Origin of the sequence: Pseudomonas mucidolens (assembly GCF_900106045.1) — a bacterium.
In the GTDB taxonomy this organism is placed as follows: domain Bacteria; phylum Pseudomonadota; class Gammaproteobacteria; order Pseudomonadales; family Pseudomonadaceae; genus Aquipseudomonas; species Aquipseudomonas mucidolens.
This window is the reverse complement of the sequence record NZ_LT629802.1, coordinates 169,376-225,846: the sequence shown is the minus strand read 5'-3', so window position 1 is coordinate 225,846 and position 56,471 is coordinate 169,376. Positions and strand designations below refer to the sequence as shown.

The 56,471-nt window shown below is 59.7% G+C and carries 52 protein-coding genes, 1 other RNA gene, 2 pseudogenes and 1 riboswitch (1 of these 56 cut by a window edge); of the genes and pseudogenes, 22 read left to right on the top strand and 33 right to left on the bottom strand.

Annotated elements, in window-relative coordinates:
• Positions 1 to 63: 63 nt before the first annotated feature.
• The 4 genes from BLU75_RS01120 to BLU75_RS01105 are packed head-to-tail and all read right to left on the bottom strand — an operon-like array spanning position 64 to position 4,831.
• Positions 64 to 924, bottom strand: coding sequence for an efflux RND transporter periplasmic adaptor subunit (locus tag BLU75_RS01120; protein ID WP_084376225.1), 861 nt, complete (start codon positions 922 to 924; stop codon positions 64 to 66).
• A 10-nt stretch (positions 925 to 934) separates the two neighbouring features.
• Positions 935 to 1,135, bottom strand: coding sequence for a DUF1656 domain-containing protein (locus tag BLU75_RS01115; protein WP_084376226.1), 201 nt, complete (start codon positions 1,133 to 1,135; stop codon positions 935 to 937).
• Positions 1,125 to 3,308, bottom strand: coding sequence for an FUSC family protein (locus BLU75_RS01110; RefSeq protein WP_084376227.1), 2,184 nt, complete (start codon positions 3,306 to 3,308; stop codon positions 1,125 to 1,127). The genes BLU75_RS01115 and BLU75_RS01110 overlap by 11 nt, the downstream gene beginning before the upstream one ends.
• Before the next feature lie 11 nt (positions 3,309 to 3,319).
• On the bottom strand, positions 3,320 to 4,831 hold the full coding sequence (locus BLU75_RS01105; RefSeq protein WP_084376228.1) for an efflux transporter outer membrane subunit: 1,512 nt from the start codon (positions 4,829 to 4,831) through the stop codon (positions 3,320 to 3,322).
• A 181-nt stretch (positions 4,832 to 5,012) separates the two neighbouring features.
• On the opposite strand from BLU75_RS01105, the gene BLU75_RS01100 reads away from it, so the two are divergent.
• The 5 genes from BLU75_RS01100 to BLU75_RS01080 all read left to right on the top strand — a co-directional run bounded on the left by BLU75_RS01100 (position 5,013) and on the right by BLU75_RS01080 (position 9,426).
• Positions 5,013 to 5,981, top strand: coding sequence for a LysR family transcriptional regulator (locus BLU75_RS01100; protein WP_090221348.1), 969 nt, complete (start codon positions 5,013 to 5,015; stop codon positions 5,979 to 5,981).
• Between the two features lie 106 nt (positions 5,982 to 6,087).
• Complete coding sequence (locus tag BLU75_RS01095) at positions 6,088 to 7,062, top strand: 2-hydroxyacid dehydrogenase (RefSeq protein WP_084376230.1); 975 nt, start codon at positions 6,088 to 6,090, stop codon at positions 7,060 to 7,062.
• A 122-nt stretch (positions 7,063 to 7,184) separates the two neighbouring features.
• Positions 7,185 to 8,087 (top strand): chemotaxis protein, encoded by a 903-nt coding sequence (locus tag BLU75_RS01090; protein ID WP_084376231.1) that lies wholly within the window; start codon positions 7,185 to 7,187, stop codon positions 8,085 to 8,087.
• Positions 8,088 to 8,090: 3 nt separating this feature from the next.
• Positions 8,091 to 8,573 (top strand): GNAT family N-acetyltransferase, encoded by a 483-nt coding sequence (locus tag BLU75_RS01085; protein ID WP_084376232.1) that lies wholly within the window; start codon positions 8,091 to 8,093, stop codon positions 8,571 to 8,573.
• A gap of 106 nt (positions 8,574 to 8,679) precedes the next feature.
• Positions 8,680 to 9,426, top strand: coding sequence for a YkgJ family cysteine cluster protein (locus BLU75_RS01080; RefSeq protein ID WP_084376233.1), 747 nt, complete (start codon positions 8,680 to 8,682; stop codon positions 9,424 to 9,426).
• On the opposite strand, the gene BLU75_RS01075 is transcribed toward BLU75_RS01080, so the two are convergent.
• Positions 9,423 to 10,205, bottom strand: coding sequence for a transporter substrate-binding domain-containing protein (locus BLU75_RS01075; protein ID WP_084376234.1), 783 nt, complete (start codon positions 10,203 to 10,205; stop codon positions 9,423 to 9,425). The genes BLU75_RS01080 and BLU75_RS01075 overlap by 4 nt on opposite strands.
• A 167-nt stretch (positions 10,206 to 10,372) precedes the next feature.
• Positions 10,373 to 10,615, bottom strand: coding sequence for a hypothetical protein (locus tag BLU75_RS01070; protein WP_084376235.1), 243 nt, complete (start codon positions 10,613 to 10,615; stop codon positions 10,373 to 10,375).
• A gap of 279 nt (positions 10,616 to 10,894) precedes the next feature.
• On the opposite strand from BLU75_RS01070, the gene BLU75_RS01065 reads away from it, so the two are divergent.
• Positions 10,895 to 12,385, top strand: a complete 1,491-nt coding sequence (locus BLU75_RS01065) for a sensor domain-containing diguanylate cyclase (protein ID WP_084376236.1) — start codon at positions 10,895 to 10,897, stop codon at positions 12,383 to 12,385.
• 73 nt (positions 12,386 to 12,458) lie between these two features.
• Here BLU75_RS01065 and lpxC read toward each other — a convergent pair whose 3' ends face one another.
• The 18 genes from lpxC to rsmI all read right to left on the bottom strand — a co-directional run bounded on the left by lpxC (position 12,459) and on the right by rsmI (position 31,957).
• On the bottom strand, positions 12,459 to 13,370 hold the full coding sequence (gene lpxC / locus BLU75_RS01060) for a UDP-3-O-acyl-N-acetylglucosamine deacetylase (RefSeq protein ID WP_029297841.1): 912 nt from the start codon (positions 13,368 to 13,370) through the stop codon (positions 12,459 to 12,461).
• A gap of 112 nt (positions 13,371 to 13,482) precedes the next feature.
• Entirely contained in the window at positions 13,483 to 14,673 is a 1,191-nt protein-coding gene (gene ftsZ, locus BLU75_RS01055; protein ID WP_090221347.1) for a cell division protein FtsZ, read from the bottom strand.
• A gap of 65 nt (positions 14,674 to 14,738) precedes the next feature.
• Positions 14,739 to 15,998 carry a cell division protein FtsA gene (ftsA, locus tag BLU75_RS01050; RefSeq protein ID WP_090221346.1) on the bottom strand — a complete coding sequence of 420 codons (1,260 nt, stop codon included), beginning with the start codon at positions 15,996 to 15,998 and terminating at the stop codon, positions 14,739 to 14,741.
• A gap of 15 nt (positions 15,999 to 16,013) precedes the next feature.
• Positions 16,014 to 16,880 carry a cell division protein FtsQ/DivIB gene (locus BLU75_RS01045; protein WP_084376239.1) on the bottom strand — a complete coding sequence of 289 codons (867 nt, stop codon included), beginning with the start codon at positions 16,878 to 16,880 and terminating at the stop codon, positions 16,014 to 16,016.
• Between the two features lie 4 nt (positions 16,881 to 16,884).
• The gene (locus BLU75_RS01040; protein WP_084376240.1) at positions 16,885 to 17,841 is read right to left on the bottom strand and encodes a D-alanine--D-alanine ligase; all 957 of its coding nucleotides are present in this window, start codon (positions 17,839 to 17,841) and stop codon (positions 16,885 to 16,887) included.
• On the bottom strand, positions 17,838 to 19,283 hold the full coding sequence (gene murC, locus BLU75_RS01035; RefSeq protein WP_084376241.1) for a UDP-N-acetylmuramate--L-alanine ligase: 1,446 nt from the start codon (positions 19,281 to 19,283) through the stop codon (positions 17,838 to 17,840). Before murC ends, BLU75_RS01040 begins: the two co-directional genes overlap by 4 nt.
• Positions 19,276 to 20,346 (bottom strand): undecaprenyldiphospho-muramoylpentapeptide beta-N-acetylglucosaminyltransferase, encoded by a 1,071-nt coding sequence (murG, locus tag BLU75_RS01030; RefSeq protein WP_084376242.1) that lies wholly within the window; start codon positions 20,344 to 20,346, stop codon positions 19,276 to 19,278. Before murG ends, murC begins: the two co-directional genes overlap by 8 nt.
• Entirely contained in the window at positions 20,336 to 21,559 is a 1,224-nt protein-coding gene (gene ftsW / locus BLU75_RS01025; protein WP_084376243.1) for a putative lipid II flippase FtsW, read from the bottom strand. The genes murG and ftsW overlap by 11 nt, the downstream gene beginning before the upstream one ends.
• Positions 21,556 to 22,902, bottom strand: coding sequence for a UDP-N-acetylmuramoyl-L-alanine--D-glutamate ligase (murD, locus tag BLU75_RS01020; protein ID WP_084376244.1), 1,347 nt, complete (start codon positions 22,900 to 22,902; stop codon positions 21,556 to 21,558). Before murD ends, ftsW begins: the two co-directional genes overlap by 4 nt.
• A 6-nt stretch (positions 22,903 to 22,908) precedes the next feature.
• Positions 22,909 to 23,991, bottom strand: a complete 1,083-nt coding sequence (gene mraY, locus BLU75_RS01015; RefSeq protein ID WP_090221345.1) for a phospho-N-acetylmuramoyl-pentapeptide-transferase — start codon at positions 23,989 to 23,991, stop codon at positions 22,909 to 22,911.
• Positions 23,991 to 25,361: a UDP-N-acetylmuramoyl-tripeptide--D-alanyl-D-alanine ligase gene (locus BLU75_RS01010; protein ID WP_084376246.1), complete on the bottom strand. Its 1,371-nt coding sequence runs from the start codon at positions 25,359 to 25,361 to the stop codon at positions 23,991 to 23,993. The genes mraY and BLU75_RS01010 overlap by 1 nt, the downstream gene beginning before the upstream one ends.
• Positions 25,354 to 26,817: a UDP-N-acetylmuramoyl-L-alanyl-D-glutamate--2,6-diaminopimelate ligase gene (locus tag BLU75_RS01005; RefSeq protein ID WP_084376247.1), complete on the bottom strand. Its 1,464-nt coding sequence runs from the start codon at positions 26,815 to 26,817 to the stop codon at positions 25,354 to 25,356. Before BLU75_RS01005 ends, BLU75_RS01010 begins: the two co-directional genes overlap by 8 nt.
• Positions 26,817 to 28,559 carry a peptidoglycan D,D-transpeptidase FtsI family protein gene (locus BLU75_RS01000; RefSeq protein ID WP_165447441.1) on the bottom strand — a complete coding sequence of 581 codons (1,743 nt, stop codon included), beginning with the start codon at positions 28,557 to 28,559 and terminating at the stop codon, positions 26,817 to 26,819. Before BLU75_RS01000 ends, BLU75_RS01005 begins: the two co-directional genes overlap by 1 nt.
• Complete coding sequence (gene ftsL, locus BLU75_RS00995; RefSeq protein WP_084376249.1) at positions 28,559 to 28,852, bottom strand: cell division protein FtsL; 294 nt, start codon at positions 28,850 to 28,852, stop codon at positions 28,559 to 28,561. The genes BLU75_RS01000 and ftsL overlap by 1 nt, the downstream gene beginning before the upstream one ends.
• Entirely contained in the window at positions 28,849 to 29,796 is a 948-nt protein-coding gene (rsmH, locus tag BLU75_RS00990) for a 16S rRNA (cytosine(1402)-N(4))-methyltransferase RsmH (protein ID WP_084376250.1), read from the bottom strand. The genes ftsL and rsmH overlap by 4 nt, the downstream gene beginning before the upstream one ends.
• Entirely contained in the window at positions 29,793 to 30,248 is a 456-nt protein-coding gene (gene mraZ / locus BLU75_RS00985; RefSeq protein WP_084376251.1) for a division/cell wall cluster transcriptional repressor MraZ, read from the bottom strand. The genes rsmH and mraZ overlap by 4 nt, the downstream gene beginning before the upstream one ends.
• A gap of 354 nt (positions 30,249 to 30,602) precedes the next feature.
• An RNA gene (rnpB, locus tag BLU75_RS00980) (RNase P RNA component class A) lies at positions 30,603 to 30,956 on the bottom strand.
• 95 nt (positions 30,957 to 31,051) lie between these two features.
• Positions 31,052 to 31,957 (bottom strand): 16S rRNA (cytidine(1402)-2'-O)-methyltransferase, encoded by a 906-nt coding sequence (rsmI, locus tag BLU75_RS00975; RefSeq protein ID WP_165447439.1) that lies wholly within the window; start codon positions 31,955 to 31,957, stop codon positions 31,052 to 31,054.
• Between the two features lie 186 nt (positions 31,958 to 32,143).
• Here rsmI and BLU75_RS00970 point away from each other — a divergent pair, with 186 nt between their 5' ends.
• From BLU75_RS00970 to BLU75_RS00955, 4 genes are all read left to right on the top strand, one after another.
• Positions 32,144 to 33,955, top strand: coding sequence for a penicillin-binding protein activator (locus BLU75_RS00970; RefSeq protein ID WP_084376252.1), 1,812 nt, complete (start codon positions 32,144 to 32,146; stop codon positions 33,953 to 33,955).
• Positions 33,955 to 34,326, top strand: coding sequence for a YraN family protein (locus BLU75_RS00965; RefSeq protein ID WP_084376253.1), 372 nt, complete (start codon positions 33,955 to 33,957; stop codon positions 34,324 to 34,326). The genes BLU75_RS00970 and BLU75_RS00965 overlap by 1 nt, the downstream gene beginning before the upstream one ends.
• A 105-nt stretch (positions 34,327 to 34,431) precedes the next feature.
• Positions 34,432 to 35,025, top strand: coding sequence for a phosphoheptose isomerase (locus BLU75_RS00960; protein ID WP_007904374.1), 594 nt, complete (start codon positions 34,432 to 34,434; stop codon positions 35,023 to 35,025).
• Positions 35,022 to 35,603: a BON domain-containing protein gene (locus tag BLU75_RS00955; protein WP_084376254.1), complete on the top strand. Its 582-nt coding sequence runs from the start codon at positions 35,022 to 35,024 to the stop codon at positions 35,601 to 35,603. The genes BLU75_RS00960 and BLU75_RS00955 overlap by 4 nt, the downstream gene beginning before the upstream one ends.
• A gap of 64 nt (positions 35,604 to 35,667) precedes the next feature.
• On the opposite strand, the gene BLU75_RS00950 is transcribed toward BLU75_RS00955, so the two are convergent.
• Together BLU75_RS00950 and BLU75_RS00945 are read right to left on the bottom strand one after the other, a co-directional pair.
• Positions 35,668 to 36,435, bottom strand: coding sequence for an OmpA family protein (locus BLU75_RS00950; RefSeq protein WP_084376255.1), 768 nt, complete (start codon positions 36,433 to 36,435; stop codon positions 35,668 to 35,670).
• Positions 36,436 to 36,645: 210 nt separating this feature from the next.
• Positions 36,646 to 37,290, bottom strand: coding sequence for an MBL fold metallo-hydrolase (locus BLU75_RS00945; protein WP_084376256.1), 645 nt, complete (start codon positions 37,288 to 37,290; stop codon positions 36,646 to 36,648).
• Positions 37,291 to 37,435: 145 nt separating this feature from the next.
• Here BLU75_RS00945 and BLU75_RS00940 point away from each other — a divergent pair, with 145 nt between their 5' ends.
• The 4 genes and pseudogenes from BLU75_RS00940 to BLU75_RS27120 form a co-directional block, all read left to right on the top strand.
• Positions 37,436 to 37,858, top strand: coding sequence for a tyrosine-type recombinase/integrase (locus tag BLU75_RS00940; RefSeq protein ID WP_231982601.1), 423 nt, complete (start codon positions 37,436 to 37,438; stop codon positions 37,856 to 37,858).
• 282 nt (positions 37,859 to 38,140) lie between these two features.
• A complete protein-coding gene (locus tag BLU75_RS00935; RefSeq protein ID WP_084376512.1) occupies positions 38,141 to 38,437 on the top strand; it encodes an ArsR/SmtB family transcription factor in 297 nt (98 codons plus the stop codon).
• Between the two features lie 55 nt (positions 38,438 to 38,492).
• Positions 38,493 to 39,503, top strand: a complete 1,011-nt coding sequence (locus tag BLU75_RS00930) for a zinc-dependent alcohol dehydrogenase family protein (protein WP_084376257.1) — start codon at positions 38,493 to 38,495, stop codon at positions 39,501 to 39,503.
• Positions 39,504 to 39,668: pseudogene (locus tag BLU75_RS27120) on the top strand (transposase domain-containing protein); the annotation flags it as partial.
• 74 nt (positions 39,669 to 39,742) lie between these two features.
• On the opposite strand, the pseudogene BLU75_RS00920 reads toward BLU75_RS27120, so the two are convergent.
• Positions 39,743 to 39,971: pseudogene (locus BLU75_RS00920) on the bottom strand (IS5/IS1182 family transposase); the annotation flags it as partial.
• A 256-nt stretch (positions 39,972 to 40,227) separates the two neighbouring features.
• On the opposite strand from BLU75_RS00920, the gene BLU75_RS00915 reads away from it, so the two are divergent.
• From BLU75_RS00915 to BLU75_RS00895, 5 genes are read left to right on the top strand one after another with little or no spacing between them, the layout of a single operon-like run.
• Complete coding sequence (locus tag BLU75_RS00915; protein ID WP_084376258.1) at positions 40,228 to 40,824, top strand: paraquat-inducible protein A; 597 nt, start codon at positions 40,228 to 40,230, stop codon at positions 40,822 to 40,824.
• A complete protein-coding gene (locus tag BLU75_RS00910) occupies positions 40,821 to 41,465 on the top strand; it encodes a paraquat-inducible protein A (protein ID WP_084376259.1) in 645 nt (214 codons plus the stop codon). Before BLU75_RS00915 ends, BLU75_RS00910 begins: the two co-directional genes overlap by 4 nt.
• Positions 41,446 to 43,101, top strand: coding sequence for a PqiB family protein (locus BLU75_RS00905; RefSeq protein WP_084376260.1), 1,656 nt, complete (start codon positions 41,446 to 41,448; stop codon positions 43,099 to 43,101). The genes BLU75_RS00910 and BLU75_RS00905 overlap by 20 nt, the downstream gene beginning before the upstream one ends.
• A gap of 17 nt (positions 43,102 to 43,118) precedes the next feature.
• A complete protein-coding gene (locus BLU75_RS00900; protein WP_084376261.1) occupies positions 43,119 to 43,676 on the top strand; it encodes a PqiC family protein in 558 nt (185 codons plus the stop codon).
• 23 nt (positions 43,677 to 43,699) lie between these two features.
• On the top strand, positions 43,700 to 44,044 hold the full coding sequence (locus tag BLU75_RS00895; protein WP_090221344.1) for a hypothetical protein: 345 nt from the start codon (positions 43,700 to 43,702) through the stop codon (positions 44,042 to 44,044).
• A gap of 6 nt (positions 44,045 to 44,050) precedes the next feature.
• On the opposite strand, the gene BLU75_RS00890 is transcribed toward BLU75_RS00895, so the two are convergent.
• The 5 genes from BLU75_RS00890 to BLU75_RS00870 all read right to left on the bottom strand — a co-directional run bounded on the left by BLU75_RS00890 (position 44,051) and on the right by BLU75_RS00870 (position 53,262).
• Positions 44,051 to 46,789: a LuxR C-terminal-related transcriptional regulator gene (locus BLU75_RS00890; RefSeq protein ID WP_090221343.1), complete on the bottom strand. Its 2,739-nt coding sequence runs from the start codon at positions 46,787 to 46,789 to the stop codon at positions 44,051 to 44,053.
• A gap of 379 nt (positions 46,790 to 47,168) precedes the next feature.
• Positions 47,169 to 48,533 carry a DUF1329 domain-containing protein gene (locus tag BLU75_RS00885; protein WP_084376264.1) on the bottom strand — a complete coding sequence of 455 codons (1,365 nt, stop codon included), beginning with the start codon at positions 48,531 to 48,533 and terminating at the stop codon, positions 47,169 to 47,171.
• A gap of 43 nt (positions 48,534 to 48,576) precedes the next feature.
• Complete coding sequence (locus BLU75_RS00880) at positions 48,577 to 50,469, bottom strand: DUF1302 domain-containing protein (protein ID WP_084376265.1); 1,893 nt, start codon at positions 50,467 to 50,469, stop codon at positions 48,577 to 48,579.
• A gap of 335 nt (positions 50,470 to 50,804) precedes the next feature.
• Positions 50,805 to 52,487, bottom strand: a complete 1,683-nt coding sequence (locus BLU75_RS00875) for a fatty acid--CoA ligase (RefSeq protein ID WP_084376266.1) — start codon at positions 52,485 to 52,487, stop codon at positions 50,805 to 50,807.
• A 145-nt stretch (positions 52,488 to 52,632) separates the two neighbouring features.
• Positions 52,633 to 53,262 (bottom strand): LysE family translocator, encoded by a 630-nt coding sequence (locus tag BLU75_RS00870; protein ID WP_084376267.1) that lies wholly within the window; start codon positions 53,260 to 53,262, stop codon positions 52,633 to 52,635.
• 84 nt (positions 53,263 to 53,346) lie between these two features.
• Here BLU75_RS00870 and BLU75_RS00865 point away from each other — a divergent pair, with 84 nt between their 5' ends.
• The 3 genes from BLU75_RS00865 to BLU75_RS00855 all read left to right on the top strand — a co-directional run bounded on the left by BLU75_RS00865 (position 53,347) and on the right by BLU75_RS00855 (position 56,175).
• The gene (locus BLU75_RS00865; RefSeq protein WP_084376268.1) at positions 53,347 to 54,312 is read left to right on the top strand and encodes a 2-hydroxyacid dehydrogenase; all 966 of its coding nucleotides are present in this window, start codon (positions 53,347 to 53,349) and stop codon (positions 54,310 to 54,312) included.
• 31 nt (positions 54,313 to 54,343) lie between these two features.
• Complete coding sequence (locus BLU75_RS00860; protein WP_084376269.1) at positions 54,344 to 55,342, top strand: class I SAM-dependent methyltransferase; 999 nt, start codon at positions 54,344 to 54,346, stop codon at positions 55,340 to 55,342.
• A 50-nt stretch (positions 55,343 to 55,392) separates the two neighbouring features.
• Positions 55,393 to 55,514: riboswitch (yybP-ykoY riboswitch) on the top strand.
• Positions 55,515 to 55,602: 88 nt separating this feature from the next.
• The gene (locus BLU75_RS00855; RefSeq protein ID WP_084376270.1) at positions 55,603 to 56,175 is read left to right on the top strand and encodes a TMEM165/GDT1 family protein; all 573 of its coding nucleotides are present in this window, start codon (positions 55,603 to 55,605) and stop codon (positions 56,173 to 56,175) included.
• A gap of 80 nt (positions 56,176 to 56,255) precedes the next feature.
• Here the strand turns inward: BLU75_RS00855 and BLU75_RS00850 are convergent, their stop codons facing one another.
• Positions 56,256 to 56,471 carry the final stretch of a M48 family metallopeptidase gene (locus BLU75_RS00850; protein ID WP_084376271.1) on the bottom strand. 594 nt of this gene lie beyond the right edge of the window, so the window shows 216 of its 810 coding nt (coding positions 595-810); its start codon lies off the right edge, out of view; it ends in the stop codon at positions 56,256 to 56,258.

Genomic DNA, 56,471 nt, shown 5'->3' with positions numbered 1-56,471 from the left:
CTTCGCGAGCAAGCTCGCTCCTACAGGGGATGGATTGCTCGCGAAAAACGGCAACCCCAACATTCAGTCCAACGCCGGCTCAAGCACCACAGTACAGGTAATCCCCGCCGCCAGCAGCACTCCGTCCGGGACCTCATCAATATGAATCCGCACCGGCACCCGCTGCGCCAACCTCACCCAGTTGAAGGTCGGATTCACATCCGCAATCAACTCCCGGCTCTCGGGGTTATCACGGTCGTAGATCCCCCGCGAGATGCTTTCCACGTGCCCTTTCAAGGTTTCGCCACTCATCAACTGCATATCGGCCTTATCCCCGACCTTCACCTGCGGCAGCTTGGTTTCCTCGAAAAACCCGTAGACCCAGAACGAATGCATATCCACCACCGCCATCTTCGCTTCGCCGATACGCGCGTAGTCCCCCCGATGCACATTCAGATTAGTCACATACCCGTCCACCGCCGCCAGCACCTGGGTGCGTTTCAAATTGAGTTCGGCGGCCTCCAGTTGCGCCAGTGCATGTTGATAATCGGCCAGCGCGGCGTCGGCGATGTTGCTCGCATCGTCGCGGTTTTCCCTGGAGATCACCAGGGCGTCGAGATCGGCACGCCGGTGGGCGTTGAGCTTGCGCATCTGCCACGTGGCCTTGCGTGACGCCACCAACGATTGCGCCTGCTTCACTGCGATCCGGTAGTGCTCGGGATCGATCTGCATCAGCAGGTCACCCTTTTTCACCAACTGGTTATCCCGCACCGGGACAGCAATCACTTCGCCAGTGACATCGGCGGCAACGTTGATGATGTCGGCGCGCACCCGGCCATCGCGGGTCCACGGGGTGTGCATGTAGTGGACCCACAGCGTGCGGCCAATCCAGATCGCCAGGGCCAGCACCAACAGGGTCGCGAGCAGGCTGAAGAACTTTTTCATCGGGACATTCTCAACGGTAGACGGTCAGCGACAAGGCGCCGAACAGGCAAACGAACAGGCTCAGGCGCAGCAACGCCGGGTGCCAGAAAAAACGGTACAGGTCAAAACCCGCCAGGAAACGATCCAGCGCCCAGGCGAGCCCTGCCGCGATCAAAAACATCAGGCTCATGCTCGGCATGTAAATGCCATGGAACGCGATTTCACGAGGCATCGGTGGATCCTTCAAGCTTATAAGCCGCCAGCGGCGATTGCGGGTCCAGCAAGGACGTGCGGATAAAGTGCAGGTAGCTTTTCACCCGGCGCAGGGCCGACGTATCGAAGTGCGGGGCGAAAGGTTCGTCGGTGGCCTGCACACGACTGATGGCGTGATCGACCGCCACCAGCGCGCGCTCAAGATTGCTCTGGCCGGGTTGCAGGAACAGGCGCACCAGCGAGCGGCCCATCACGCGGATCGCCTGGCGCCAGGGCTGGGACTCAGCGTAGGCCGGATGCACCGGCAGGATCGCCTGCTCCTTGCGCAGTTCAATGATTGCGTGGCCGACCTCCAGCACCACCAACATCCAGTGCAGCAAGTGGCGCTGCACCAACGGCTGGCCGGCCGCCAAGCCATAGGCCTGGTGCAGCAGATCGCGGGTGCGGCTTTCGAAACTCGATGCCAGGCCCTTGAGCTTGCCGCTGATGGCGTAGACCACTTGCTCGCGCAGGTCGCGCTCCAGGCGGCGCCACAGCCACGGACTGTTGGGCGGCAGGATGATCGCACCCGCGGCGGCACACACCAGCATGCCGAGGATCATCGCGATGTAGTCATTGATAAAGCTGTAGGGGTTGTAGATCGTCAGGTTGTCCGGCACCGAGCCGGTGCTGAAGAAAATCAGCAAACCCAGGCCGACACCGGCGTATTGCGCTCGTGACGAGAGGAAGGCGCCGAACACAATCACCGGGGCGAGCATCACACACAGCAGGGGGAAACCGTCGATCCAAGGGAACACGAAAAACATTTCGACAAACCCCACCAAGGCGCCAATCAAGGTGCCGCAGGCCATCTGGAAGGCCATGCGTTTCGGGTTGGGCGTGGCGGCGGAAAGGCCGACGGTGGCGGCGGCGATCAGGGTCATGGTCGCACCGCTGGGCCAGGCGGTCGCCACCCAGTAACTGCCGAGCACGATCAGGATGAACGACGCGCGAATACCCGAGGCGGCGCACGCCAGCCAGTTGGTTTTCGGGATAAAGGTATCGTCCCATTGCTCACGCACATGGCGGTGTTCGGCCAAGGAAGCGTGGGTCTGTGCATAGTTGTGCAGATCGTCGACGAAGCGGTAAAGCAGCTCGTAGGCGGTATGAAAATCCAACTGCTCGGCTTCGCTCGGGTTGCCCTCCTGGAAGGTCGCGCGCAGGCTGCGCACCTTGGCGGGCAAGCCGTCCTTGTAGGCGCTCAGTTGCATCACCAGGCGTGCCGCATCGGGGCTGGTGAGGGCCCGACCGGAGAATTCGTCGAGCACTTCGGCGAGGTCTCGCAGGCCGGGTTTGATCGCGCCGACGACGTGGTCCGCCGCGTCCGTGCGCAGCCGCTGAAGCAACTGATGCAACGCGTTGAAGCGCGTGGTGACGCCCATGAATTCGCTGTTCAGGCGACTGAGACGACCATTGCGCCGACGCATGTGCGGGTCTTCAAACACCGTAACGCTGCGCAGCCCTTCCAGCCCCACGGCCTCGGCGATAAAGCGCACGTTGCTGCGTTCAAAACCATCGCGCTGACTTCGTCCACGCAGACCGTCGGTGACAAACAGCGCGAACACCCCGAAGCGCTGGTACAAGGCGTTGCGCATGGCGGCGCTGGCGGTTTGCGGCAGGATCGCGGCGCTGACCAGGGTCGCGCAGAGAATCCCCAGGGAGATTTCCAGTACGCGCCACACCGCCGCCATAAACGCACCCTCGGGATGGGCCAGGGCCGGCAAGCCGACCATGGCCGCGGTGTAGCCGGCCAGCACAAAACCGTAGGCACGAAAATTACGATAACGCGCCGCGCCCGCCGAACAGAGGCCGACCCAGATCGCCAATGAGCCGAGGAACAACTCGGTGTTTTGCGCGAACAAGGCGATCAACAGCACCATCACCACCGATCCCGCGAGGGTACCGAGCAAACGATAAAAGCTCTTGGCAAACACCTGACCGCTCTGAGGCTGCATCACAATAAACACGGTGATCATCGCGGTACGTGGTTGCGGCAGCTCCAGGCGCATCGCCAGCCATAAGGTCAGGAACGCCGCGATCAGCACTTTGCAGATGTAGACCCAAGTCACGCCATCGCTGCGTGCCCAGTCGAAAAAACCACGCCGCCATTCCAGGGAATGCAGCCAACGCAGCGGTGCAGGCAAGGGAGTCATGGGTAACCTGATCAGTGATCAAACACGGCGAATGCCGCCGGGGTCTTGCTCGGTAGGGTTTTGTCGGGAGCCGGAACGTCGTCCCCGGCCCCCAGGCCCCCGCCCAGCGCGGTGACCAATTGGGCATGGGCACTCAAACGTGCGGCCTGGACCTGTTGCTGGATCTGCTGTTGGCGGAACAGCAAGGTCTGGGCATTGAGTACATTGAGGTAGTCGGTGAGGCCGCGCTGGTAGGCGATCATGGCGATGTCGTAGGTTTTCTGTGCTGAAGCCACCGACTGCGCGGCGAAGCCTTGTTGCTTGAGCATGGATTCGCGGCGGATCAACTGGTCGGAGATGCCGTTGAGAGCGTTGACCAACGTTTGGTTGTAATGCGCGACAGCGATGTCATAGCCGGCGCTGGCTTCACCCAATTGCCCACGCAAACGACCGCCGTCGAAGATCGGCAAAGTGATCGCCGGACCGACGTTGTAGTTGAATTTCTTGCCGGCCAGAAACGCCAGCATGCCGCCGCCGGTGGCCACGTAACCGAGGCCGCCGACGAGATCGACGTTGGGATAGAAACCGGCGTGAGCGACATCGATACCCCGCGCTTGCGCCGCGACTTGCCAACGGCTGGCAACCACGTCCGGGCGCTGGCCGAGCAACTGCGCGGGCAGGTTGGACGGCAGTTTCAGCGGTGCGCCAAGGGACAGGCTGGGGCGTTGCAGGTGCGCGCCGGTCCCCGGGCCTTTGCCGGCCAACGCCGCCAGTTGATTACGGCTCAGGGCAATTTCTTCGTCCAGGGCGTCCAATTGGCGGTGGGTTTCAGGCAACGGGGTTTCGGCCTGGCTGACATCCAAGTGCGTGCCAATGCCCGCATTCAGGCGCTGGTTGGCCAGGTCGAGGATCTGCTGTTGCTGGGCCAAGGTGGCAGCGACAATATCGCGATTGGCGTAATGCAACGACAGTTGGATGTACGCACGCACCACGTTGTTCTGCAATTCGAGCCGGGCCTGGCGTGCTTCGGCGGCGCGCATATGCGCCAGGTCAACCGCGCGCTCGCTGGCGTTACGCTCGCGGCCCCAAAGATCGAGTGCGTAGCTCAGGCCCAGGGAGGCGTGGTTGTCCCAGGTGCTCGCATCACTTAGCGCGCCGGGTCCGTAGAACTGATCCTCAGGCCAGTTATGGCGTTTGAGGCTGGTGTCGCTGGTGATTTGCAACGCCTCGGCCGACTCGGCAATCCCGGCCATCGCCCGCGCCTCACGTACACGCGCCGCGGCCATCGCCATGCTCGGACTGTCGTGTGTAGCGAGGTCGACCCAACGGTTGAGTTGCGGATCGCCGTAGGCTCGCCACCATTGGGCGGTGGGCCAATGGGCGTCCTGCGCGGCGCTCCGGATGGCGTCGTCGGTGACCAGGTGGTCGGCGTTCAGAGCCTGGCCCTGAGGGGCAATTCCTGCGTTTGCGATGCAGCCGCTGATGGCTAGCGATAAGGTCCAAACACTGAGAGTCTTCAGCTCTCTGCTGATGCGACGCGGCACTGCGGCGAATTCCTGAGGTGGGTAACGCGGGTAGGTGGCGCAATTCTAGGGGGCGGGGCAGATGCCGATAAGCTGGCATTCCTGTGAATCTTTGTTACCGTTCAAGCGATAATCCCTTGGTAGGGATCACTGGACGGCGTAACTTTCTGTCACAATTTGTCATCTCCCCTGAGAACACCCCATGGACACTTTGCAAAACATGCGCGCTTTCAGTTGTGTCGCCGAGGCCGGCAGCTTCACCGCCGCTGCCGCGCAACTGGACACCACCACCGCCAACGTCTCGCGCGCGGTCTCGAACCTTGAGGCCCACCTGCAAACCCACTTGCTCAATCGCACCACCCGCCGCATCGCCTTGACCGAGGCCGGCAAGCGCTATTTGTTGCGCTGCGAGCAAATCCTCGCCTATGTCGAAGAAGCCGAGGCCGAGGCCAGCGACGCCCATGCCCGCCCTGCCGGACAGTTGAAAGTGCATACCATGACCGGTATCGGTCAGCATTTTGTGATCGACGCTATCGCCCGCTATCGCCGCACTCACCCAGACGTGACGTTCGACCTGACCCTGGCCAACCGCGTGCCGGACTTGCTGGACGAGGGTTACGACGTGTCCATCGTGCTCGCCAGCGAACTGCCGGACTCCGGATTTGTGTCCCAACGCCTGGGGATCACCTACAGCATCGTTTGCGCCTCGCCGGCCTACGTCAAAGCCAACGGCTGCGCACAGCGGCCCAGTGACTTGCTCAACCATGCTTGCCTGCGCCTGGTGAGCCCGGTGATCCAGCTGGACAAGTGGGCGTTCAATGGCCCCGACGGCCAGGAAAGCGTCAGCATCAACAGCTCGCCCTTTCTGGTGAACTCCGCCGACGCAATGAAGACCGCGATCACCAGCGGCATGGGCGTTGGCCTGTTGCCGGTGTATGCAGCCATCGAAGGTCTGCGCAACGGCACGCTGGTGCGGATGATGCCGAATTACCGCTCCCAGGAACTGAACCTGTACGCCATCTACCCGTCACGCCAGTATCTGGATGCGAAGATCAAGACGTGGGTGGAATACCTGCGCGGTTCATTGCCGGAAATTCTGGCGGCGCATCAGGCGGAACTGGTTGCGTATGAGTTGAGCGGGAATGTGGGCAGCGTACGGCTGCCGCTGTAGGCATTGCAAATCAGAGCCCGCACCCTGCTGCCACAGAGTAGTTTTGCAGCGTTGGGATAAATGTTAGCGTGCTTGGCATTCCTTCGTGCCGATGAGTTCGCTCCCGATGAAAAAGACTGTTCTTGCTTTCAGCCGTGTCACGCCCGAAATGATCGAACGCCTGCAACAGGATTTCGACGTTATCGCCCCCAACCCCAAGCTTGGCGATATCGCCGCCCAGTTCAACGAAGCGCTGCCGCACGCCCACGGCCTGATCGGCGTCGGTCGCAAGCTGGGACGGGCACAGCTTGAAGGCGCGAGCCATCTGGAAGTGGTCTCCAGCGTGTCGGTGGGCTACGACAACTATGACCTGGCGTACTTCAATGAACGCGGGATCATGCTCACCAACACTCCGGACGTGCTGACCGAAAGCACCGCCGACCTGGCTTTTGCCCTGCTGATGAGCAGCGCCCGCCGGGTTGCCGAGCTGGACGCCTGGACCAAGGCCGGGCAATGGAAAGCCAGCGTGGGCGCACCGTTGTTTGGCTGTGATGTACACGGCAAGACGCTGGGGATCGTCGGCATGGGCAATATCGGCGCGGCCATCGCCCGGCGCGGACGCCTGGGTTTCAACATGCCGATCCTCTACAGCGGCAACAGCCGCAAGACGGTACTGGAACAAGAGCTGGGTGCACAGTTTCGCAACCTTGACCAATTGCTGAGCGAGGCGGACTTCGTTTGCCTGGTGGTGCCGTTGAGCGAGAACACCAAGCACTTGATCAGCCATCGCGAGCTGGGACTGATGAAGTCCAGTGCGATTCTGGTGAATATCTCCCGTGGCCCGGTAGTCGACGAGCCGGCGCTGATCGAAGCCCTGCAAAACCAGCGGATTCGCGGTGCCGGACTGGATGTGTACGAGCAAGAGCCCTTGGCCGAATCGCCGCTGTTCCAACTGAGCAATGCAGTAACCTTGCCCCATATCGGTTCGGCCACGAATGAAACCCGCGAAGCCATGGCCAATCGTGCCTTGGACAATCTGCGCAGCGCGTTGCTGGGGGAGCGGCCGCAAGACTTGGTCAATCCGCAGGTTTGGAAAGGCTAGTCCACAGACCCGCCGACGTGTTGCAGGAGCGAGAATCAGGCGTCCCCTTCGCTCCTACAGTTTTTCGCGCACGCGTCGATAACCCTCTAAAGAGTGTTCCCGCTGATCCACTGAAGGTTGCCATGTCCATCACCAAAGCCCGCGCAGACTCCCTTTCGCTGCTGCTCTTTACCTTGCGCAGCGGTAAGCTGATGGCGATCAACCTGCTCAAGGTCAGCGAAATCATCCCTTGTCCACCGCTGACCAAACTGCCGGAGTCCCACCCGCACGTCAAAGGTATCGCCACCCTGCGCGGTGCCGCGTTGTCAGTGATCGACCTCAGCCGGGCGTTGGGCGAAATGCCTTTGCAAGATCCAGACGGCGGTTGCCTGATTGTCACTGACATCAGCCGCTCCAAGCAGGGTCTGCACGTACAGGCGGTGAGCCGGATCGTGCATTGCATGACCACCGACATTCGTCCACCGCCTTTCGGTTCTGGAGGCAATCGTGCGTTTATCACCGGCGTGACGCAGGTCGACGGGACATTGGTGCAAGTACTGGATATCGAAAAGGTCATCCATGCAATCGCCCCAGCCCCGATCGAAGTAGCGCCCACCGACTTGACCATGGAAGAAGCGGAAGTACTCGGTCATGCACGGATTCTGGTGGTGGATGACAGCCAGGTCGCCCTGCAACAGTCAGTGCACACGCTGCGCAACCTCGGCCTGCAATGCCACACCGCCCGCAGTGCCAAGGACGCCATCGACTGTCTGCTGGAGCTGCAAGGCACCGCTGACCAGATCAACGTGCTGGTCTCCGATATCGAAATGTCCGAGATGGACGGCTACGCCCTCACCCGCACGCTGCGCGAAACCCCGGACTTCCAAGACCTTTACATCTTGCTGCATACCTCGCTGGACAGCGCGATGAACAGTGAAAAAGCCCGTCTGTCCGGCGCCAACGCAGTGTTGACGAAATTTTCCTCGCCGGAACTCACCAAGTGCCTGGTGGTGGCAGCGCAGTCCCTGCCACAGCACGGCCGGTAACCGATGGTCGAACACTTCCAGCTGTTGCGCCGCGACCTCACTGGCCCCCTCCCCGCGCCGCAATGGCCGGCTGGCATCAGCCTGGACCACTACCGTGAAACACGGGCTGCGGCAATCCACGCGGTGCTGTGCATGGCGCAAGAACAAGGCGGTGGTCGTGTGGGTAGCCTGCAGCAGTGGCGCCAACAGTTCCTCAGCGATGCCGAGTTCGACCCGAAACTATGCCTGATCGCCAGCAACGCCCACGGCATTCTGGGTGTAGCGCAATGCTGGACCAGCGCCTTCATCAAAAGCCTGGCTATTCACCCCACGGCCCAGGGGCAAGGCTTGGGGCGTGCATTGTTGTTGCACAGCTTTCTGGTGTTCCAACAGCGCGGCGAGGCCTTTGTCGATCTCAAGGTGCGCGAGTCGAATACCCGCGCCCGTCAGTTGTATGAAAGTGCGGGCATGGTGTTTGTGCTGCGCGATCGGCTGACCAAGGACTGACAGGCTGGCGCATAACTTGCTTCGCACAAGGTCCGTGCGGTGGACAGAGGTGTAAACCCGTCACCGCGCCCATGCGCCTTCTGACCTAGCCTGGTGACAGACTCCCATGACCTCCACCCACTTTTCCTGCGTAGGATGCGGCAAATGCTGCACCGACCACCATGTACCCCTGACCCTCGATGAAGCCCGGATGTGGGCGGCGGACGGCGGCAATGTGATTGTCCTGGTGGAAGGCTTCCTGGGCAATGGCCTGGGCCTGCCGCCGCAGCAACGCGAGCATGCCGAACGCCGTTCGGTGGTGGTGCCCAGCGGCACCACCGAAGCGTTTGTGGCAATCACCTTTGCCGCCTACAACGCAGGGCGCTGCCGGAATCTTGACGAAGACAACCTGTGCCGCATCTATGAGCGCCGCCCGTTGGTGTGTCGCATCTACCCGATGGAGATCAACCCGCATATCCCACTGAACCCTGCGGCTAAGGATTGCCCACCGCAATCCTGGGAACAGGGCCCGTTATTGATCGCGGGCGGCGAGTTGATGGATCTGGAGCTGGCGGCATTGATCCGCCATTCACGCCAGGCCGACCGGGATGACGTACAAGCCAAGGAGGCTGTCTGCGCCCTGCTGGGTATTCGCACCACGGCGCTCAAGGGCGACGGGTTTACCGCCTACCTGCCGGACATGGGCGCGTTTGCCCAGGCGCTGGAGCTGGCGGCTGATCAGCCGTCGATGGCCAATGAGTGGATGTTTCATGTCTCGGGAATGGATATTGCCGAACAGATACTGGATGCAGGGGCACGGATTGCCACTGAGGTGCCGGCCAACTATGCGTTTATCCCGTTGCGCGCGGCTTAACGCCCAGAGGGCGGTGCTTCAAGGCGATAGGGCTGGATGATCCGCTGGTATTCGCCGGACTGCATCAACTGTGCAAGGGCACAGTTAAGTTCATTGCGCAACGCCGTATCGAGCTTGCGCACCGCGATCGCCACACCGTCGCCCAGCAACTCCGCCGAAACAGCCGGGCCCAAGAAGTCGAACGCCAACCCGTCGTCGGTGTCGAGCAGCGCATTACGAATCTCCACGGTGCCTTGCAAAGTCGCATCGATATCGCCCGCCACCAGGCTGCGCACTAACTCCTCATTGAGCCAGAAGCTCTTGACGATCACGCCCTTGGGCGCCCACTTCGACCGGGCAAAGGCTTCGCGATTGCTCCCCAGCAATACACCGACACGTTTGCCCTTGAGCGAGCTTGCGGTGGGCCTCAGGCCTGAGTTTCTACGCGCTACCAGACGCGTGGTGAACGGGTAGAGATTATCGGTGAAACTCACCCAGCGCCGTCGTTCGGACGTGGGGGCCATCCCCATGATCGCGTCGAATTGCCGGGCTTCAAGGGCGGGGAAGTTCTCGACAACCACCTGATCAACCCAGATGCATCGCACCTTCAGTTGCATGCACAACGCGCTGCCCAGGTCGATGTTCAGGCCGACCAACCACCCTTGCGGGTTTCGACTCTGAAAGGGAGGGAATTGCGCGGCGACGGCAAAACGGATTTCGCGCCGTGGCTGATCAAGGGCCGTAGCGACATCCAACGAAAGCACTAGGGCAAGTACTACACAGATGTTTATCAGGGCCATGGGCAACGCCTTTTCCGGAAAGACCAACCTCACCCCACCCAACCCCGGAGAATAGAGCCGGGGGAGCAGAGACGGTGCAAGCTTTCAAGAAACGGTCGTAGGCCTACAAGTAGAAATATCAGCAGAAGCCGTAGGCAATAGCTGATCCAGCGTGCGACTTATTAATCTCAGCGTTTACCCATCGAGCGGCGAGTACCCGGAGGCGCCATGCCCGGAGACTTGGTGTGGCCGTTCTTGGCGCCGTTTTTGTACCAAGGCTGGGTGGCATTCTTGGCCCCGGCCAGCTCGCCCGGCTTGAATGGAAACTTGAATGCCGGGATCTCGGTTTGCGCGACTGTTTCTATGCTGTCAGCGTCGACTTGTTCGACGGCTTCGAGCGCGTCAACAAGGGGTTGTGTCGGGGAATTCATGAAAGCTCCGGGGAGTACAAAAAGTGACGCGGACCCGAATTGCGAGTCACGCTGGCACGAAGTATACCTGCACGACCTGAATCTTTGATCATTGCCGTATGAATGGTCGCGAGTTTGCTGACACGGCTGTCAGGTTGGCCATTTGAGGGTGGGATACGTTTGGGATTGTTTACCGGTTTGATATTGACGTTCTGAAGATGAATTTTCTTTTTTGCCAATGACTTAATTTTCAACGCGCCGAACTAAACTGCCATCATTGTTACCGCTGAAGTCAGTCCGATGAATCAACGCCGCGCCCAAAACTTGCCTGCACGCCCGGAGCTGTTGTTGATTCTGGGCAGTGGCATCACCGTCGCGTTGATTATGATCATCGTCGCCGTGCTGCTGATCCGCGAACATGCCAGCACGTTACAGACCGCTCAACGCTCCACCAACAACATCACCCAACTGATCAATGCAGATGTGCTGCGTAACGTCGAGCTGTATGACTTGGCGCTGCAAGGGCTGATTACGGCGGCGGGCAACGCTTTGTCGCAAGTGCCAGCCGAGATTCGGCACCAACTGCAATTCGATCAATCCATCGCGGCCCGCTACAAGGGGGAAGTCCTGCTGCTCGACAAGGCCGGCCAGGTGATAGCCGACTCTTCTACGCTGACGCCCACGCCGCGCAATTTCGTCGACCGCGATTACTTCCAGATCCACCTGAAAAATCCCGAGGCGGGACTGTTCATCAGCCGCCCGTTCAAGATCCACTGCGAATGCGATCAAGTGTGGCGTATTGCATTCAGCCGCCGGGTGGCCGGGCCCAATGGCGAATTTGCCGGCGTTGCCGTGGCGAGCATGCGCCTGGCGTATTTCGACCAGTTGTTCAGCAGCCTGACCATCGGTAGCGGCAATACCATCAACCTGTTGAACAACCAAGGCATTTTGCTGGCTCAGCAACCCATGCTGGAAAGCAACATGATCGATAAAGACCTGAGTTCCCGCCCCAACTTCAAACGCATGTTGCAAGAAGGCAGTGGCAGCTTCAGGGCGATCTCCACGACCAGCGACACGTTACGGCTCTTTACCTTTACCAATGTCGGACAATTGCCCTTGATCGTGGTGGTGGCCTTATCCAACGACGACGTATTCGCGGCATGGAGGCGCGCGGCGTGGCTCACCGCTGGCGCCACCGGAGTACTGTGTATCGGCCTTTTATGGCTGACTTGGATGCTGCGCCTGGAGCTGCGGCGGCGCTACCGTGCCGAGAAGGTCCTGTCAGAACTGGCAGCCACCGACGCTCTCACCGGCCTGGCCAACCGCCGTATCCTGGACCAGCGGTTGCGCCTGGAATGGGACCGCGCCCAACGCTCCAACGCACCTTTGGCGCTGTTGATGATCGACGTTGACCACTTCAAGACCTTCAACGACCGTCATGGTCATCAGGCCGGTGACGACGCGCTGCGCAACGTGGCGCGGGTGATCGGTAATAACATCCGCCGTCCTGCCGATCTGGCGGCGCGTTATGGGGGAGAAGAGTTCGCGGTGATCCTGCCGGATACCGACGCCAAGGGCGCCCGAGTGATCGCCGAGCATCTGCGCGGTCGCATCGAAAACTTGCCATGGGTGTCGGGAAGCGACGGGCCGATTACCGTGAGTATTGGCTTGAGCACCTGGGACAGGCAGGGGCCGCCCTCTCTGGAGCAATTGCTGCTCAGTGCCGACCAGGCGTTGTATGCAGCGAAAAATGCCGGGCGCAACTGCACCGTTGACGCCAGAGCCCCCTAATATGGATGTATCCGGAACGAAAAAAAGGCCACCCGAAGGCAGCCTTTAAAAACTAAAGAAAGAGAGTTGTTACTTACACCGCCGCAACGGGACGCATGTAAGAGATCGGTGCGGTGCTGGCATCTTCGAAGGTCACGACTTCCCAAGCGTCTTTCTGCTCAATCAACTTGCGCAGGAGCTGGTTGTTCAGTGCATGGCCCGACTTGAAGCCTTTGAACTCGCCTATCAGGCTATTGCCCAGCAGGTAGAGGTCACCGATTGCATCGAGGATCTTGTGCTTCACGAATTCGTCTTCATAGCGAAGGCCATCTTCGTTCAGTACACCATCCGCGTCGACCACAATGGCGTTTTCAACGCTGCCGCCGAGTGCGAGGTTGTGCTTGCGCAGGTACTCGATGTCACTCATGAAACCAAAGGTACGGGCGCGGCTGACTTCTTTTACGAACGAAGTGCTGGAAAAATCCACGCTTGCACTTTGGGTGCGGTCACGGAATACCGGGTGATCGAAATCGATCTCAAAGCTCACTTTAAAGCCTTCGAACGGGACGAAGGTGGCGCGCTTGTCGCCGTCTTCTACTGTCACTTCCCGCAGAATGCGAATGAACTTCTTGGCTGCGTCCTGTTCTTCCAGGCCGGCAGATTGAATCAAGAATACGAAGGGTCCGGCGCTGCCATCCATGATCGGGACTTCGGACGCGGAGAGCTCGACGTAGGCGTTATCGATGCCCAGGCCAGCCATGGCCGAGAGCAAGTGCTCCACCGTATCCACTTTGACGTCACCGTTGACCAATGTGGTCGACATGGTGGTTTCGCCAACGTTTTCCGCGCGAGCAGGAATCTGCACCACAGGGTCCAGGTCGGCACGAACAAACACGATGCCGGTGTCGACAGGTGCGGGCTTGAGAGTCAGGTATACCTTCTCCCCGGAGTGCAGACCTACACCTGTGGCACGGATAATATTCTTCAGGGTGCGTTGTTTAATCATGGCTTGGACCGCTTCAGCGCAAATTGCGAACTGGTATCAACAAAGGCTGGCGATAATAGCAGACCAGACCTTTGCTGAACACCAATCACCTTCATAGCCCTGATACATTCCATTAATCGGCCTGACGACGCAAGAATGCCGGGATGTCCAGATAATCCAGATCATCTTGCGGATTCGGGCTACGGGAGGCAGCAGCACCGGCCTGAGCCTGATTGCGCATCACGGTCGGACGATCCAGGTCACGATAGTTCACCGACGGCAGTTCCTGGCGAGCAGGTGCTGGAGCGGCGGCCGTGGCTTGGTTGGTGTGGACGGTATTGTCGATGACCTTCACAGGCTTCTCGATTTTTGCGCCCAGGCCAGTGGCCACCACGGTCACGTGCAGCTCGTCGCGCATGTCCGGATCGATAACGGTACCGACCTTGACCATCGCGTGCTCGGAAGCGAACGCCTCGATGATGCTACCCACGTCGGAGTACTCACCCAGGGACAGGTCCGGACCGGCGGTGATGTTCACCAGAATGCCGCGAGCACCTTGCAGGTTCACATCTTCCAGCAACGGGTTGCGGATTGCCGCTTCAGTGGCTTCACGTGCACGGTTCGGACCGCTGGCGCAGCCAGTGCCCATCATCGCCATGCCCATTTCGCTCATCACGGTACGGACGTCGGCAAAGTCGACGTTGATCATGCCCGGACGCTTGATGATGTCGGAGATACCGCGAACGGCACCGGCCAGTACATCGTCAGCCTTGGCAAAAGCCGACAGCAGGCTGGCGTCCTTGCCGAGGATGGTCAGCAGCTTCTCGTTGGGGATGGTGATCAACGAGTCGACGCTTTCGGACAGCAGACGGATGCCTTCATCGGCGATCTGCATGCGCTTGCGGCCTTCGAACGGGAACGGACGGGTCACCACCGCAACGGTGAGGATCCCCATTTCCTTGGCCACTTCGGCAATGATCGGCGCAGCACCAGTACCGGTGCCACCGCCCATGCCGGTGGTGATGAACACCATGTTGGTGCCCTGCAGTACTTCCGCGATGCGCTCGCGGTCTTCCAGCGCGGCTTGACGGCCGACCTCCGGATTGGCGCCTGCACCCAGGCCCTTGGTCACCGCTGTGCCCAATTGCAGGATGGTGCGTGCACCGATGCTTTTGAGGGCCTGGGCATCAGTGTTGGCGCAGATGAATTCAACGCCTTCAATGTTGCTCTTGACCATATGGTTGACAGCGTTGCCGCCGCCACCGCCGACGCCGATCACTTTGATGACCGGGCTGGCGGGGATGTTGTCTACGAGTTCGAACATTTTCCCTCTCCTTTCATTTCTCTAGTTTTTTCGCCTACTGCTTGGAACGGTGTTGCGGTAAATCGTTAGAAGTTGCCTTTCACCCAGGCTTGCAGGCGCTCCAGCAACGGCGCTTTGGCTTCGTCACTGCTATAGCTTTCGCGGCTGCCAATGCCCGACAGGGAAATGCCGTCGGTCTGCTTTTGCAGGCCGTACAACAGCAAGCCCACACCGGTGGAATAAATCGGGTTGCGCACCACGTCGCCCAGGCCTTTCACGCCATGGGGCACGCCCAGGCGCACCGGCATATGGAAGATTTCCTCGGCCAGTTCGACCGCGCCTTCCATTTTCGAGGTGCCCCCGGTCAGCACGATGCCGGCCGGGATCAAATCTTCGTAACCGCTGCGACGCAGTTCCGCCTGGATCAGGGTGAACAGTTCGTCGTAGCGCGGCTCGACCACTTCGGCCAACGCCTGGCGCGACAGTTCGCGCGGTGGGCGGTCGCCTACGCTTGGCACCTTGATGGTTTCACCGGCACCGGCCAGCTTGGCCAGGGCGCAGGCATAACGGATCTTGATTTCTTCGGCGTACTGGGTCGGTGTACGCAGCGCCATCGCGATGTCGTTGGTGACCTGGTCGCCGGCAATCGGGATCACTGCGGTGTGACGGATCGCACCTTCGGTAAAGATCGCGATGTCGGTGGTGCCGCCGCCGATGTCCACCAGGCACACGCCCAGTTCTTTTTCGTCATCGGTCAGTACCGAGTAGGCCGACGCCAGTTGCTCGAGGATGATGTCGTCGATTTCCAGGCCGCAGCGACGCACGCACTTTTCAATGTTCTGTGCCGCATTGACCGCGCAGGTCACCACGTAAACCTTGGCTTCCAGACGTACGCCGGACATGCCCAAAGGTTCGCGAACGCCTTCCTGGTTGTCGATTACGTAGTCCTGCGGCAGGGTGTGCAGCACCCGCTGGTCAGCCGGGATGGCCACGGCCTGGGCAGCGTCCAGTACACGTTCCAGGTCTGCCGAGCTGACTTCACGGTCGCGAATCGCGACGATGCCGTGGGAGTTCAGGCTGCGGATGTGATTGCCCGCCACGCCGACAAACGCCGAGTGGATCCGGCAGCCGGCCATCAGTTGCGCTTCTTCGATGGCGCGCTGGATCGATTGCACGGTGGATTCAATATTGACCACCACGCCCTTCTTCAGGCCCCGGGACGGATGCGTGCCGATTCCGACGATTTCCAGCGTGCCGTCGTCCGCGACCTCGCCTACCAGCGCCACCACCTTGGAGGTGCCGATATCGAGACCGACGATCATTTTGCCGCTTTGCACGTTTGCCATGGGTCCTGCCTCTTCTTAATTCTTCGCGACAGCGGGTTGCGCCGCCGTGGGCGCAGCCGGTTCCCGCCAGCCAACGGCCAGGCCGTTGGCGTAACGCAGGTCGATGCTCGCAATGTTCGTAATCTGTTCTTTCAAGGTTTTGTCATAGATGGCGATAAAGCGGCGCATCTTCTCCACCAAGTGGTCGCGTCCCAGCAACAACTCGATGCCCGGGCCGGAACTGCCGGCCCCGGTGGTCAAGAACCAGCTGCCCCGTTCACGCAATTCCAGTCGCGCGATGGAGAAACCCAGTGGCCGCAGCATCTGGCTCAAGTCCTGATACTGCTGCATCACTTGCTGCTGCGCCCGCTGTGGCCCGAACAACTGCGGCAAATGCTCGTAGTTGGCCAGTTCACGCGGGGTGAACGCCTGACCCTGGTTGTTCAACAGCGCTTCGTCACCCCAACGGGCCACGGGCAGTTGTTCTTCCAGGCGGATGGTCACCTGGTCCGGCCACACCCGACGTACTTCGGCATGGGCGATCCACGGCATCTGTTCCAATTCCGAACGCATCCCTGCCAGGTCGACGGTAAAGAAGCTGGCCGCCACAAAAGGGACGATTCGCTGCTGCACAGCTTGCTGGCTGATGTAGCTCAAGTCGCCCTGCACGCTGATCTTGGTGATCGGGCGGTCAGCGTAAGGCAGCAGACGCTGGGCACCTTCATAAGTGCCAAAGCCCAGCGCCACCAACAGCACCGGCCAGAACAAGGCCTTGAGAAAAGCAAAGTTGGCTTTCGGCAGGCGCGCCGACATCGGCTCTTTGGCCACCATCCGGCTGGCACCACGCGGTACCGGCTTGCGGCCGGGTGCGGGTGGCTGATGACGAAGCGATGCGCCTTGCATGGTGTTAACCCCGCGCCTCAATGCTTGCAGCCAGAATGGCCAGCACCAACTGCTGGAAATCCAGTCCGGCCGCGCGTGCAGCCATGGGTACCAGGCTGTGGTCGGTCATGCCCGGTGCGGTGTTGACTTCCAGAAACCAGAAATTCCCTTGGTCATCCTGCATCACGTCTGCCCGCGCCCAACCGGCGATACCCAGCGCCTCACAGGCTTTCGCCGTAAGGTCCATCAATTCCTGCTCTTTGGTTGCGTCAAGGCCGCACGGGATCCGGTACTGAGTATCGGAAGCCAGGTACTTGGCGTCGTAGTCGTAAAAGGTATGGGGCGTGCCCAGCGCGATAGGCGGTAATACCTGGTCACGAAGAGTCGCGATGGTGAACTCGGGACCGCAGATCCACTGTTCCACCAACACTTGCGAATCGTAGGTACTTGCCGCTTTCCATGCGTCGATCAATTCGGCGGCCGAGTTCACTTTAGCCATGCCGATACTGGAGCCTTCATGGGCAGGTTTGACGATCAAAGGCAGGCCCAGTTCCTCGGCTGCGCAAATACAATCGTCTTCACTGCGCAGAACGCTGTGACGCGGGGTCGGAATGCCCAGGCTGTGCCACACCTGTTTGGTGCGCAACTTGTCCATCGCCAGGGCCGACGCGAGGATGCCGCTGCCGGTGTAAGGAATACCTGCGCACTCCAGCAACCCCTGCATGCTGCCGTCTTCACCGCCACGGCCATGCAGAATAATGAAGGCACGATCGATTTTCTCGGCCTGCAGGCGCGCCAGGAAATCATCGCCCACGTCGATGCCGAAGGCATTTACACCGGCGCTTTGCAACGCTTCAAGCACGGCATTGCCGGATTTCAAAGACACTTCGCGCTCGGCGCTCTTGCCGCCGAACAACACCGCGACCCGGCCGAAGTCGGCGGGCTGGACGGTGGAAAACAGGGAGCCGTAGTCAGTGCTCATTTCGACTTCCCCTGCACAGCGGCGAACAGCGGGCTTGCCAGCAGTTTCGGCGCAAGACCGCCGATATCACCGGCGCCCTGGCACAGCAGGATATCGCCAGCGCGCAGCAGCGGCTTGACCAGCGGCGCGAGGTCGACACCGCGTTCGATGTAGATCGGGTCCAACTGACCGCGCTGGCGGATGCTGTTGCACAGTTTGCGGCTGTCGGCACCGGGGATCGGTTCTTCACCGGCCGGATAGACTTCCATCAGCAGCAATACGTTGGCGTCAGCCAATACATTGACGAAGTCGTCGTACAGGTCGCGGGTGCGGCTGTAGCGGTGCGGCTGGTAGACCATCACCAGGCGACGCTCCGGCCAGCCGCCGCGCACGGCCTTGATCACCGCGGCCACTTCAGTCGGGTGGTGACCATAATCGTCGACCAGCATTACGTCGCCACCTTCCACCGGCAACTGACCGTAGACCTGGAAGCGCCGGCCGACACCGGCAAACCCTGACAAGCCTTCGACGATGGCTTCATCGCTGACGCCTTCATCGGTAGCGATGCAGATAGTCGCCAGGGAGTTGAGCACGTTGTGGTTACCGGGCATGTTCACCGATACATCCAGCGGCTCGCGGTCGGGGCGCAACACGGTGAAGAACGTCTGCATGCCTTTCTGGCGCACATTGATCGCACGCACGTCGGCGTCTTCGCTGAAGCCGTAGGTCACGGTCGGACGCTTGACCTGGGGCAGGATTTCACGCACTACCGGATCGTCCAGGCACAGCACCGCCAAACCGTAGAACGGCAGGTTGTGCAGGAACTCGACGAAGGTTTTCTTCAACTTATTGAAGTCGCCGTCATAGGTCGCCATGTGGTCGGCGTCGATGTTGGTCACCACGGCCACCAGCGGCTGCAAGTGCAGGAAGCTGGCATCGCTTTCATCGGCTTCGGCGATCAGGTAACGACTTGAACCCAACTGTGCATTGGTGCCTGCTGCATTCAGCCGGCCACCGATCACGAACGTCGGGTCCAGGCCGCCCGCGGCAAACACCGAGGCGATCAGGCTGGTGGTGGTGGTCTTGCCGTGGGTGCCCGCAACAGCGATGCCGTGGCGGTAGCGCATCAGTTCGGCGAGCATCTCGGCACGCGGCACCACCGGAATACGACGCTCGAGCGCAGTCGCGACTTCCGGGTTGGAGGTGTTCACTGCACTGGAAACCACCAGTACATCGGCTTGCGCGGCGTTCTCGGCGCGGTGGCCGATAAATATCTGCGCGCCGAAAGACTCCAGCCGCTCGGTGACCGGCGAGGTTTTCAGGTCGGAACCGGAAACCTGGTAACCCAGGTTCAGCAATACCTCGGCGATCCCGCACATGCCCACACCGCCGATCCCGACGAAGTGGATGCGACGGATGCGGCGCATTTCCGGTTGCGGCATGGCTTTTTGATTCTCAACCATGGGCCACCTCCAGGCAGATATCGACCACGGTACGGGTGGCATCAGGTTTGGCCAGGCGACTTGCGGTGCTCGCCATGTTATTGAGTCGTTCCGGTTGCATCAAAACCTCGGTCAGGCGTGCGGCCAAATCGGCGGCGCCAGTCGTTCTTTGCGGCAGCAGGAAGGCAGCGCCCTCCCCGGCCAAATATTCGGCGTTGCGGGTCTGGTGATCGTCGATGGCATGGGGCAAAGGCACCAGCAAGGACGGCAGACCGGCTGCAGCCAATTCACTGACGGTCAACGCACCTGCGCGACAGACCACCAGGTCGGCCCAGCCATAGGCGTGGGCCATGTCTTTGATGAAGGGCTGTACATTCGCCTCGACCCCGGCGTCGCGATAGCGCCCGGCGGTGACTTCATCGTGGTTCTTGCCGGCCTGATGGAAGATTTCGGGACGCAGTTCCAAGGGCAGTTGCGACACGGCTTCAGGCAGCAATTTGTTCAACGGCTCGGCGCCCAGGCTTCCGCCCAGGATCAGCAGATGCGCCCTACGCCCGGTCAGGGCCTGGCGGGCAATATCCATGAACAACTCGGTACGCACCGGATTACCGGTGGTACGGCGCTTGTCCATGGCAGCAAAGGTGTTCGGGAAAGCCTCGCAAACGCGTGCAGCCAAGGGTGCCAGCAAGCGGTTGGCGGTCCCGGCAACCGCGTTTTGCTCGTGGACGATCACCGGCACACCGGACAATCGCGCCGCAACACCCCCAGGACCGGTCACGTAGCCGCCAAAGCCCAGTACGCAAACCGGCTTCAGCTCGCGGATCACTTTGCGGGCCTGCCAGACCGCGTTGAGCAATACAAATGGCGCCTTGAGCAGGGACAGTTTGCTCTTGCCGCGCAGACCACTGACGTTGATCAAGTGCAGCGGCAAACCGGCATTCGGCACCAGTTCATTTTCAATCCCGCGCGGCGTGCCCAGCCAATGCACGGTGTAGCCCCGGGCCTGGAACTCGCGGGCACACGCCAGCGCCGGGAACACGTGGCCGCCGGTGCCGCCCGCCATGATCAACACGTTAGCGCCCATGGGTCGGCTCCTCGGCGAAGTCACTTTCGCTGAATTCCATCTCTTCACTGCCCAGGTGGGTTCGACTCTCCCATTCGATACGCAGCAGCAAGCCAAGACAGGCGCAACAAATCACCAGGGAACTGCCGCCATAACTGAGGAATGGCAGGGTCAGGCCCTTGGTCGGCAGCAGGCCGACGTTTACACCGATGTTGATCAGGAACTGGCCGATCCACAGGAACGCCAGTCCGTAGGCCACATAAGCGGCGAAGTATTGCTTGGCCTTCTCGGCCCACAGGCCGATGTACATGGCGCGCACGCACACGAACACGAACAACCCGACAGTGACGAGGGAACCGACCACGCCCAGTTCTTCGGCGAGTACCGAGAACACAAAATCGGTGTGGGCTTCCGGCAGGTAGAACTGTTTCTGCACGCTGTTACCCAAACCAACACCCAGCCACTCACCGCGACCGAAGGCGATCAAAGCCTGGGTCAACTGGTAACCGGAACCGAACTGGTCGGCCCAGGGATCGGTAAAGGTGATCAGTCGCGCCATCCGATAGGGTTGCGCCTGCACCAGAATCGTCACCGCGGCGACCGCCAGGCCGACCATCAAGGCAAAGCGGAACAAGCCCACGCCACCCAGGAACAGCATCGCCGCCGCCGCGCCCATCATCACGACGGTGGCACCGAAGTCCGGCTCCATCAGCAACAGGCCAGCCATGGGCAACAGCACGATGAAGGGCTTGAAGAACCCCATCCAGCTTTCCCGCACCTCTTTCTGGCGACGTACCAGGTAGCCCGCCAGGTAGATCACCACGAAGACCTTGGCGATTTCCGACGGCTGTACGTTAAAGACGCCAAAACCGATCCAGCGCATCGAGCCATTCACTTCGCGGCCGATGCCGGGAATGATCACCATCACCAGCAGACCGAAAGCCCCGAGCAGCATCAGCCAGCCCAGACGCTGCCAGGTGGCGATAGGCACCATCATCGTGACAATGCAGGTGCCGAGGCCGATCACCAGGTAAATCAGGTGACGGATCATGTGGTACAGGGTGTTGCCCGATTGCACGGCGGCCACTTCCGAGGAAGCCGAGGTGATCATCACCAGGCCCAGGCCCGGCAACGCCAGGCAGCCGGCGAGCATCGGGAAGTCGAGGTCGATACCGCGCCCGGTAATGATCGGCGACGGATAGGGCTTGATAATGTTTCTGAGGTCGAGGCTCATGCCAGGTCCTCCACGGCGCGAGCGAACAACTGCCCGCGCTCTTCATAGTTCTTGAACATGTCGAAACTGGCGCAGGCCGGGGACAGCAGCACCGCATCACCCGGCTGGGCCAAAGCACGGCATTGGGCGATGGCGTCTTCCAGGGACCGCGCGCGCACCTGCGCAACCGCATCGCCAAGCGCGGCAGCGATCAGGTCGCAATCGCGCCCCATCAGCACCACGGCGCGGCAATGCTCGGCCACCGGAGCTTTAAGGTCCTTGAAGTCGGCGCCCTTGCCATCACCGCCGGCAATCAACACAACCTTACCGTCGATGTCAGCGCCGAGCCCTTCGATCGCCGCCAATGCCGCGCCGACGTTGGTCGCCTTGGAATCGTTGTAGTAACTCACGCCATCCAGGTCACGCACCCATTGGCAGCGGTGCTCCAGGCCGCCAAAGGCGCGCAGGCTCGAGAGCATGGCGTCAAACGGCAACCCCACCGCATGTCCCAGCGCCAGCGCCGCCAAGGCATTGGACTGGTTGTGGGCGCCGCGGATTTTCAGTTCGCGCACAGGCATCAGGTTCTGGAATTCGAAGGCCAGGTATTTCTCGCCGCCTTCTTCACGAATGCCAAAGGCCTTGAAATCGGGTTTGCTCAAGCCAAACGTCCAGCACGGCAGGCCTTCACCCATCAGCGGACGGCTCAGGGCATCCTGACGATTGACCACCACCTGACGTGCGCCGCGAAAGATCCGGTGCTTGGCCAGGTGATACGCCGGCAGGCCGCTGTAGCGGTCCATATGGTCTTCGCTGACATTCAACACGGTCGCCACTTCAGCATTGAGGTGATCAGTGGTTTCCAGCTGGAAGCTCGACAGCTCCATCACGTACAAGTCGACGTCGTCGCTGAGCAGGTCCAGCGCCGGTGTGCCGAGGTTGCCGCCCACCGCGACGCGTTTACCGGCTGCGGCTACCATGTCGCCAACCAGGGTTGTCACGGTACTTTTGGCATTGGAGCCACTGATGGCAACGATGGGCGCCTTGGCGTTACGCGCGAACAGCTCGATATCGCCAGACAGCTTCACACCTCGGGCCGCCGCCGCTTGCAGGGCGGGAGTCGCCAATGCCAGGCCGGGGCTCACGTAGAGCTCATCGGCACGGCACAGAAACTCGACGTCCAGCTCGCCACAACGCACTTCCACGTGCGGGTAGTCACGGCGCAGCGTGACCAGCTCCGGTGGATTTTCCCGCGTATCGGCGACGGCAAACGACGTGCCCTGGTTCGCCAGGAAGCGAACCAGGGACATGCCGCTCTTGCCGAGGCCGACAACGATGCGGAAGTGGTCAGAAGCGATCAGGGACACTCGTTTCTACCTCAGTTTCAGGGTGGCAAGGCCGAACAGTACGAGAATCACGGTGATGATCCAGAAACGGACGATCACACGTGGCTCAGGCCAGCCCTTGAGTTCAAAGTGGTGATGAATCGGCGCCATGCGAAACACACGGCGCCCGGTCAATTTGAAGGAAGCAACCTGAATCACCACCGACAGGGTTTCCATCACGAACACACCGCCCATGATGAACAGCACAATTTCCTGGCGCACAATCACCGCAATCGTGCCGAGAGCCGCGCCCAGCGCCAGTGCGCCTACGTCTCCCATGAACACCTGCGCCGGATAGGTGTTGAACCACAGGAAGCCAAGGCCCGCGCCGATCAATGCGCCGCAGAACACGATCAGCTCGCCCGCCCCCGGCACATACGGAATCAACAGGTATTCAGCGAATTTCACGTTACCCGACAGGTAGCAGAAAATGCCCAGCGCGCCGCCGACCATCACGGTCGGCATAATGGCCAGGCCGTCGAGGCCATCGGTCAGGTTGACGGCGTTGCTGGAGCCGACGATCACGAAGTAGGTCAGTACCACAAAGCCAACGCCCAGCGGGATGCTGGCGTCCTTGAGCATCGGCAGGATCAGGGTGGTTTCCACCGCGCTCGGGGCGGTCACATAAAGGAAGATCGCCGCGCCCAGGCCGAATACCGATTGCCAGAAGTACTTCCAGCGGCTTGGCAGCCCCCTGGAATTCTTCTCGATCACCTTGCGATAGTCATCCACCCAACCGATGGCACCGAACAACAAGGTCACCAGCAGCACCACCCAGACGTAGCGGTTAGCCAGATCGGCCCAGAGCAAGGTACTGATGCCGATGGACGACAGGATCAACGCACCGCCCATGGTCGGGGTGCCGGACTTTGACAGGTGCGACTGCGGGCCATCGTTGCGCACTGACTGACCGATCTGCAGGTTTTGCAGGGTGCGGATCATCCATGGCCCCAGAAACAGCGACAAACACAACGCGGTCAGCACACCCAGAATCCCGCGCAGGGTCAGGTACTGAAAGACCGCGAAGCCTTTGTGGAACTGTTGCAGATACTCAGCCAGCAGCAGCAGCATTAATGTTTCTCCGTACTTGAGCCACACAAGGCCACGACGACGTTTTCCATCACCGCGCTGCGCGATCCCTTGATCAAAATAGTGGTGTGTTGTTCTTGTTCGGCCCCAAGCAGGGCCTGGATCAGTTCGGCCTGGCTGGCGAAGTGCTGCGCGCCGGCACCGAAGGCTTTTACGGCGTGGAACATGTTCGGGCCGACGGCGTAAAGCGCGTCGACCTTGCCGGTCGCATAGGCACCGACTTCACGGTGAGCCTGTTCAGCCCAATCACCCAGTTCGGCGATATCGCCCAGGACCAGCACCTTGCGCCCTGTAAAACCGTTGAGCAGGTCGATGGCAGCGCAGATCGAGGACTGGTTGGCGTTGTAGCTGTCATCGATAACGCGCATGCCATTGGATGACAGCTGCGCTACGGTGCGCCCCTTGACTGGCTGCACCGCGCCAAGACCGGTGGCGATACCGAACAGCGAAACGCCCAGTACTTGAGCAGCGGCAGCGGCAGCCAGGGCGTTGGCGACGTTGTGATTGCCCAGCAGGTTTAATTGCACATGTTCCTCACCTTGCGGGGAATGCAAGGTAAAGGATGGGCAGCCACGGGCGTCGAGACTGATATTCGAGGCATGGAAATCGGCGACGGCGTTGTCTACCGAGAAACTCGAGACCTTGCGGCCGGCAGCACGCGCACGCCAGGTTTCAAAAGCTTTGTCGTCAAGATTGAGGATGGCGGTACCGCAAGCGTCGAGCCCTTCAAGAATTTCGCCCTTGGCCTCAACGATTTTCTCAGGGCCGCCAAACTCGCCAACATGGGCGGTGCCAGCGTTACTGATAATGGCGACGTGGGGCCGGGTCATGGCTACGGTGTAGGCAATTTCACCGATGCGCGAGGCGCCCAGCTCGATCACCGCCGCCGTATGCTCCGGGGCCAGTTCCAACAAGGTCAACGGTGCGCCAAAGTCATTGTTCAGATTGCCACGGGTGGCGAGTACCGGTCCGCGCGTACGCAGGATACCCGCCAACAATTCCTTGACCGTGGTTTTGCCGCTGGAGCCGGTGATCGCTGCAACAGGCTGGGTGAAGGCGTCACGGTTCAGGGCGCCCAACTGACCCAGGGCCAGACGGGTGTCGGCCACCAGCAATTGCGGCAATGCCGAGTCAGCGACTGCGCGCTGCACCAGGGCACCGACTGCGCCCTTTGCGGCGACGTCATTCAAATAATCGTGACCGTCGAAACGCGGCCCGGCCAACGCAACGAACAGTTGTCCCGGCTTGATCGCACGGCTGTCGATGCTGACACCATCAAACGCGCAATCGCTGGACAACAGACGGGCCGACAGCGCTTGAGTCAATTCGCTGAGCTTCATGGCTTTAAGCATGGGCAGCCTCCCACGCGGTCAAGGCGTGGTCGGCCTCCACCAGATCGGAGAAAGCATGACGTTCGCCGTTGATTTCCTGGTAGTCCTCGTGGCCCTTGCCCGCCAGCACCACCACATCATCGACAGCGGCGTTGGCGATCACTTGAGCGATAGCCGCGCCGCGACCGGCAACAAAGGTCACGTGAGCGGCGTCTTTGAAACCCGCGCGAATGTCGTCGAAAATCCGGCTCGGGTCTTCGCTGCGAGGATTGTCGTCAGTCACCAGCACAGCGTCCGCGAGGCGCTCGACAATTTCGGCCATCAGCGGGCGCTTGCCGCGATCACGATCGCCACCGCAGCCGAACAGGCACAACAACTTGCCCTTGGCGTGAGGACGCAGGGCCTGCAAGACTTTTTCCAGTGCATCCGGCGTATGCGCGTAATCGACCACCACCAACGGCTGGGTGCCACCACCCAGGCGCTGCATACGCCCAGCCGGGCCTTCGAGTTTGGGGAGTACGCGCAGGATTTCGTCCAGGGCGTAATCCAGGCCGAGCAAAGCGCCGATGGCCGCGAGCACGTTGCTCAGGTTGAAACGGCCGAGCAAGGTGCTGCGCAAATGATGTTCGCCCTGCGGCGTTACCAGCGTGGCGCGCACACCTTCATCAGTGAATTGGGCTTCGCGGCAATACAGGTAGGCGCTGGAGTCTTCCAGGCTGTAGCTGATCAGGCGCGATTGGCTATTTTCAGCCGCCAACCGGCGACCGAACTCATCGTCCAGGTTCACCACGCGGCACTTCAGATCATTCCAGCCAAACAGCTTGGCCTTGGCGGCGGCGTATGCCTCCATGGAACCGTGATAGTCCAGATGATCGCGGGACAGGTTGGTCATCACTGCCACGTCGAACGCCAGAGCCGTCACCCGCCCCTGGTCGAGGCCGTGGGACGACACTTCCATCGCGACAGCCTTGGCGCCGGCCTTCTTCAGGTCAGCCAGGGTCGCCTGGACCGCGATCGGATTGGGCGTGGTGTGCAGGCCGCTTTGCAGCGCGCCATAAAAGCCGCTACCCAGCGTACCGACGATGCCGCAGTGCTGCCCCAGCAGATCAAGGGCCTGGGCCACCAACTGAGTGACGCTGGTTTTGCCATTGGTGCCAGTGACGCCGATCAGGTTGAGCTGGCGGCTGGGATCGCCGTAAAAACGTCCGGCGATATCCGACAACTGCGCCGCCAGGCCCTTGACCGGAATCAGCGGTACATCGGTGATCGGCAATACAGTCGCGCCATCCACTTCATAGGCCACCGCCGCCGCACCGCGCTGCAAGGCGTCGGCGATGTGAGTACGACCGTCGAACTTGCCGCCCGGCACGGCCAGGAACAGATCACCGGCACGTACGGTACGGCTATCCAGACTCAATTCGCGAATCAACAGATCACGTCCAGCGTGGGCGAATATCTTGTTCAGGCTAAGAGACATCAGCCGCGCCCTCCATCGGTTTTTGCGACAGCTGCAGGCGGCCCGGCGTTGGCTTGCTGGGTGGGCGGCAGATCATCCGGGGTAATGTTCATCAGGCGCAGAGTGCCGGACATCACTTTGCTGAACACCGGCGCTGAAACCAGGCCGCCGAAGTAGCCGGCCTTGCTCGGTTCATCAATGACCACGACAACCGCGTAACGCGGATCGCTCATGGGACCGAAACCGGCGAACAACGAACGGTAGGAGTTTTCTGCGTAGCCCTTGACGCCCACCGAAATTTTACGTGCGGTGCCCGACTTGCCCGCTACGTGATACGCAGGCACCTTGGCTCGGAACACACCGCGCGGCGCTTCGATGACTTGCTGCAACATGGATTGCACGGTCTTGGCGACGTTTTCCGGGATGACCTGCTCGGATTTCGGCGCATCGTCCAGATGGATCAAGCTCAACGGCGTCATCCGACCGTCGTTGGCCAGCACCGCAAAAGCGTGGGCCAACTGGATGGCGGTCACTGACAAGCCGTAACCGTAGGACAGGGTCGCGGTTTCGGCCTTGCGCCAATCGCGGTAGTTCGGCAGGTTTCCGACGCGCTCGCCCGGGAAGTTAAGACCGGTTGGCTGGCCCAGACCGATTTTTTGCGCGAGCTGGTAAATGGTCTCGCCGCCGATATCGAACGCAACCTTACTCATCCCGACGTTACTGGAGTTGATCAGGATGCCGGCCAAGTCCAGCACCGGACCTTCGCCGCGAGACACGTCACGAATCGTGTATTTGCCTATCTGCAAGGTGTAGGGGAAGACCTCGACCTTGTCGGAGGGTTTCCAGCGTCCGGTTTCCAGCGCAGCACTCATGGAGATGGCTTTCATCGTCGAGCCCGGCTCGAACACGTCGATCATGGCGCGGTTGCGCATCATCGCCGGTTGCAGGTTACGGCGGTTGTTCGGGTTGTAGGTCGGCTGGTTGACCATGGCGAGGATCTCGCCGGTCTTGACGTCCATGATCACCAGGCTGCCAGCCTTGGCGCCGTTCTCGATGATGGCGTTACGCAGTTCGCGGTTGGCCAGGTACTGCAGGCGCAAGTCAATCGACAACGCCAAGGGCTTGCCAGCCTTGGCGTTTTTGGTGACCTGAACATCCTTGATCAGTCTGCCGCGCCGATCCTTGATGACCTGGCGTTTGCCGGGAACCCCAGCGAGCCACTCATCGTAGGCCAGCTCGACCCCTTCACGACCGCGGTCATCGATATCGGTGAAACCCACCATATGCGCGGTAGTTTCGCCAGCTGGATAGAAACGCCGAAACTCCTCGATGCCATAGACACCGGGGATTTTCAGGTCAAGCACATGCTGGCCTTGCTCGGGAGTCAGGCCACGCACCAGATAAATGAACTCTTTACTGGCCTGGGCTTCCAGGCGCGCCTTCAAGGCTTTTGGATCCTGATCCAGCGCCGTCGCCAACTCCGTCCATTTGTTCTTGGCGACCTGCAGTTCCTTGGGGTTGGCCCACAAGGTCGTTACCGGCGTACTGACAGCCAGGGGCTCGCCATTACGGTCGGTAATCAGGCCACGGTGCGCGGGGATCGGAATATGCCGCAGGCTACGGGCATCGCCCTGGCTGATCAGGAAGTCCCGATCCACCACTTGCAGGTCGATAATGCGCCAGACGATCGCGCCCACCATCAATGCCAGCAAGCCCAGCACCAGACGGAAACGCCACGGGTAGAGCGCGCCTTCAAGTTTCATCATGGCGCCACCATGCGAACGTCTGCAGCGCCCGGGATATGCATCTTCAATTGTTCAGTGGCCAACACCTCGATGCGGCTGTGCGCCGTCCAGGTGCTTTGCTCGAGAATCAGCCGACCCCATTCCGCCTGCGCCTTGTCGCGCACACTCAATTCCCCGTACAGGGAATTGAGCAATTGGCGGTTCCAGTGGGCGCTGTAGGACACGGCAATCGCGGACAGCAGCACGCCAACGAACAACAGCAACATAAAGAAGCTGCCGCCCGGCAGGGGCTTGGCGAAAAGCCTGCTCACCGCAGCTTCTCCGCGACGCGCATGACAGCGCTACGGGCGCGTGGGTTGGCCTTGAGTTCGGCTTCGGAAGCGAACTGCGCCTTGCCATGGATTTTGATTTTCGGCGCAAAGGCCTCGAAACGCACCGGCAGGTTACGCGGCAGGTTGTCGGATTCGCCCTTGACCAGGCGTCGCATGAATAATTTGACGATACGGTCTTCCAGGGAGTGGAAGCTGATCACCACCAGGCGACCGCCCACTTCCAAGGCTTCCAGCGCGGCTTCGAGGCCGGCCTCCAGATCGCCCAGCTCGTTGTTGACGTGAATGCGCAGGCCTTGAAATGCTCGAGTGGCCGGATTTTTACCTTTTTCCCACGCAGGATTGGCGACCTTCAGCACTTCGGCTAGGTCGGCAGTGCGTTCAAACGGCTGGATTTCCCGGCGCTCGACCACGGCACGGGCCATGCGACCGGCGAAACGCTCTTCACCGTATTCCTTGAACACCCGGGCGATTTCTTCCACCGGTGCGGTGGCGATGAACTGCGCGGCACTGACACCACGCGACGGATCCATGCGCATATCGAGCGGACCGTCGTTCATGAAACTGAAACCGCGTTCCGGGTCATCCAGCTGTGGCGAGGACACGCCCAGATCGAGCAAGACCCCGGCCACCTTGCCCGCCATGCCGCGCTCGGCCACTTCGGCGCCCAACTCGGCAAAGCTGCGCTGCACAACGACAAAGCGGCCGTCTTCGGCCGCTAGCGCTTGCCCGGTGGCAATCGCTTGAGGGTCTTTGTCAAACCCGAGGAGTTTACCGTCGGACCCGAGCTGGCTGAGTATCAACCGACTGTGCCCGCCCCTGCCAAAGGTCCCGTCCAAATAGCAGCCATCCGCGCGTACGGCGAGAGCCTCGACGGCTTCGTCAAGCAGTACGGTGATGTGGTTAAAGCCGCTATCAATAGTCACAGGATCAAATCACGCAGTTCATCAGGCATGGCGCCCGGTTGTTGAATAGCCGCCAGGTCAGCTGCAGAAACAGCATCCCAGGCACCTTCGTCCCACAATTGGAACTTGTTCAGTTGGCCTACCAGCATCGCGCGCTTATCCAATTTGGCGTATTCGCGCAAACGCGGCGGGACCAGGAAACGACCACTGCCGTCGAGCTCAAGATCGACGGCATTACCAATCAGCAAGCATTGCAGGCGGCGGTTTTCTTCACGCAATGAAGGCAAGGCACGCAACTTGGTTTCAATCAGTTCCCACTCATCGAGGGGGTAAACACACAAACAGGGGTCTACGGCGTCGATAGTGATGATTAACTGCCCGGAACTTCGCGAAATGAGCTCGTCACGATACCGGCTCGGCATGGCGAGACGGCCTTTTGCATCGAGACTGATAGCGTTAGCTCCGCGAAACACAGATGCGTTTCTCCAATTTTTAGCGTTTTACGTTCAAAAAACCCACTTTGTGCCACTTTCCGCCACTTGCGCACACTATAGGAATGCGCCCACCACACCGTCAAGGCGCGGATTAAAGGAAAAGCCTTACAGAACGGAGATTTAGGAGCGCAAAAGGAAGAGAAACGAGAGTTTGGCACTGTTTTTGACTCGACAAGCCGAGACAGCTCAAAGACTTAAAGCCCGAACTTAAAGTAATTTATTAAGAGTAAGATTTTTTTGGTATTACGAAGACGCATCTGCCATTGATTTGGCAGGGAGGGATTCTTGCGCTACTACCGGTTTTCTACCCGAGACTCGCGTAGAAGGAAAAAGGTGGAGAGTCGATCTATAAGCCGGGTTCTGTCTTGAACAGTCATTCGTCTACGATGGCCATCACTGGACATCTTTAGCAACCTACCCGGTTCCAGCGCGGGCCACGCCTTGGAACCCTATTTGGTCTTGCTCCAAGTGGGGTTTACCTAGCCACGAACTGTTGCCAGTCGTGCGGTGCGCTCTTACCGCACCTTTTCACCCTTACCGGCACCGAAGTGCTTAGGCGGTTATTTTCTGTGGCACTTTCCGTAGGCTCACGCCCCCCAGGCATTACCTGGCACTTCGCCCTATGGAGCCCGGACTTTCCTCCCCCCCCTAATTTTCATAGAGGGCAGCGACTGTCCAATCGACTCTCCGCCGCGAAGGTTAACGGCACGGCGCCCTCAGGACAAGCATTAAAAGACAGCATTGCCATCACCTTCCGACGCCGTGCAGGTCCAGGCGCGGAACTATTTGTCCTTTTGCTTATCCAGCGCGACCTGATACAGCACGTTCTTGCGCACCCCGGTTATTTCCGCCGCCAGTGCAGCGGCGCGCTTGAGCGGCATTTCCTTGAGCAACAAATCCAGGACGCGCATGGCCTCGCTGCCCACCGCTTCTTCGGACTCCGGCGCTGTCCAGCCCGCGACCAGCACCACGCACTCGCCACGCTGCTGATTGCTGTCAGCCTCGACGAATTCGCGCAGCGCCTCGAGCGGCAGGCCCTTGAGGGTTTCAAAGGTTTTGGTCAGCTCCCGCGCCAGCAAGGCTAGGCGCTCGCCACCGAACACCAGTTCCATGTCTTGCAGGCACTCAAGAATGCGATGCGGGGCCTCGTAGAAGATCAGCGTGCGCGGCTCCTCCTTTAATAGTTCGAGCCGTGCTCGGCGCCCCACGGCCTTGGCCGGCAGAAACCCTTCGAAAATGAAACGGTCAGACGGCAAGCCCGCCGCCGATAATGCGGCGATCAGCGCGCACGCACCTGGAACAGGCACTACATTGATTCCCGCAGCGCGGGCCTGACGTACCAAGTGGTAACCCGGATCGGAGATAAGTGGCGTGCCGGCATCAGAAATCAACGCCACGTCATCGCCGGCGAGCAACCGCGTAATAAAGCGACTGCCCTCTTCACGCTCGTTGTGTTCATGGCAGGCAACCAATGGCGTGGTGATCCCAAAATGCTGGAGCAGCCGCAGGGAATGCCGAGTGTCCTCAGCCGCAATCAATTTGGCTTCGCGCAACACTTTCAATGCCCGCGCACTGATATCGTCCAGATTGCCAATGGGCGTCGCCACCACAAAAAGCGAGCCAGCAGTGGAATTCAAAGGACCCGGAGCAGTCAAAGCGCACACCTCAATGATTGGCAAAAGCCACATTGTAACGCGTAGACGCCAAAAAAATGCGTCACCGAACAGGCGCTCGACCCGCCTGTTTACTGCGCGCCGTGACGTCCAGCAACATTTACACGATCTAAATCGACGGTTTCATGCCAGTAACATCGCGCCCCGGCCAGTGCTTGGGTACAATTCCACACTAATTTGATCGGTATCAGGAACACTTACATGATCGCTTGCCTGCGGCTGTTCTCTGCCTTCTGTCTCGCTGCCCTGTTGGCGGCTTGCGCCAGCTCGCCCTCGTCAAGCCTTGGCGAACTCCCACGGACCCCGGATGCCAGTATCGAGCAATTGCTCGAACAGGCGACTTCGGCCAAGACACCGGAAAAAGCCGCACTGTTGCGCCTGAGCGCGGCGGACATGGCATTCCAGCAGAACAACCCCGGACGTTCCGCGCAGATTCTGGCGCAAGTGCCCATGGACAGCCTGAAACCCGCCGCCCAGGTATTTGCCAGTACCTTGACGGCGGAGCTGGCCATGACCCGCAACCAGCCCAAGGCAGCGTTGACGGCACTGCAGCATCCAAGCCTGCAAAACCTTGCAGAGCTGCCGCCAGAACAACAGATTCGCACCAGCACCGTGCATGCTCGCGCCTACGAAGCCGATGGCCAGATCATGGCCGCCGCTCGCGAGCGTGTCGCCATGGCCCCGCTGCTGACCGGCGAAGCGGTCGCGCCTAATCATGAGGCGATCTGGACCTTGATCGCTGCCGTGCCTGCCGAGCAGTTGCAAGCCACCGGCAATCCGACCCTGGATGGCTGGATCAGCCTGGTCCAGGCGATCAAGAGCGCCGGTACCCTGGAACAGCAGCAAGCTGCGATCGATACCTGGCGCTCGCAAAACCCTGCGCATCCAGCCGCAGTGAACCTGCCGACGCCATTGGTCAAGCTCAAGGAACTCGCCAGTCAACCCCTGAACAAAATCGCCCTGCTGTTGCCCCAGGAAGGCCCGCTGGCGAATGTGGCCAAGGCGCTGCGCGAAGGCTTCATGGCCGCGCACTATCAGGCGGAACAGGCCGGACAGAAACCACCGGTCATCGAGTTTTATGACACCTCGCGCCTGACCTCCATCGACGACTTCTACAGCAAGGCCCAGGCTGCCGGCGTGCAACTGGTGATCGGTCCGCTGGAGAAGCCGCTGGTCAAGCAACTCAGCGCCCGCGCGCAATTACCTATTACCACCCTGGCCCTGAACTACAGCGAAACCGAACAGGGTCCGCCTCAACTGTTCCAATTCGGCCTGGCTGCGGAAGACGAAGCGCGCGAAGTATCGCGCCGGGCCCGCGCCGACGGCTTGCACCGCGCCGCCGCCATGGTACCGAAGGGTGAATGGGGCAACCGCGTATTCAATGCCTTCCGCCAGGACTGGGAAGCCCACGGCGGCACCATAATCGGTGTCGAGCACGTCGACAAACCTGTCGCATTGGCCCAGCAGATCGCTGATTTGTTCAAGCTGCGCCAAAGCGAAGGTCGCGCCAAGAGCCTGCAAAGCACGGTCGGGACCGAGGTGGCTGCACAACCGTCGCGCAGCCGCGATATCGAGTTCATCTTCCTCGCCGTAACGCCGCAGCAAGCCCAGCAGATCAAGCCGACCCTGAACTTCCAATACGCGGGCGATGTACCGGTGTATGCCACTTCCCACGTGTTCAGCGCCAGTGGCGACATCAACCAGTACAAGGACATGACCGGCGTGATGTTCTGCGAAACGCCGTGGCTGCTTGACACTTCCAACCCGCTGCGCAATCAGGTTGCCGCCCAATGGCCACAAGCCAATGGCAGCCTGGGCCGTCTTTTTGCGATGGGCGCCGATGCGTACGGTCTGGCACCACGACTGGGCCAACTCAAGGCGCTGCCGGACACGCGCATTGATGGCCTTTCCGGCAGCCTGGGCATGAGCCCGAGCCAACGGATCGAACGTCAGATGCCATGGGCGCAGTTTGTCAGCGGACAGGTTCAACGCCTGCCTGACACGCCGCGCTGATGCCCCAGCGGACCAGTTCTCAAAGCGGTAAGGATGCCGAACGCCAGGCACTTGAACACTTGCAACACCAGGGTCTGCGCCTCCTGGCGCAGAACTGGTTGTGTAAACGCGGCGAGCTTGATCTGGTCATGCTTGACGGCGATACAGTAGTATTCGTCGAAGTCCGCTACAGAAAACACGCACAATGGGGTGGCGCGCTCGCGAGTATCGACGGGCGCAAGCGTCAAAAACTGATACTCGCCGCGCAGTTTTTCCTGCTCAGTGAACATCGCTGGGCCGACTCTCCCTGCCGTTTCGATGTGGTAGCCATAGAATGCGCCCCGCACGGAACCGTTGACCTGAACTGGTTGCGCAACGCCTTTGACGGCTGAGCAATACCCAGGCCGGCGCGGATATCTTTACCGCACACTTTTGCTCTTTGCTTTGCGGGCTGCACATTTTTGTGCCAAACAGCCGCGCTACTTAAGGTCACACAGATGGACATGCAATCCCGAATTCGCCAGCTTTTCCAGGCCAGTATCGATACCAAGCAACAGGCGATGGACGTACTTGCACCGCACATCGAGCAAGCCAGCCAGGTGATGGTCAACGCCCTGCTCAACGAGGGCAAAATGCTGTCGTGCGGCAATGGTGGTTCGGCCGGCGACGCCCAGCATTTCTCCTCCGAGTTGCTCAACCGTTTCGAGCGTGAGCGCCCGAGCCTGCCGGCCATCGCCCTGACCACCGACTCCTCGACGATCACTTCGATCGCCAACGATTACAGTTACAACGAAATATTCTCCAAACAAATCCGCGCCCTCGGCCAACCGGGCGACGTGCTGCTGGCGATTTCCACCAGTGGCAACTCGGCGAATATTATTCAAGCGATCCAGGCCGCACATGATCGTGAAATGATTGTCGTAGCATTGACCGGGCGCGATGGCGGCGGCATGGCCTCGCTGCTGTTGCCCGAAGACGTGGAGATACGCGTCCCAGCGAATGTCACCGCACGTATTCAGGAAGTCCATCTGCTGGCGATCCATTGCCTGTGTGATCTGATCGACAGCCAACTGTTCGGGAGTGAAGAATGATCGTTAACCGCCTCAGCCTATTGGCCCTCACGCTGTGCCTCGGCATCAGCGGCTGCAGCTCGGTAATCACTGCGAGCCGCGACACGCCGATCCAGGATGACCGAGGTACCCGCACCTTCGGCAGCAAGATCGATGACTCGCTGATCGAAACCAAGGTCTCCGTCAATGTCGCCAAAGCCGCCCCGGACCTGGGCAACGGGGCGTCGCGCATTGTCGTGACCAGCTATAACGGCGTGGTGCTGCTCGCAGGACAAACCCCGCGCGCAGACCTCAAGACCCAGGCCGAACAAGCGGCCTCAACCGTTCAGCGGGTCAAGAAGGTCCACAACGAATTGCAGGTCATGCAACCCATCACGCTGCTGGCAATCAGCAACGATGCCTTGCTGACCACCAAGATCAAGACGCAGATGCTGGCCGATAGCGCGATTCCCGGTTCACGGATCAAGGTCATCACCGATAACGGCATCGTTTACATGATGGGTCTGCTGACCCAACAGGAAGCCACTCGCGCCACTAACCTGGTGCAAGGTGTCTCCGGCGTACAGAAGATTGTGAAGCTGTTCGAATACATCGACTGATGACACCGGCACAAAAAAGGGCGCCGCGCATTGACTGCACGGCGCCCTTTTTCATGTCCTGCGCTTACTGGTACTGCTGGTACGGATTGCCCTGGAACTCGTTGTTTTGCTGCGGTGCTTGCTGCTGGCCAGGTTGACCGTACTGCTGACCCGGGATCGGGCCAAGGTTGACCTCGACGCGACGGTTCTGGGCGCGGCCATTGACATCTGCATTGCTGGCAATCGGATTATCCGGACCGGCGCCACGTGCACTCAGGTTGGTCGGGCTGACGCCCTGGGATGTCAGATAGTTGGCGACGCTCTGCGCACGACGCTGGGATAGATCCATGTTGTGCTGACGGCTACCGGTACTGTCGGTATAACCCACGATCTGAATGGTGTTCTGATTGAACTGCTTGAGGGAGCCAGCCAGATTGTTCAACGGAGTATAAAAACTGCTGGCAATCGCGGCCGAGTCAGTGGCGAAGGTGATATTACCCGGCATGATCAACTTGATTTGATCGCCCTGGCGCTGCACCTCGACCCCGGTATTGGCCATGCTTTCCCGCAATTTCTTTTCCTGCTGATCGGCGTAATAGCCGTAACCCGCAGCACCCATCCCGGCGACGGCAGCGCCAATCAGCGCGCCCTTGCCACGGTTGTCATGGTTAATGGCCGCACCCGCCAATGCACCGGCCAATGCACCGAGTCCGCCGTATTTGGCGGTTTTACTCATGCCTTGTGATCCGTTGTTGGCCTGTCCTTGGCTGCCATCGCAAGGATTAGGGGAAGCACAGCCCGACAACAAGGCTACAGCCGTGGCAACAACAAGCAAACGACGCGAAGTGAACATGAAGAGAGCTCCTACTTTTGCATTCTGTGATGCAGAGGACATTGGCAATGGACCTATGCGGGGTTTGGAACGCGACAAACGGTAAAAATTCCGTGACTGCCCCGCACATGCAACAAAGATGGCAGCGGCGTGCCTACGGAAACCGTAGCAGACGCTTGCAGAAATCGAGCTGTCTTTTTGCTACAACGCATCTCGACATCCGCTCTATCATCACGCCCGGACAAATGGATTTTCGCGCATCTCGTCACCCAGGCACGTATCCGGGCCATGCCCAGTCACCACGGTCGCCGTCTCATCCAGGGTATACAGCCGCTGCTTGATGGACCGCACAATCGTCGCTTGATCTGCGCCCCACAGATCCGTACGGCCCACACCGCGCCGGAACAATGTATCGCCAGCTATCAGCAACTTGGCGTCGGCGAACCAGAAACTCATGGAACCGGGTGTATGCCCCGGCGTATGCAACCCCACGCCGCAGCCACAAGCCAGTGCCTCATCATCCGCCAGCCAGCGATCCGGCGGAGGTACTGGCACGTAAGGCACACCAAACATCTGGCACTGCATTTCCAGGTTATCCCAGAGGAATTGATCGGCCTTGTGCAGGTGGAGCGTGGCACCGGTCAGTTCCTTCAACTGCCCGGAGGCCAGGAAATGATCAAGATGTGCATGGGTATGGATAATGCTCACCACTTTCAGACCCAGCGCCTCGAGTCGCGCCAGGATCAACTCGGGATTGCCACCAGGATCGACCACAATCGCCTTTTTGCTGATGGGGTCGCCAATGATGGTGCAGTTGCACTGCAAAGGGCCGACAGGGAAGGTTTCGCGGATAAGCAAGGGCTTTGCGGCGTCCATGGATGCTCCTGTAAAGTTAATGGCACATTTTCACCATCGCCGGTAAAGAGTGGCGCATGGAGTCTCTGAACAACGTGGTTGAACTCATCCGCCAACCAAGCGTTGACGACGCCCGCGAGCGACGAATCCTAAGTACAGAGTGTGGATGCAGAAGGATGGGAAGCTACTCTACGAACATCTGGATGAGCTCGAAATGATTTTCCGCCACTCTCGCTCGAGCGAGCTACCAAATAGTATGACCTTCGCAGTGGAAACGGCGATGCGTCGCCGTGAAATAACCGGTTTACAGAGCGCCAACGTCAATCCAGGCAAAAGAGTTGCTCTATTGTCTATGGCCAAAAACGGCTCTTCCCGTGGAGTACCCCTGTCTAGCAAGACCGTTGAGGTATTGAATCGCCTTGCTGTGCGAGACGATGGTCGCTGCTTTAAAAGCAGGCCCGACTCAATCACCAAAGCATTCGCGGATGCTATTAGCGACGCACGCAACGCCTACGCGAAAGCGTCTATCCCGTCATCTCAAACAGAAGAAAACATCACAGGAGAAAACCGACAAGCGCATCAGCGCTGATCCGTTCCTGATAGATTTGCGATTCCAAGACTTACGTCATGAAGCTACCTCGCGACTGGCGGAAATTCCCCCCCTGCATGGGTTTACGAAGCAACGTAGCGGCGTAGCGGCGTAGCGGCGTAGCGGCGTAGCGGCGTAGCGGCGTAGCTCCAAGCTCATCCACTCTGATGCTTAGCGCATATCCTCTGATAGCGCTTGATGCGTTTTTTTGATTTCAAACCCTTGCGGAGGGTAATAGATTACTTATTGAACATTTCGGAAAAAAGCGTAGTATTGCCAACCATGATACTCGAACAGCTCAAAGCCCTGGGCAACGACACTCGCATGCAAATGATGGAGTGGCTCAAAGACCCACTCAGTAATTTCCCACCTCAGGATCATGGCGATCCTGCGATAGGCGTGTGCGTAACCCATTTGCAGCACAAGGCCGGGCTTTCACCTTCTACCGCATCTGCACATTTAGCTATCTTGCAACGTGCAGGCTTCGTGCTAACCACCCGCATCGGAAAGTGGACTTACTACCGGCGCAATGAACAGGCGATTGATGACTTTGCGGCTAGGCTGATCATCGACTTGTAATTTTTAAACTTTCATTTCGTTATTTCGCGTAATTAGAAAACATAAGGAATCCCCTATGAGCAGCAAAACTATCTTCGTCCAACCCGGTGGCGGCTATGAAAAGGTTGAGGTTGGCAGCAGCGAAGTCCAAGCCGCAGCGCGCGGCGAAATCACCGTACGCCTTCACGCCAACTCGCTCAACTACCACGACTTCGCGGTGGTCAGCGGTATGTGGGGCCCTAGCGAAAAACGCATCCCCATGGCCGATGGTGCAGGTGAAGTCATTGCTGTCGGCCCAGATGTCACTGAATTCAAGGTGGGTGACTCGGTCGTCAGCACCTTCTTCCCGGAGTGGATCAACGGTGTGCCACTGGTTGAAGGCTTTGTTAGCGTGCCAGGTGATGGCATTGACGGCTACGCTCGTGAGCAAGTGACGGCCAAAGCCACATCGTTCACCCTCGCGCCTACTGGCTACAGCCATGCTGAAGCGTCGACGCTTACCACCGCCGGCCTTACTGCATGGCGTGCCCTGATGGCCGATGACTCACTCAAGCCGGGCGACACCGTGCTCGTCCAAGGCACTGGTGGCGTTTCAATTTTCGCCCTGCAGTTCGCTAAGATGGCCGGTGCTACCGTCATTGCTACCTCTTCAAGCGACGAAAAACTTGAACGTCTGAAAGCGCTAGGCGCTGATCATGTGATCAATTACCGCAAAGACCTTAACTGGGGCGAAACTGCACGCGCTCTAACGGGTGGCCGTGGTGTTGACCACATCATCGAAGTCGGCGGCCCTGCGACGCTTGAACAATCGATGATTGCAATTCGGGTTGCTGGTCACATCTCTGTCATCGGGATATTGAGTGGCGTAAGCGGTGCAATGAATTTCGTACCGGCCCTGATCAAGCAAGTGCGTCTGCAGGGTGTATTGGTGGGTAGCCGCAGCCAGCAGCAAGACATGATTCGAGCCATCAATGCTAATGGCATGCGCCCGATTATTGATCGCCATTTCCCTTTGAGCGAGATTGTCGAAGCGTTCAAGTATCAGGAAACCAACCAGCATTTCGGCAAAATTTGCCTGGATATCTAAGCACGCATGAATGGGCATGATCCGTATGCCTATCTCAAAGATGTGCTGACACGGCTGCCGACGCAGCGGACGAGAGAAATTGGCCCATTGCTGCCTGTCGCAACCGGCAGCAATGGGTCGTTCTCTACCGGTCATGGCCACGGAGCGTACTGGACCAATCCGTAGCAAATGACGGCTCAGGTCGAATGCAAATGTGGGGTAAGTCTGTGCGATTACCCACCTGATGTCATACAGCGCCTTTCCATCGCCGGGTCGCTCTGAGAAACCAGTTTTACGCTAGAAGGATGCGCAGCACGGTTTCTAGAGGATAGGACTTGCGACCACCGTCAGCCTTGGGTAATACGGTTCGATCAGCTTCAGTAAACCACTGCAGGGCACAATGTGCTGCATCTCGGCAAGGAACCGTTCGCGGCGACTTCGCTTAAGTTCGCCGGCGTATTCGAGGTCGGAAAAGCTCATCTGGCTCATGCAGGGCTCGGGTCAGGTGATAAGGGCATATTTCAGAATATTTGGGGATCTGTTCTGGGTCTCCCTAGGGCGCTGACCCAACACTTGTGCGCGCACAGTTTTGGCACAACAATGAACCTGTCAGTTGGACGTAATACGTCGCTTACATTGAAACAGGCACCACGGCTGCCAACTGCTAAGCTTTTCAAGCGCCTTTCACTCAGTTGAAAACGCTCAATGGAACGCCCAGAAAACCTTAGTGTTTCGAGTGGAGCCTATGGCGAACGATAAACCGTTGATCATTTGTGAGCACTGCGACTGCGTGTATGAAAAAGTCACGCTCGCCAGACATCAGAAAACCCTGTGTAACCGTTGTTCCGGCGTACTCCAGCGCTATAACGGCCTGTCGGTGGAGCAACGCCTGGCGTTGACGGTGACCGCCTCGGTGTTATGGATCTTTGCCAATTTCTATCCGGTGATGAGCATCAGCCTGCAAGGCTTGAAGAACAGTGCCACGTTATGGGATTCGGTCGTGGCGCTGAGCCTGGGGCCGATCACCTTTATCGCGCTGGTGGCGGCAATATCCATCATTATCGCGCCGGTCTTTCAGTTGCTGTTGCTCATGTGGGTGTTGAGTTTCGCCTTGGCGGGCAAGCGTTCGCCGGCCTTCAAGCCCTGCATGCGCTGGCTGGAAGCACTCAGGCCGTGGAGCATGCTGGAGGTTTGTCTGCTGGGAGCGATGGTGGCCGTGTTCAAACTGGCCGGGATGCTCGATGTGCTGCCGGGTATCGGTCTCTTTGCGCTGGCCGCCCTCAGTCTGCTGCTGATCCGGATTGCCGGACGTGATGTCCGGGATCTGTGGGAGACCTTATGAACAGGCCTCCGACCGCCGGCGAACTCAACCTCTGCCTGTGCCATGGGTGCGGGCTGGCGTGCGACATGCGCGATGAGCCTGAAGCATGCGAGCGCTGCGGCGCTGCCTTGCATCGGCGCAAGAGCAACTCCCTGACCCGCACCTGGGCCTACCTGCTCACGGCGCTGGTGCTTTACGTGCCCGCCAATCTATTGCCGGTGATGAACACTACGATGCTCGGTTCAGGCGCTGACAGCACTATCATGAGCGGCGTGCTGGAGTTCTGGCAGCACGGCGCCTGGGATATCGCGGTGATCATTTTCATCGCCAGTATTGCGGTGCCGGGAATCAAGTTCGTGGTGCTGAGCCTGCTGCTGGTGACGGTACAACGCAACAGCCAGTGGGCGCGCAAGGAGCGCTCGAAGCTGTATCGCTTCGTCGAGCTGATCGGTTACTGGTCAATGCTCGATGTAATCGTAGTGGCCCTGGTTGCTGCGTTGGTGAAGTTTCAGGCGCTGGGCACCATCGAGCCCCGCGTGGGCATTCTGTTCTTTGGCCTGGTGGTGGTATTCACCATGTTGTCGGCGATGAGTTTCGACCCGCGCCTTATCTGGGAAAACCCAAGCATTGAGGAGATCGCAGATGCAGTCGCAGACCACTGACGGGTCGAAAACCCCAGGACAAGCCGCGATCAAGACCCGTCGCTTCAGTGTTTCACTGGTATGGATCGTACCGATCGTTGCGGTATTGGTGGGCATCTCGCTGGTCGTCCATAATATTCTGCAGGAAGGTCCGACCATCACAGTCACCTTCAAGACCGGCAGCGGCCTGACCGCCAACAAAACCGAAGTTAAATACCGCAACGTGGTGATCGGGCAGGTCACTGGCGTCGCCCTGAGCGATGATCAGAAAAGCGTCAACGCCACCATCAAACTCGCCAAGCAGGCTGATAGCTTTACCCGTGAAGATTCACAATTCTGGGTGGTACGTCCACGTATCGGCGCCGGTGGGGTTTCCGGCATCGACACGCTACTCTCCGGCGACTACATCGGTGCGGATATCGGCCAGTCGAACAGCCGCGCCAAACAGTTCAAGGGCCTGGAAAATCCACCGGCCATCACCTACGGCGAACCGGGCAAGCGTTTCACGTTACACACCGAGGACCTGGGCTCGCTGGATATCGGTTCGCCGGTGTACTACCGCAAGATTCCCGTCGGGCAAGTCGTGGCCTACGCCTTGGACGCTGACGGCAAGGGCGTGGACATTGACGTATTCATCCATGCACCCAACGACGTCTACGTCACTGAAAACACCCGTTTCTGGAACGCCAGCGGCATCGACGTGAGCGTCGGCGCCAACGGTTTCGCACTCAAGACCGAGTCCTTGTCGACTCTGCTGGTGGGCGGCATCGCTTTCCGGGCGCCGGAATACAGCCCCAACGACAAACCCGCCGCGGAGGAATACGCCTATGAACTGTTCGCCGATCAGCAAAGTGCCCTCGCCCCGCCCAACGGCCGCGCGCAATACCTGAGCCTGCGTTTTGACCAGGCGTTACGCGGCCTCAAGGTCGGTGCCCCGGTGGAGTTCCTGGGCATCGAGTTTGGCAAGGTGGTTGCCATCAACCTGGATTTCGACGCCAAGAAACGCAGCTTCCCGGTGAATGTCGGCATCGTGATCTACCCGCAACGACTCGGCCAGGTCCATACCAAGATGCTCAAGGTGTTGAATCATGACCCCAACGATGAGGCGGCGGGTGTCCGCCTGATCGGCACGTTCATCGAAAACGGCTTACGTGCCCAGGCACGTAGCGGCAACTTGTTGACGGGCCAGTTGTACATCGCCCTGGACTTCTACCCGAAGGCCGAAAAAGTCACGTTTGACGCAACGGTACGCCCCGTCAGCATTCCAACCGTTCCGGGCAACCTGGAACAACTGCAGGAAAAACTCGAAGGCATCGTGGATAAAATCAACCAATTGCCCATTGAACGCATCGCCGGAAATCTCGACGGCAACCTCATCGAACTGCGCAAAGGCCTCGCCCAGTTCAATGCCAAGACCCTGCCCGGCGTACAAACCACCTTGGGCGACGTCAGCAAGACCTTGCGATCGGCCAGCGCGACGCTGGCCGAAGACTCGCCACAGCGCGAACAGTTGACCCAGACCCTGAGTGAGCTTGAACGCATGTCGCGCTCACTGCGCGAACTCTCGGACTACCTGGGACGACATCCGGAATCGCTGATTCGCGGCCGTCCCGACAATGCCGCGCCTCGGGATCTGCAAGGGCCGCCGCGTAACTGACCACAGGAGCAACCGCCATGGTTTTCTCGTTAAGAATCGCGCTGGCCACTACCGGGCTATTGCTGCTCGGGGCCTGTCGCAGCGAGCCGATCCAATTCCATACCTTGACTCCCGCCCACGACGTTACGCCCGCGCAGGGCGCGCAGATCCAGATCGAGAGCATCAGCATTCCGCCCCAGGTCGACCGGCCGCAAGTAGTGATCCGCCAAGGGGACAGTCGCGTGGCCATTCTCGAAACCCAGTGGTGGGCCGCCAGCCTTGTGGATGAACTGCGCAGCGCCCTGGCCGAGCAACTGACCAGCAGCAACCTCGGACCTCACGTCTCCGTGCGCCTGGACGTACAGCGCTTTGACTCGATACCCGGCCAGTACGCGCTGCTTGACGTCAAATGGCGTCTGCGCCAAAGCGGCGCGGGCGAACGTCCGATGCAGACCTGCCGCACTGTACTGCAATCACCCGCAGGCTCGGGCATCGACGAACTGGTGATTGCCCATCAAAACAATATCAAACGGTTGGCCGCGGTGATTAACCAGGCCGCCGACCATGCAGCGGGTGGCTGTCCTGCCTCGCAGTAAGCTGTGACCCGACGGGGTGAGCCATGCATAAACTCTGGAAACGTTATGTCCAACTGCTGGACAACGACCTGTGCACCAAGGTCTTCGACAACGTAAAGAACCTGTTGGTGTGCGCTCTGCTTTTTGCCGCGGGTACCGGCGCGCTGAGGGGAAACTATGAGCTCTTCCTCGGCGTCCTGGCATCAAATCTGGCGGGATGGAGCCTGATTATCGTGTCGACCCTGCTGATGCTGCTGAACATCAGCGATGGCATCCGCAAACTTGCCAGACTGCGTTATCACCTGTTGCTGCAGATACTGCTGTTTCTGATTTATGCGCTGATCGCAGGACGCGTGGTGGAAATCGTCTGGAGCTTCAGGTCCCTGTGAATGTCCCTAGCCCAGCAACCCCATCTCCTGCGCCCGCGCCACCGCCTGGGTACGGCGTTCCACACCCAGCTTGCTGTTGATATGACTGGCGTGAGTCTTGACCGTATGCAGGGAGATAAACAGCTGATTGCTGATTTCCTGGTTTGAGAAGCCCTGTGCAATCAGTTGCAAAACCGCCAACTCTCGCCCGCTCAACGACTCACAGGTGTGCGTAGTTTCACTCGACACGCGTTGAGCGACGGGCGGTAAAAGTGCACACAGGCTTTGTTTCAGCAGGTCATTGGGCGCCAGGTTCAATTGCTCCCGCGTCCAGTCGGGATAACCGTCCAAAATGCGCTGGAAGGGTTGCAACGCTCCGCCGCAGGCTGCTTGCAGGGCCTGGGCAAAAACCGCGCGGGCCACTGCGGCCTGACCTTCATCCAGCAACAATGGTACCTGCTGAGTGAGTGCCATCACCGCAACCATCTGCCGACCGTTTTCTGTGGACTGTCGGGCCAGGGTTTCAAGGCGATGCCGTGCAGCTTCGGGTTGGCCGCGCATAGCCTCCAACGCCGCTTGTTGCAGTTCGACATGTTGCGGCAGTTGCGGATGAAACTCCGGAGCGGCGGCGGCCTGGTCGCCGTTATAGGTTTGCCCCAGCCTGGTCAGCCAGGCTTCGGCCAAGTCGGTGCGGCCCTGGGCCAGCCACAACTCACATTTGACCAGGGTGATCATGGCCAAATAGTAAATCGGCGGCACGTCCCAGATGTGCATCAACCGCTCCGCCTCGGCCAGCTCGGAAAACGCCTTGGGAAAATCACCACGTCGGCCTTCGAGATTGGCGATCACACAATGTCCAATCAGCACGCTGATGTCCCGGCAGGCACGCGCTTCGGCGACGCCGGCACGCAGACGCAGCATGCCGGCCTCGGGCTGGCTGCGCATCACCAGCAAATACCCCTCGTGCAGAGCCAGGCGCGCGCGCACCGCGTAAAGACGCTGGGGCGCCAGGCCTTGCAAGCGTTGCAGACCTTCACGCACTTCATCCAGCGCACGCAGCGTTTCACCCCGGGCTTGCAGTACGCGTGCTCGGTCATAATGGGCCAACGCCTCGAACAGCGGGTTACCGACCCGCTGCGCCAGTTCCAGCGACTCGCGGTTCAGTCCGCGAGCGCGCCACAGATCGGCGTCGACAATGGCCAGGTTGGACAGCGTCGACAAGCACATCAATCGCTGGCCATAACGTTTCTGCGGCAGGCTTTCCAGTGCCTCGCGGCAATACAACTGAGTCAACTCACGGTTGCCGCGTCCACGGGCGATGATCCCGCTGAGGGCCAACCACTGGGCCAACATGGATTTTTGGGCAGTGGCCGACGGCGCCGGCAAAAAACGGCTGAGATGACTGGATAACTCTTCCGCCGCATCCAACTGACATGCCAGCCCAAGGGCCCAGCTGTAGAGCACAATCAAACGCGGTGTGCTGATCAACAAACTGTCGGGCAAGTCCATCTTCCAGCGCAGCAGCATGCCGACGTTCTGTTCGGCCAGCAGCTGTTCTTCGGAGAGGTTCTGCACCAGGTTGGCCGCCACATCCAGATGACCGGCGCGCAGCGCCTGCTCCACCGCTTCATCGAGTAAACCCTGCGCATTGAACCAGCGACAGGCACGCAGATGCAGACTGGCGGGTGACAACATGGCGTTTGGCGAGCGCCGGGTACGCAGTAGATCGGAAAACAGGTGGTGATAACGGAACCAGTGACCCTGCTCGTCCAGCGGCACCAGGAAGACCTGATGGGATTGCAGGTAGCGCAAGATTTCCGCGCTGTCATGGGCTTCGCGGATAGCGTCACACAGTTCGCTGCAAAAACGCTCCTGCACAGCAGTGTCGTAGAGAAAACCCTGCACCTCCGGTGGCAGACAATCGATCACCTCTTCCAGCAGATAATCGCGGATCAACCCTTCCCCGCCGTGCAAACCTTGCGGTAAGTCGCCCTCATTGCCGGCCTCGGAGACCGCCAGCAACCAGAATCGCAGGCCAGCGACCCAGCCTTCGCTGCGCCGAATCAGATTGTCCAGCGCTTCGCCACGCAATGAGCTGCTGTGGCGATCCAACAGCGCCAGGGACTCTTCGTGGGTCAGGCGCAGGTCTTGCTCATGCAGTTCCAGCAGATGCCGGGACAAACGCAACCGCGCCAGGTGCCAGTCGGGACGCTGGCGACTGGTGACCAGCACCAGCAGGCCGTCGGGCAAATGATTGAGGAAAAATTGCAGACAACGGTCCAGAACCGGCCCCTGGGCCAGATGGTAATCGTCCAGTACCAGCAACAACGGTGCGCTTGGGGACAGGTGAACAGTTAACTCGTCGAGCAAACCATCCAGCCATTCCTCAAAGGCAAACGGTTGATGGCGCTGACGCATTTTCAACAGCCCCAACGCTTGAGCGCCCAAGCGCGGAAAATACTGCTGAAGGCCATCGAGCAGGCGCTCCAGGAAGCGCCCAGGGTCGCTGTCACGAGAACTGAGCCCCAGCCACAGACTTTGCCAATGAACGGGCAAGCTCTGGCAAAACTCTACCGCCAACGAACTTTTGCCAAACCCGGCCGGCGCGCTGATCAGCAACAGTCGCCCTTCCAGGCCGGCACTCAGCTGCTCGCACAGGCGAGGTCGCAACACGTAGCCATCGGGCAGTGGGGGACGATAGAAGCGCCCTTCCAGAGTGGGAGTTACCGCACTGGCAGGCCCTTGAATTCGGGACAGATCAGTCATCGCCGGGCTCTTGTGGAAGGCTGTGGTCGGCATTACAGATGTCCGCAGACTATCGCTAAAAACACGTGCTTTGTAGATTTTTGCGACATTTGTCGGAAAAAGACTACAACAAAACATCTCCATGCCCTGTGGGCGGCAGCGTGCCCGCCTGGACGCAAAAAAAACGCCCCTAGCGGGTAATGCCGATCAGTTAAGGCTCTTTGTAGGAGCGGGCTTGCTCGCGAAGAACTCAAAGGCGCCGCGTTTATCCCGAAGGCACGCGTTATCGTTGACGTTTTTCGCGAGCAAGCTCGCTCCTACAGGGTGCCTCATTCGCTTAACTGATCGGCATTACCCGAGCGGGGCGTTTTTCCGAGGGTGTGGCCTCGCTTACAACGGGTTAGCGGACACCCTGCTGACGCAGGGCCGCCGGCGTGAACTCGCTGGTGGTAGCAGTGAAACCGAAGTCATAGGCTTTTTTCTCTTCGTTCTTCATGCCCAATGCCAGGTAGCGGCCGGACTGCAAGTCGTAGAGGGTTTCCAGGGCGTACCACGGCACTTGCTTGTCATAGTAGTTTTCGCCATGGGCTTCAGCGACACGCCACAGTTGACCACGACCATCGTAGTGATCGATCACGGCGGCCTGCCAAGTGTCTTCATCAATGTAGAAGTCACGCTTGGCATAGATGTGACGCTGACCTTCCTTCAGCGTCGCAACCACGTGCCAGACGCGGCGCAACTCATAACGCGTCAGGTCCTGGTTGATGTGGCCCGCCTTGATGATGTCGGCGTACTTGAGCTTCGGATCGTCAAGTTTGTAGCTGTTGGAGGCGATGTAGATTTCCTTCTTGCCTTCCAGTTTCCAGTCGTAGCGATCCGGTGCGCCGTTGTACATGTCGAGGTTATCGGACGTACGCAGACCATCGGCAGCGGTGCCTGGACCGTCATAGGAAACTTGCGGCGCCCGGCGCACACGACGCTGACCGGCGTTGTAGACCCAGGCTGCACGCGGCTCCTTAACCTGGTCCAGGGTTTCGTGTACCAGCAGCACACCACCAGCCAGACGCGCCGGCGCAGTCACTTCCTGCTTGAAGTAAAACAGGATGTTGCCCGGGTTTGCCGGATCGTAGTCCTTCATTTTGTCGCGAAAGACGAACTGATCCTGGAAGTACACCAGGCTGTACGAGCCATTGGCCTGAGGTGTTGCCTGGGTGACCAGACGCTTCACACTGCCACCGCGGTAGCGTGTGATGTGGTTCCAGATGACTTCCACGCCGCTTTTCGGGATGGGGAACGGGACGGCTGTCTCGAAGTTTTCCAGCCCGTTACCGCCACCTACCAGCTTGGTCGCGGTGGCGTTTTTCTTGATCGACGCGAACACATCCGCCGGCACGGTGGCACCGCGATGGGTCGGATACACCGGCATCTTGAAGGTGTCAGGGTAGCGCTTGAACATCGCGTACTGCCCCGGCGCCAGCTGGTCTTTGTACTGCTCGACGTTTTGCGCGGTGATGGTGAACTGCGGTTGCTCGCTGGCATACGGGTTGGCCAGGAAGCCCTTGTCATCCACGGCGCCGGCGTTGGTCGGCATCGGTTTCCAGGCCGGAATGGTGCCGGCAGCGTTACCGGCCATTTCCGCGCCCATTGGTGTCAAGGTAGTGCCCAGTTTGGCGGCTTCATCCGCCGAGACTGCCGCCATGACGCTGCTGGCCATGATCGACAGTCCTAGCACACCCACGTGCAACAGACTTTTGGTTATTTTCATATTCTGGTCTTCCTGAAAATACGTACTGCTTGAAAGAATGTGCTCAGAAGTTCACGCCGGCGCTCAAGGCGACGAAATCGCGATCATCCGTGGTGCTGAAGTCGCCACCAAAGAAGTTGGTGTAGTTCAGGCTGACGGTGTAAGTGTTCTGGTATTCCGCATCGACACCCAGGCTGACCGCCTTGCGACCTTCTTCAAAGTTGGCGCCAGGACCTGGCGAGTAGCCTTTGACATCATGGGACCAGGCCACGCTAGGCTTGAGGTTGACCCCGGCGAAGACGTCCGGATATTCCCAGATGGCACGGCCACGGTAGCCCCAGGAAGTGGAGGTGGTGAAGCCGTCGTTGTTGCAGTTTTTGGTGATATTACTGGCGTCAGCACCGGGACCTGCACCACCGATAGTGCCGGTGTTGAGGATCTGCGCGCAGGTGTTTCGACCGAACGTGTCTGGCAATGCACCGGGACCGAAGACCGGATCACGCCCGTAACGGGCGTCGGATTTGCTCTCGAGGCCGCCGACATGGGTAACGCCCAATTCGCCTACCAGTGTCAGGCGACTGGCGCCCATGACTTGGTCGAAAAAGTGCGTCAACGTGGTCTGGAACTGGGTGATTTCCTTGCGACGGTAGCCGTTCAGGTCTTGCCCCTTGGCGCCCCGCAGCACGGAAGCATTCTCGTACGCGCCGCCCAGGTCGCGGACACCTGCATAGAGGATGTCAGTGGTGTTGAGTTGCACCGGCGCGTTCGGGCGATAGCTCACCTCGCCGCTCCATGCCGTACCGGTAGGCAAGGTGGTAGAGAAGCTCAGGCCGTACAGGCGAATATCTTCGGGGTACTCAATGAAGTACTTGGAATTACCGGCAATGAACACCGGCGCCAGCGAACCGAAAGCCGGCGCAATTGCATACGCCGACGCCGGTGCCGCCGTCGCGCTGAAAATCGGCGCCCGGCTGTGGTAATTCATGAAGTAAGCGCCGAACTCCGTATCCAGCGGTTCGAAGTTGTAGCGCATCGCAACGCCGAACTGGCCGCTGTCGCGTGCATCCTTGTCGCCGCCACGCCGCACCAGCGTGCCTTCTTCGTTAACGTCCATTCCCATCTGCTCGAATGCTGCGAGCGCGCCGCGGCCCGGGGCCGTGGCAGCGATGGTCGAGCGCTTGGCAAGCAGGCGCAGGTTGTCGTCGCAACCGTCGGACACAACATCCGGCTGGGAGAAGAACGTCCCGCAGTTATCGGTAACGGTCTGGTCCCACTCCAACTGATAGAACGCTTCCGCCGACAGGTTATCGGTCAGCGATTGCGACACATAGAACATGTTGACCGGAATCAGGCCTTCCTTGATCTCGGCCCCCGGACGACGGAATGCGGACACGTCGATCGGGTTCACGGAGTTGATACCGCCGCCGATGAAGGTACTTTCACCCCAGCTCACCACTTGCTTACCAAATCGCACCGAACCCGGTGCATCGGCAATGGAGTAGTTGTGGTAAATGAAGGCATCGAGAATTTGCCCGCCGGAGGACTTGGCGCCCTCTTTGCGGTTGCTGTCGCTGATGTCCTTGAACTGACGGCTTTCGTCCTTGAGTTCAAAGTCATACCAATATTTGCCACGCACAAACACACCGGTATCGCCGTATTTCAGCTCCAGGTCATGGATACCCTTGAAGATCTTCGAGAACGTTTCCCCACGCTTGAAGTTCAAGTGACCGTCATCGGAGGTCTGGGATAAACCGCTGCCGCCGTTGTTGACGCCGATCAGGTCCTTGTTGGGTTTGGATGTGCCCCAACTGGCGCCCACCGACAGGGACGAATCGAAGCTGCCTTCGATTTCACCGATGTTGAAACTGACGCCGAATGCGGGCCCGGCGAGGGTCGAGGCAAGACTGACCGCCAGAGGCAATCTCGCCCGGCGCCAGAACTGGTTTACTGAGGTCATCGACGCTACTCCATGTGCATTTTATTGTTATGGCAGCGAGCCTTTTCAAACATGCTTGTAACGGCCGAGACACAACGATCCCAATGCCGGACGAGCGTCGAACCACGATGGCCCGCAACGCCGCACTCTTGAAAAACTCTCGGAGGGACTATAGCCAGCAGGGGGTACCGCTTGATCCCTCTAAAGTGTGATTTGTATCACCAACCCGTCTGCCACAGTCCTTTCGCCACGTCAGCGAGGGCTGACGCGGAAGAGGATGGCTGAAAATCGGCAAATGACAAGTCAAAGGCTTGTGATAGAGCGCTGCCGTGCCCCAAAGGACACGACAGGCAGCCTTAGAGCGTGGAGAGGAATGTGCTGTTATTGGCCTGCCATTCAATGATGTCAACGCGGATACGTTTCTTGTCGAGCTTGCCGACGCTGGTCTTGGGAATTTCCGTAACAATGGCAATCTGACTCGGAATGGCCCACTTGCTCAAGTGGCCCAACTCGACAAACGGCTTGAGGTGATCCTTGAGCTCGCGCGCACCAATTGCCTGGCCTTCACGCACCACCAGCAGCGCAAACGGACGCTCGCCCCACTGCGGATCGGCCATCCCCACCACCGCTACTTCGCGTACCGCCGGATGACGGCTGATCAAGTCCTCAAGGGCCAGGGAGGAAATCCATTCGCCACCGGTCTTGATCACGTCCTTGATGCGGTCGCGAATGTCGATCACCCCAAATGCATCGAGGGTCGCGACATCGCCGGTGTGCATCCAGCCGCCTTCCCAAAGTTCGGCGCCCTTTTGCGGTTCGTTGAAATAGCCCTCGGTCAGCCATGGCGCACGCAGCACCAGTTCGCCCTGAGACTCGCCGTCGGCCGGGAGGAAATTACCCTCGGTATCAATAATCGCCGCCTCCACCAAAGGCCCGGGCACGCCCGCCTTGATACGGTAGGTGGTGCGCTCATCTTCGGAGCCCGCCATCAGCTCTTCGTTGAGATGCGCGCAGGACACCAGCGGTCCGGTTTCGGACATGCCGTACGCAGCGGTCAGTTGAATGCCATGCGCCTTGGCGGTTTCGTAGAGGGAGCGGTTGAGGGCGCTGCCACCAATAACGATTTTCCAGCCGCCAAAATCCACGTTTTGCGCGGCCTTTGCGTTAAGCACCATTTGCAGGATGGTTGGCACGCAATGGGAGAATGTGACCTTCTCCTTGCGCCACAGCTCCACCAGGTATTCCGGATCGTAACGCCCGGGATAGACCTGTTTGAGCCCGAGCATGGTCGCCACGTATGGCAGCCCCCAGGCATGTACGTGAAACATCGGCGTGATGGGCATGTAGACGTCGTTGGTGCCCAGCAACCGCACGCTGTCGACACAGCCCATGATGGTCGCTACGCCGATGGTGTGCAGTACCAATTGACGATGGGTGAAATACACACCTTTAGGGTTACCGGTGGTACCCGTGGTGTAAAACGTGGTGGCGACCGAATGCTCGTCAAAATCCTCGAAGCGGTACTGAGGGCTGGCGGCGGCCAGTAATTGCTCGTACTCGCCCACCAGATTGGGCAGGTCGGCGGTTTTTTCCTCACCATCGGTCAACAACAGAGTGTTGTTGACGCTGGTCAACTGACCGGCAATAGCTTGATAGAGCCCGACGAACTCAGCGTTGACCAGCACAAAACGGTCTTCGGCGTGGTTCATCGTGTAGAGAATCTGTTCCGGCGACAGGCGGACGTTGATGGTGTGGATCACCGCGCCAATCATCGGAATGGCAAACATGCATTCCAGGTAGCGATGACTGTCCCAGTCCATTACGGCCACCGTGTCACCGGCCTTGACCCCGGCTGCCGTCAGCACGTTGGCCAGGCGGGCGACGCGCTCGATGAGAGTCGGATAGGTGTAGCGCAGCTTGTCGCGGTAGACGATTTCCCGGGTTTTCTCGTAGCGCACGCCAGACATCAACAGGCGTTTGATCAACAGCGGGTATTGGTAGGCGCCTTCGGCGGGCGGGATAACACGAGTCTGCAACATACGAATCCCTTTTATGACTGCACGGTCTTGGCTAAAGGATTTGCACTTTAGAGACCTTATGCGCAGGCCAAATCAGCCGAAGGAATGATTTGCAGAACCCGGCGAATGCTAGCTTTGAGCCAGTATTCGCTGATTCACACCACGCCTAACGCTCGGTGAACACCAGTTTCACCCCAATGGCGATCAGCACCGCGCCCATGACCCGGTCGAACCAATGGCCCATGCGCGCAAACCCGGCGCGAACCCGTTGCTGGCTGAACAGCATGGCCACCAGGCAAAACCAGACCGCGGTAGCCGTGGCCAGATACACCCCATAACCAGCCTGGATCGCCAGCGGCGTGTGCGGATTGATGACCACCGTGAATAGCGACAGGAAAAACAGCGTGGCCTTGGGGTTCAAGCCATTGGTGACAAAGCCTGCGGTAAACGCTCCACGCGCGCTGCGCTCGCCGACTTCCCGGTGCAGGCTTTCTTCGCCAGTCGGTTTGGTCGGTTGCGCGCGCAGGGCCTTGAAGCCGATGTACAGCAAGTAAGCCGCAGCCGCCCACTTCAAGGCGTTAAACAGCACGATGGACTGGGACACGATCAAGCCGATGCCGAGCAACGAATAGCCTACGTGCAAGAAAATCGCCGAACCGACACCCAACGCCGTCCAGGTGCCCGCGCGACGCCCGTGGGTCACGCTCTCGCGCACGACCACAGCAAAATCCGGCCCAGGACTGGCAACCGCCAGCAGGTGAATCAGAACCACGGTCAAGAACTCGGTGAGGTACATGCACGCTCCAGGAAGTAACTGATTATTTCATCTGATAGGCTCGGCAGATTACGCCTTCAAACCCCGCCGCAAAAGGTACAGTTGATGACGAACAATCGCCGCGCCGTCTTCCTCGATCACCCTTCCCTGGACCTCGGAGACTTGGACCTGAGCCAGCTACGGGCGTCCTTCAGTGACTTGCAACTGCAGGAGCAAACCCCGCCGGACCAAGTGGTCGAACGCCTGCAAGGCGCCCAAGTGGCGATCAGCAACAAGATCCTGCTGGATGCCCGAACACTCGCGGCCTGCCCCGACCTGAAGCTGATCCTGATTGCCGCTACCGGCACCAACAACGTCGATCTGGCAGCGGCCCGCGCCCAAGGGATTACCGTCAGTAACTGCCAGGGTTACGGCACCCCATCGGTGGCTCAGCACACGATCATGCTGCTGCTGAACCTGGCCACGCGCCTGAAGGATTACCAGAAAGACGTCGACGCGGGCCTTTGGCAGCAATCCCGACAGTTCTGCTTGCTGGATTACCCGATTATCGAACTGGAAGGTAAAACCCTCGGCCTACTGGGCCATGGCGAACTCGGTGGGGCCGTGGCACGCCTGGCGCAAGCCTTTGGCATGCGCGTATTGCTGGGGGCAATTCCCGGGCGCCCGGCACGACCCGATCGCGTGCCACTGGATGAGCTGCTGCCGCAGATCGATGCCCTGACGCTGCACTGCCCGCTCAATGAACACACCCGCCACTTCATCGGCGCACGCGAGCTGGCATTGCTCAAGCCGGGCGCTTTCGTGGTCAACACCGCACGCGGTGGCTTGATCGACGAACACGCCTTGGCAGACGCATTGCGCAATGGTCATCTGGGCGGCGCGGCGACCGATGTGCTGAGCGTCGAGCCCCCCACCGCCGGCAACCCACTGCTGGCGGCAGACATTCCGAGGTTGATCGTCACGCCCCACAGTGCCTGGGGCAGCCGTGAAGCCCGGCAGCGCATCGTCGGGCAATTGACAGAAAACGCCCGGGGGTTTTTCAGCGGTACACCGCAGCGCGTCGTCAGTTGATAAACTGCGCTCCTTTTTCAGGGAGCAGCCCATGGATCCGCGCAGTGAAGTACTGCTTCGTCAGGCCGAACTTTTTCAAGGCAACCTGTTACTGGCTGGCTTGCCTGCCGACGATCTGCTCGGTCGCCTGCCCAACGCCCACGGCTGGTGCTGGCATGCCGGCGATCAGGCGGTGCTGGACGCGCGCTTCGCCGAGCGCAGCCATTTTGGCGTGAATGTGCCAGGACGGGGGTTCGACTCGGCGGTGGTGTTCCTGCCCAAGTCCAAGGACCTGGCCGATTACATCCTCAAGGCTGTAGCCGCGCGTCTGCCGGGGGCCGAGGTATTTCTGGTCGGGGAAAAACGCGGTGGTATCGAAAGCGCCGCCAAGCAACTGAACGCCTTCGGCAAACCGCGCAAGCTCGATAACGCACGGCATTGCCAGCTGTGGCAAGTCACCGTGGGCAACGCTCCGGCGGCGCCAGACCTGGAAAGCCTGGCCCAAGTGTTCGAGGTGCCGTTGGCGGATGGACCGCTCAAGGTGGTCAGCCTGCCAGGCGTATTCAGCCATGGCCGCCTGGATCGCGGCACAGCGTTGTTGCTGGAGCATCTGGACAAACTGCCCAGCGGCCACGTGCTGGACTTCGGTTGTGGTGCTGGCGTGTTAGGCGCCGCAGTCAAGCGCCGCTATCCGCATAACACCGTCACATTGCTCGATGTGGATGCTTTCGCCACCGCCAGCAGTCGCCTGACGCTGACCGCCAACGGGCTGGAAGCCGAGGTGCTGACGGGCGACGGAATCGACGCGGCACCCATGGGTCTGGACTCGATCTTGAGTAACCCACCGTTCCATGTCGGGGTTCACACGGATTATTTCGCCACGGAAAACCTGCTGCGAAAAGCACGACAACATCTGAAAAACGGCGGCGAACTTCGGCTTGTTGCGAATAGTTTCCTGAAGTACCAGGCGTTGATCGAAGAGCATCTGGGCATCTGTGCGGTCAAGGCCGAGGGTCAGGGTTTTCGCATCTACCGGGCCAAGCGCGGTTGACGGGCGTTTGAAAAAGAAGGCTTGCCGAATGGATTTCGGCAAGGCAGAATCCGCTCCGTCCTAGGGGAGTAGTCTCCCACGAGCCACCCGCTCGTCCGGCATACGTCAACATACTTGGTCAACAGACCATGGCGTATGCGACCCAGGAGTCCGCTTAGACGGACCGGGGTTTGACAAGACCTATGACACGCACACCTTACCCGGGGCGGGAAGGCTGTACGTGTCATAGCCGTGTCGACCCGCCCCTGGAAACCTATCTGATGCTGGACTCATTCCTCGTTCCGACTGCAATCGTTGCCTTGGCCGAAATCGGTGACAAGACACAATTGCTCGCGCTCATTCTTGCTGCACGCTTTCGCAAACCCTGGCCGATCATCGCCGGCATCGTCGCCGCGACCCTTGCCAACCATGCCGCCGCCGGTGCCGTGGGCGCCTGGTTCAGCAGCTTCTTTTCGGACGCGGTATTGCATTGGACTCTGGCCGCAAGCTTCTGCGCCACGGCGCTGTGGACCCTGGTACCGGACAAGCTGGATGATGACGAAGCCAGTACCACGCGCAAGTTCGGCCCATTCCTGACCACCCTGATTGCGTTCTTCATCGCTGAAATCGGCGACAAGACGCAAATCGCCACGGTGATGCTGGCGGCACAATACCCGGAACTGTGGCTGGTGATTATCGGCACCACCGTGGGCATGCTGATTGCCAACGTGCCGGTAGTTCTGGCGGGGAATTTCGCGGCGGAAAAACTGCCATTGACCCTGATTCGACGACTGGCGGCCTCGGCGTTTTTCATCCTGGCGCTGGTTGCGGTGTACAAGGCCATTACGCTGTAACAGCGGCAAGCGGCAAGCTTAAAGCTACAAGAAAAAGCGCGGCTGCTTTTGCTTCTGACTTGCAGCTTGCCGCTTGCAACTCACCGCGGCTTGTAAAGTGGCATCACCTTCGGAATCGCCGCCCGCAACGAGGCGATCCGGCTGTCGGAGGCCGGGTGCGTGCTCATGAACTCCGGTGGCGCGCCTTCCGACGCCTTCGACATTTTGTTCCACAGCGTGATGGCGGCGTTCGGGTCATAGCCGGCGCGGGCCGCCAGCTCAAGGCCGATCAGATCCGCTTCGTTTTCATTGCTGCG

Coding starts and splice junctions, on each gene's coding strand:
- BLU75_RS01120 (WP_084376225.1), bottom strand. CDS start 924: ATGAAAAAGTTCTTCAGCCTGCTCGCGACCCTGTTGGTGCTGGCCCTG.
- BLU75_RS01115 (WP_084376226.1), bottom strand. CDS start 1,135: ATGCCTCGTGAAATCGCGTTCCATGGCATTTACATGCCGAGCATGAGC.
- BLU75_RS01110 (WP_084376227.1), bottom strand. CDS start 3,308: ATGACTCCCTTGCCTGCACCGCTGCGTTGGCTGCATTCCCTGGAATGG.
- BLU75_RS01100 (WP_090221348.1), top strand. CDS start 5,013: ATGGACACTTTGCAAAACATGCGCGCTTTCAGTTGTGTCGCCGAGGCC.
- BLU75_RS01095 (WP_084376230.1), top strand. CDS start 6,088: ATGAAAAAGACTGTTCTTGCTTTCAGCCGTGTCACGCCCGAAATGATC.
- BLU75_RS01090 (WP_084376231.1), top strand. CDS start 7,185: ATGTCCATCACCAAAGCCCGCGCAGACTCCCTTTCGCTGCTGCTCTTT.
- BLU75_RS01085 (WP_084376232.1), top strand. CDS start 8,091: ATGGTCGAACACTTCCAGCTGTTGCGCCGCGACCTCACTGGCCCCCTC.
- BLU75_RS01080 (WP_084376233.1), top strand. CDS start 8,680: ATGACCTCCACCCACTTTTCCTGCGTAGGATGCGGCAAATGCTGCACC.
- BLU75_RS01075 (WP_084376234.1), bottom strand. CDS start 10,205: ATGGCCCTGATAAACATCTGTGTAGTACTTGCCCTAGTGCTTTCGTTG.
- BLU75_RS01070 (WP_084376235.1), bottom strand. CDS start 10,615: ATGAATTCCCCGACACAACCCCTTGTTGACGCGCTCGAAGCCGTCGAA.
- BLU75_RS01065 (WP_084376236.1), top strand. CDS start 10,895: ATGAATCAACGCCGCGCCCAAAACTTGCCTGCACGCCCGGAGCTGTTG.
- lpxC (WP_029297841.1), bottom strand. CDS start 13,370: ATGATTAAACAACGCACCCTGAAGAATATTATCCGTGCCACAGGTGTA.
- ftsZ (WP_090221347.1), bottom strand. CDS start 14,673: ATGTTCGAACTCGTAGACAACATCCCCGCCAGCCCGGTCATCAAAGTG.
- ftsA (WP_090221346.1), bottom strand. CDS start 15,998: ATGGCAAACGTGCAAAGCGGCAAAATGATCGTCGGTCTCGATATCGGC.
- BLU75_RS01045 (WP_084376239.1), bottom strand. CDS start 16,880: ATGCAAGGCGCATCGCTTCGTCATCAGCCACCCGCACCCGGCCGCAAG.
- BLU75_RS01040 (WP_084376240.1), bottom strand. CDS start 17,841: ATGAGCACTGACTACGGCTCCCTGTTTTCCACCGTCCAGCCCGCCGAC.
- murC (WP_084376241.1), bottom strand. CDS start 19,283: ATGGTTGAGAATCAAAAAGCCATGCCGCAACCGGAAATGCGCCGCATC.
- murG (WP_084376242.1), bottom strand. CDS start 20,346: ATGGGCGCTAACGTGTTGATCATGGCGGGCGGCACCGGCGGCCACGTG.
- ftsW (WP_084376243.1), bottom strand. CDS start 21,559: ATGAGCCTCGACCTCAGAAACATTATCAAGCCCTATCCGTCGCCGATC.
- mraY (WP_090221345.1), bottom strand. CDS start 23,991: ATGCTGCTGCTGCTGGCTGAGTATCTGCAACAGTTCCACAAAGGCTTC.
- BLU75_RS01010 (WP_084376246.1), bottom strand. CDS start 25,361: ATGCTTAAAGCCATGAAGCTCAGCGAATTGACTCAAGCGCTGTCGGCC.
- BLU75_RS01005 (WP_084376247.1), bottom strand. CDS start 26,817: ATGTCTCTTAGCCTGAACAAGATATTCGCCCACGCTGGACGTGATCTG.
- BLU75_RS01000 (WP_165447441.1), bottom strand. CDS start 28,559: ATGAAACTTGAAGGCGCGCTCTACCCGTGGCGTTTCCGTCTGGTGCTG.
- rsmI (WP_165447439.1), bottom strand. CDS start 31,957: ATGTGGCTTTTGCCAATCATTGAGGTGTGCGCTTTGACTGCTCCGGGT.
- BLU75_RS00970 (WP_084376252.1), top strand. CDS start 32,144: ATGATCGCTTGCCTGCGGCTGTTCTCTGCCTTCTGTCTCGCTGCCCTG.
- BLU75_RS00965 (WP_084376253.1), top strand. CDS start 33,955: ATGCCCCAGCGGACCAGTTCTCAAAGCGGTAAGGATGCCGAACGCCAG.
- BLU75_RS00960 (WP_007904374.1), top strand. CDS start 34,432: ATGGACATGCAATCCCGAATTCGCCAGCTTTTCCAGGCCAGTATCGAT.
- BLU75_RS00955 (WP_084376254.1), top strand. CDS start 35,022: ATGATCGTTAACCGCCTCAGCCTATTGGCCCTCACGCTGTGCCTCGGC.
- BLU75_RS00950 (WP_084376255.1), bottom strand. CDS start 36,435: ATGTTCACTTCGCGTCGTTTGCTTGTTGTTGCCACGGCTGTAGCCTTG.
- BLU75_RS00945 (WP_084376256.1), bottom strand. CDS start 37,290: ATGGACGCCGCAAAGCCCTTGCTTATCCGCGAAACCTTCCCTGTCGGC.
- BLU75_RS00940 (WP_231982601.1), top strand. CDS start 37,436: ATGCAGAAGGATGGGAAGCTACTCTACGAACATCTGGATGAGCTCGAA.
- BLU75_RS00935 (WP_084376512.1), top strand. CDS start 38,141: ATGATACTCGAACAGCTCAAAGCCCTGGGCAACGACACTCGCATGCAA.
- BLU75_RS00930 (WP_084376257.1), top strand. CDS start 38,493: ATGAGCAGCAAAACTATCTTCGTCCAACCCGGTGGCGGCTATGAAAAG.
- BLU75_RS00915 (WP_084376258.1), top strand. CDS start 40,228: ATGGCGAACGATAAACCGTTGATCATTTGTGAGCACTGCGACTGCGTG.
- BLU75_RS00910 (WP_084376259.1), top strand. CDS start 40,821: ATGAACAGGCCTCCGACCGCCGGCGAACTCAACCTCTGCCTGTGCCAT.
- BLU75_RS00905 (WP_084376260.1), top strand. CDS start 41,446: ATGCAGTCGCAGACCACTGACGGGTCGAAAACCCCAGGACAAGCCGCG.
- BLU75_RS00900 (WP_084376261.1), top strand. CDS start 43,119: ATGGTTTTCTCGTTAAGAATCGCGCTGGCCACTACCGGGCTATTGCTG.
- BLU75_RS00895 (WP_090221344.1), top strand. CDS start 43,700: ATGCATAAACTCTGGAAACGTTATGTCCAACTGCTGGACAACGACCTG.
- BLU75_RS00890 (WP_090221343.1), bottom strand. CDS start 46,789: ATGACTGATCTGTCCCGAATTCAAGGGCCTGCCAGTGCGGTAACTCCC.
- BLU75_RS00885 (WP_084376264.1), bottom strand. CDS start 48,533: ATGAAAATAACCAAAAGTCTGTTGCACGTGGGTGTGCTAGGACTGTCG.
- BLU75_RS00880 (WP_084376265.1), bottom strand. CDS start 50,469: ATGACCTCAGTAAACCAGTTCTGGCGCCGGGCGAGATTGCCTCTGGCG.
- BLU75_RS00875 (WP_084376266.1), bottom strand. CDS start 52,487: ATGTTGCAGACTCGTGTTATCCCGCCCGCCGAAGGCGCCTACCAATAC.
- BLU75_RS00870 (WP_084376267.1), bottom strand. CDS start 53,262: ATGTACCTCACCGAGTTCTTGACCGTGGTTCTGATTCACCTGCTGGCG.
- BLU75_RS00865 (WP_084376268.1), top strand. CDS start 53,347: ATGACGAACAATCGCCGCGCCGTCTTCCTCGATCACCCTTCCCTGGAC.
- BLU75_RS00860 (WP_084376269.1), top strand. CDS start 54,344: ATGGATCCGCGCAGTGAAGTACTGCTTCGTCAGGCCGAACTTTTTCAA.
- BLU75_RS00855 (WP_084376270.1), top strand. CDS start 55,603: ATGCTGGACTCATTCCTCGTTCCGACTGCAATCGTTGCCTTGGCCGAA.